This is a genomic window from Microcoleus sp. B3-A4 (assembly GCF_036705385.1).
In the GTDB taxonomy this organism is placed as follows: Bacteria; Cyanobacteriota; Cyanobacteriia; order Cyanobacteriales; family Microcoleaceae; genus Microcoleus.
Window position 1 is genome coordinate 1 of record NZ_JAUBUI010000026.1, and the last position, 57671, is coordinate 57671.

General features: G+C 45.0%; 48 protein-coding genes, 2 tRNA genes and 1 pseudogene (1 of these 51 running past the window's edge). 30 read left to right on the top strand and 21 right to left on the bottom strand.

Annotated features, from left to right (window positions below; all coding sequences use genetic code 11):
• The 8 genes and pseudogenes from QUB33_RS12875 to QUB33_RS12910 form a co-directional block, all read left to right on the top strand.
• A pseudogene (locus tag QUB33_RS12875) lies at window positions 1-132 on the top strand (ISKra4 family transposase); the annotation flags it as partial.
• Between the two features lie 241 nt (window positions 133-373).
• Window positions 374-508 (top strand): hypothetical protein, encoded by a 135-nt coding sequence (locus QUB33_RS12880; RefSeq protein ID WP_333350952.1) that lies wholly within the window; start codon window positions 374-376, stop codon window positions 506-508.
• A 38-nt stretch (window positions 509-546) separates the two neighbouring features.
• Entirely contained in the window at window positions 547-1179 is a 633-nt protein-coding gene (gene yqeK / locus QUB33_RS12885) for a bis(5'-nucleosyl)-tetraphosphatase (symmetrical) YqeK (protein ID WP_333350954.1), read from the top strand.
• Window positions 1180-1313: 134 nt separating this feature from the next.
• The gene (gene rsfS, locus QUB33_RS12890) at window positions 1314-1733 is read left to right on the top strand and encodes a ribosome silencing factor (protein WP_333350956.1); all 420 of its coding nucleotides are present in this window, start codon (window positions 1314-1316) and stop codon (window positions 1731-1733) included.
• Window positions 1734-1735: 2 nt separating this feature from the next.
• Entirely contained in the window at window positions 1736-2245 is a 510-nt protein-coding gene (locus QUB33_RS12895; protein ID WP_006634726.1) for a CGLD27 family protein, read from the top strand.
• Window positions 2246-2425: 180 nt separating this feature from the next.
• A complete protein-coding gene (locus QUB33_RS12900; RefSeq protein ID WP_006634727.1) occupies window positions 2426-3379 on the top strand; it encodes an asparaginase in 954 nt (317 codons plus the stop codon).
• A 118-nt stretch (window positions 3380-3497) separates the two neighbouring features.
• Window positions 3498-3574: transfer RNA gene (locus QUB33_RS12905), tRNA-Met, on the top strand.
• A 74-nt stretch (window positions 3575-3648) separates the two neighbouring features.
• Window positions 3649-3725, top strand: a tRNA-Met gene (locus tag QUB33_RS12910).
• Between the two features lie 450 nt (window positions 3726-4175).
• Here QUB33_RS12910 and QUB33_RS12915 read toward each other — a convergent pair.
• The 4 genes from QUB33_RS12915 to QUB33_RS12930 all read right to left on the bottom strand — a co-directional run bounded on the left by QUB33_RS12915 (window position 4176) and on the right by QUB33_RS12930 (window position 5796).
• Window positions 4176-4364, bottom strand: a complete 189-nt coding sequence (locus QUB33_RS12915; protein ID WP_333329391.1) for a DUF2949 domain-containing protein — start codon at window positions 4362-4364, stop codon at window positions 4176-4178.
• A gap of 86 nt (window positions 4365-4450) precedes the next feature.
• Complete coding sequence (locus QUB33_RS12920) at window positions 4451-4585, bottom strand: hypothetical protein (protein ID WP_333350959.1); 135 nt, start codon at window positions 4583-4585, stop codon at window positions 4451-4453.
• A 9-nt stretch (window positions 4586-4594) separates the two neighbouring features.
• Complete coding sequence (locus tag QUB33_RS12925; protein WP_333350961.1) at window positions 4595-4978, bottom strand: hypothetical protein; 384 nt, start codon at window positions 4976-4978, stop codon at window positions 4595-4597.
• Between the two features lie 623 nt (window positions 4979-5601).
• Window positions 5602-5796: a hypothetical protein gene (locus tag QUB33_RS12930; RefSeq protein ID WP_333350963.1), complete on the bottom strand. Its 195-nt coding sequence runs from the start codon at window positions 5794-5796 to the stop codon at window positions 5602-5604.
• Window positions 5797-5847: 51 nt separating this feature from the next.
• Between QUB33_RS12930 and QUB33_RS12935 the strand changes: the two genes are divergently transcribed.
• A complete protein-coding gene (locus tag QUB33_RS12935; protein ID WP_333350966.1) occupies window positions 5848-8757 on the top strand; it encodes a PAS domain S-box protein in 2910 nt (969 codons plus the stop codon).
• 122 nt (window positions 8758-8879) lie between these two features.
• Here the strand turns inward: QUB33_RS12935 and QUB33_RS12940 are convergent, their stop codons facing one another.
• Entirely contained in the window at window positions 8880-9470 is a 591-nt protein-coding gene (locus QUB33_RS12940) for a rhomboid family intramembrane serine protease (RefSeq protein WP_333350969.1), read from the bottom strand.
• A gap of 471 nt (window positions 9471-9941) precedes the next feature.
• Between QUB33_RS12940 and QUB33_RS12945 the strand changes: the two genes are divergently transcribed.
• Both QUB33_RS12945 and QUB33_RS12950 read left to right on the top strand, forming a co-directional pair.
• Entirely contained in the window at window positions 9942-10319 is a 378-nt protein-coding gene (locus QUB33_RS12945; protein WP_333350971.1) for a Mo-dependent nitrogenase C-terminal domain-containing protein, read from the top strand.
• 718 nt (window positions 10320-11037) lie between these two features.
• Window positions 11038-11874, top strand: coding sequence for an SGNH/GDSL hydrolase family protein (locus tag QUB33_RS12950; protein WP_333350973.1), 837 nt, complete (start codon window positions 11038-11040; stop codon window positions 11872-11874).
• A 437-nt stretch (window positions 11875-12311) separates the two neighbouring features.
• On the opposite strand, the gene QUB33_RS12955 is transcribed toward QUB33_RS12950, so the two are convergent.
• Together QUB33_RS12955 and bchB are read right to left on the bottom strand one after the other, a co-directional pair.
• Window positions 12312-12533, bottom strand: coding sequence for a hypothetical protein (locus tag QUB33_RS12955; protein ID WP_333350975.1), 222 nt, complete (start codon window positions 12531-12533; stop codon window positions 12312-12314).
• An 83-nt stretch (window positions 12534-12616) separates the two neighbouring features.
• Complete coding sequence (gene bchB / locus QUB33_RS12960; RefSeq protein ID WP_190659189.1) at window positions 12617-14143, bottom strand: ferredoxin:protochlorophyllide reductase (ATP-dependent) subunit B; 1527 nt, start codon at window positions 14141-14143, stop codon at window positions 12617-12619.
• A gap of 917 nt (window positions 14144-15060) precedes the next feature.
• On the opposite strand from bchB, the gene QUB33_RS12965 reads away from it, so the two are divergent.
• Complete coding sequence (locus QUB33_RS12965; protein ID WP_333350977.1) at window positions 15061-20574, top strand: AAA family ATPase; 5514 nt, start codon at window positions 15061-15063, stop codon at window positions 20572-20574.
• Between the two features lie 452 nt (window positions 20575-21026).
• Window positions 21027-23213 (top strand): ATP-binding protein, encoded by a 2187-nt coding sequence (locus QUB33_RS12970; protein WP_333350979.1) that lies wholly within the window; start codon window positions 21027-21029, stop codon window positions 23211-23213.
• Between the two features lie 270 nt (window positions 23214-23483).
• On the opposite strand, the gene QUB33_RS12975 is transcribed toward QUB33_RS12970, so the two are convergent.
• Complete coding sequence (locus QUB33_RS12975; RefSeq protein ID WP_333350981.1) at window positions 23484-24695, bottom strand: acetate kinase; 1212 nt, start codon at window positions 24693-24695, stop codon at window positions 23484-23486.
• 230 nt (window positions 24696-24925) lie between these two features.
• Here QUB33_RS12975 and psaK point away from each other — a divergent pair, with 230 nt between their 5' ends.
• On the top strand, window positions 24926-25180 hold the full coding sequence (gene psaK / locus QUB33_RS12980; protein WP_333350984.1) for a photosystem I reaction center subunit PsaK: 255 nt from the start codon (window positions 24926-24928) through the stop codon (window positions 25178-25180).
• Between the two features lie 42 nt (window positions 25181-25222).
• Here the strand turns inward: psaK and QUB33_RS12985 are convergent, their stop codons facing one another.
• From QUB33_RS12985 to QUB33_RS12995, 3 genes are read right to left on the bottom strand one after another with little or no spacing between them, the layout of a single operon-like run.
• Window positions 25223-25864 carry a histidine phosphatase family protein gene (locus QUB33_RS12985; RefSeq protein ID WP_333350986.1) on the bottom strand — a complete coding sequence of 214 codons (642 nt, stop codon included), beginning with the start codon at window positions 25862-25864 and terminating at the stop codon, window positions 25223-25225.
• A gap of 28 nt (window positions 25865-25892) precedes the next feature.
• Window positions 25893-26579: a DUF3226 domain-containing protein gene (locus tag QUB33_RS12990; protein ID WP_333350988.1), complete on the bottom strand. Its 687-nt coding sequence runs from the start codon at window positions 26577-26579 to the stop codon at window positions 25893-25895.
• The gene (locus QUB33_RS12995) at window positions 26572-27579 is read right to left on the bottom strand and encodes an AAA family ATPase (RefSeq protein ID WP_333350991.1); all 1008 of its coding nucleotides are present in this window, start codon (window positions 27577-27579) and stop codon (window positions 26572-26574) included. Before QUB33_RS12995 ends, QUB33_RS12990 begins: the two co-directional genes overlap by 8 nt.
• 103 nt (window positions 27580-27682) lie before the next feature.
• Here QUB33_RS12995 and QUB33_RS13000 point away from each other — a divergent pair, with 103 nt between their 5' ends.
• Entirely contained in the window at window positions 27683-27907 is a 225-nt protein-coding gene (locus QUB33_RS13000; RefSeq protein ID WP_333350993.1) for a DUF433 domain-containing protein, read from the top strand.
• Window positions 27904-28227, top strand: coding sequence for a hypothetical protein (locus QUB33_RS13005; RefSeq protein ID WP_333285470.1), 324 nt, complete (start codon window positions 27904-27906; stop codon window positions 28225-28227). Before QUB33_RS13000 ends, QUB33_RS13005 begins: the two co-directional genes overlap by 4 nt.
• 108 nt (window positions 28228-28335) lie before the next feature.
• Here the strand turns inward: QUB33_RS13005 and QUB33_RS13010 are convergent, their stop codons facing one another.
• Window positions 28336-30810, bottom strand: a complete 2475-nt coding sequence (locus QUB33_RS13010; RefSeq protein ID WP_333350995.1) for a phosphoketolase family protein — start codon at window positions 30808-30810, stop codon at window positions 28336-28338.
• A 765-nt stretch (window positions 30811-31575) separates the two neighbouring features.
• Between QUB33_RS13010 and QUB33_RS13015 the strand changes: the two genes are divergently transcribed.
• Both QUB33_RS13015 and QUB33_RS13020 read left to right on the top strand, forming a co-directional pair.
• On the top strand, window positions 31576-31797 hold the full coding sequence (locus QUB33_RS13015) for a DUF433 domain-containing protein (protein ID WP_333351067.1): 222 nt from the start codon (window positions 31576-31578) through the stop codon (window positions 31795-31797).
• Window positions 31784-32215, top strand: coding sequence for a DUF5615 family PIN-like protein (locus QUB33_RS13020; protein WP_333350997.1), 432 nt, complete (start codon window positions 31784-31786; stop codon window positions 32213-32215). Before QUB33_RS13015 ends, QUB33_RS13020 begins: the two co-directional genes overlap by 14 nt.
• 43 nt (window positions 32216-32258) lie before the next feature.
• Here the strand turns inward: QUB33_RS13020 and QUB33_RS13025 are convergent, their stop codons facing one another.
• Both QUB33_RS13025 and topA read right to left on the bottom strand, forming a co-directional pair.
• Complete coding sequence (locus tag QUB33_RS13025; protein WP_333350999.1) at window positions 32259-32507, bottom strand: hypothetical protein; 249 nt, start codon at window positions 32505-32507, stop codon at window positions 32259-32261.
• Window positions 32508-32916: 409 nt separating this feature from the next.
• Window positions 32917-35676: a type I DNA topoisomerase gene (gene topA / locus QUB33_RS13030; RefSeq protein WP_333351001.1), complete on the bottom strand. Its 2760-nt coding sequence runs from the start codon at window positions 35674-35676 to the stop codon at window positions 32917-32919.
• 444 nt (window positions 35677-36120) lie between these two features.
• Here topA and QUB33_RS13035 point away from each other — a divergent pair, with 444 nt between their 5' ends.
• The 6 genes from QUB33_RS13035 (at window position 36121) to QUB33_RS13060 (ending at window position 43892) form a co-directional block, all read left to right on the top strand.
• Window positions 36121-36894, top strand: a complete 774-nt coding sequence (locus QUB33_RS13035; protein ID WP_333351003.1) for a VOC family protein — start codon at window positions 36121-36123, stop codon at window positions 36892-36894.
• Between the two features lie 382 nt (window positions 36895-37276).
• Entirely contained in the window at window positions 37277-37642 is a 366-nt protein-coding gene (locus tag QUB33_RS13040; RefSeq protein WP_333351005.1) for a GAF domain-containing protein, read from the top strand.
• A gap of 36 nt (window positions 37643-37678) precedes the next feature.
• Complete coding sequence (locus tag QUB33_RS13045) at window positions 37679-37900, top strand: hypothetical protein (RefSeq protein WP_333351007.1); 222 nt, start codon at window positions 37679-37681, stop codon at window positions 37898-37900.
• Window positions 37897-41085, top strand: coding sequence for an ATP-binding protein (locus QUB33_RS13050; protein ID WP_333351009.1), 3189 nt, complete (start codon window positions 37897-37899; stop codon window positions 41083-41085). Before QUB33_RS13045 ends, QUB33_RS13050 begins: the two co-directional genes overlap by 4 nt.
• A complete protein-coding gene (locus tag QUB33_RS13055) occupies window positions 41082-42434 on the top strand; it encodes a response regulator (RefSeq protein WP_333351012.1) in 1353 nt (450 codons plus the stop codon). The genes QUB33_RS13050 and QUB33_RS13055 overlap by 4 nt, the downstream gene beginning before the upstream one ends.
• Window positions 42435-42878: 444 nt before the next feature.
• A complete protein-coding gene (locus tag QUB33_RS13060; protein ID WP_333351014.1) occupies window positions 42879-43892 on the top strand; it encodes a poly(ethylene terephthalate) hydrolase family protein in 1014 nt (337 codons plus the stop codon).
• 119 nt (window positions 43893-44011) lie between these two features.
• Here QUB33_RS13060 and QUB33_RS13065 read toward each other — a convergent pair whose 3' ends face one another.
• Genes QUB33_RS13065 through QUB33_RS13085 form a run of 5 tightly spaced genes read right to left on the bottom strand, consistent with a single transcriptional unit; the run spans window position 44012 to window position 48880 of the window.
• Entirely contained in the window at window positions 44012-44527 is a 516-nt protein-coding gene (locus QUB33_RS13065; RefSeq protein ID WP_333351016.1) for a helix-turn-helix domain-containing protein, read from the bottom strand.
• Window positions 44528-44551: 24 nt separating this feature from the next.
• Window positions 44552-46648, bottom strand: a complete 2097-nt coding sequence (locus QUB33_RS13070) for a SpoIIE family protein phosphatase (RefSeq protein WP_333351019.1) — start codon at window positions 46646-46648, stop codon at window positions 44552-44554.
• On the bottom strand, window positions 46645-47634 hold the full coding sequence (locus tag QUB33_RS13075) for an ABC transporter substrate-binding protein (RefSeq protein WP_333351021.1): 990 nt from the start codon (window positions 47632-47634) through the stop codon (window positions 46645-46647). Before QUB33_RS13075 ends, QUB33_RS13070 begins: the two co-directional genes overlap by 4 nt.
• On the bottom strand, window positions 47631-48629 hold the full coding sequence (locus tag QUB33_RS13080; protein ID WP_333351023.1) for an ABC transporter substrate-binding protein: 999 nt from the start codon (window positions 48627-48629) through the stop codon (window positions 47631-47633). The genes QUB33_RS13075 and QUB33_RS13080 overlap by 4 nt, the downstream gene beginning before the upstream one ends.
• Window positions 48630-48664: 35 nt before the next feature.
• A complete protein-coding gene (locus QUB33_RS13085; RefSeq protein ID WP_333351025.1) occupies window positions 48665-48880 on the bottom strand; it encodes a hypothetical protein in 216 nt (71 codons plus the stop codon).
• Between the two features lie 265 nt (window positions 48881-49145).
• Between QUB33_RS13085 and QUB33_RS13090 the strand changes: the two genes are divergently transcribed.
• The 4 genes from QUB33_RS13090 to QUB33_RS13105 all read left to right on the top strand — a co-directional run bounded on the left by QUB33_RS13090 (window position 49146) and on the right by QUB33_RS13105 (window position 53645).
• Window positions 49146-50717: an NAD(P)H-quinone oxidoreductase subunit N gene (locus QUB33_RS13090; protein WP_333351069.1), complete on the top strand. Its 1572-nt coding sequence runs from the start codon at window positions 49146-49148 to the stop codon at window positions 50715-50717.
• 153 nt (window positions 50718-50870) lie between these two features.
• Complete coding sequence (locus QUB33_RS13095) at window positions 50871-51476, top strand: Uma2 family endonuclease (RefSeq protein ID WP_333351027.1); 606 nt, start codon at window positions 50871-50873, stop codon at window positions 51474-51476.
• A 140-nt stretch (window positions 51477-51616) separates the two neighbouring features.
• Window positions 51617-53227 carry a cyclic peptide export ABC transporter gene (locus tag QUB33_RS13100; RefSeq protein WP_333351029.1) on the top strand — a complete coding sequence of 537 codons (1611 nt, stop codon included), beginning with the start codon at window positions 51617-51619 and terminating at the stop codon, window positions 53225-53227.
• Window position 53228: 1 nt separating this feature from the next.
• Window positions 53229-53645: a GNAT family N-acetyltransferase gene (locus QUB33_RS13105; protein WP_333351031.1), complete on the top strand. Its 417-nt coding sequence runs from the start codon at window positions 53229-53231 to the stop codon at window positions 53643-53645.
• A 2-nt stretch (window positions 53646-53647) separates the two neighbouring features.
• Here the strand turns inward: QUB33_RS13105 and QUB33_RS13110 are convergent, their stop codons facing one another.
• Window positions 53648-54007 (bottom strand): Spx/MgsR family RNA polymerase-binding regulatory protein, encoded by a 360-nt coding sequence (locus QUB33_RS13110; protein ID WP_333351033.1) that lies wholly within the window; start codon window positions 54005-54007, stop codon window positions 53648-53650.
• 64 nt (window positions 54008-54071) lie between these two features.
• On the bottom strand, window positions 54072-54515 hold the full coding sequence (locus QUB33_RS13115; protein ID WP_333351036.1) for a DUF4332 domain-containing protein: 444 nt from the start codon (window positions 54513-54515) through the stop codon (window positions 54072-54074).
• A gap of 395 nt (window positions 54516-54910) precedes the next feature.
• Here QUB33_RS13115 and QUB33_RS13120 point away from each other — a divergent pair, with 395 nt between their 5' ends.
• Together QUB33_RS13120 and QUB33_RS13125 are read left to right on the top strand one after the other, a co-directional pair.
• Window positions 54911-56299, top strand: a complete 1389-nt coding sequence (locus tag QUB33_RS13120) for an aminopeptidase P family protein (protein ID WP_333351038.1) — start codon at window positions 54911-54913, stop codon at window positions 56297-56299.
• Window positions 56300-56480: 181 nt separating this feature from the next.
• Window positions 56481-57671, top strand: the 5' portion of a protein-coding gene (locus QUB33_RS13125; RefSeq protein WP_333351040.1) for an adenylate/guanylate cyclase domain-containing protein. Its footprint extends 372 nt past the window's final position; the window shows 1191 of its 1563 coding nt (coding positions 1-1191); its start codon is at window positions 56481-56483; its stop codon lies off the right edge, out of view.

Sequence of the window (57671 nt, forward strand, 5' to 3'; positions counted from 1 at the left end):
GGAGCTGTAGAGTCGGCAGTAAAACAAATTGATAGAAGGTTGAAAATTTCAGGAGCGCAGTGGTTGATGAAAAATGTCAATCAAATGCTTAAGCTTCGGTGCGCCTACCTTAACGGCTCAATATCCGTTTGATGCTCAAAAGCGCAAAACCGGGATGCTGCCCTTGTGACTTTCCGTTATAGCCATTTTGATTAAAGTTTTTAGAAAAAGTTTTTAGGTTGGAATTAAGAAAATAATCCTAAAAATTCCCAGAGAAGCTAGCAGCGGCTCAACGACAAAATAACCTTTGATAGCACTGATTAAAAATAGAAAAAATGAGAGAATTACCAAAAATAGCAAGTCCATTAGACTAATTGTTCAGCTAGGGAATGTTTTGAATATTCCAGCAGTTACCAGAAAATATAACGTATCTCCCAAACAGCCGATCGCCCCCTTCGGCCGTTCCCATCCGAGATATCACCACATCCCTGTGTGGCCGACACCGCAGCCGATCGAAACAAAACGCTAAAATAAAAATAGTAGATCACACAATTTCGGAGTTAATATTTGATACTTGCACCCGCGCGCGAAATCGTCCTAGCTTGGCTCTCTGAGCGCGTTCCTGCTGCCCGCATCAAACACATCCTCGGAGTCGAACAGGTAGCAGGTGACTTGGCTCGCCATTACGGCCTCGACGAAGCAAAAGCCCGATCGGCCGGTTTGTTGCATGATTTGGCAAAATACTTCAAACCTCAACTGCTGCTGCAAATGGCCCAGAAGGAAGGTTTAGAGTTAGACTCAGTGTTGGAAGCACACCCGCATTTGCTGCACGCAGACGCCAGCGCGATCGTCGCCAGAGACGAATTCGGGGTGGTCGATCGAGAAATTTTGGACGCCATCGCCAATCACACCCTCGGCAGACCAAACATGAGCCAGCTCAGTTGTACCGTATTCATAGCAGATACCATAGAGCCGAGCCGGGGCAACACAACCGAACTAGAAGCACTGCGCGAGGCAAGCTTGCAAAATCTTTATGCAGCCGTGTGGCAAACTAGCGATTATTCTCTTAAATATTTGCTAGAAACTCGCTGCTATATCCACCCCCGCACCGTACTTACGCGGAATTGGGCGCTGCAAATGGCTCGATCGCAGGAAACAGGAAATTCGACGGAGAAGTCGATCGAACAAATCACAAGTTAAAAGTAAAATTTACCAGAAATCCTGTCCTTACTTTTGGCTTCAACCTAACTCCTATTTCCCGTCTCAAACTGCAAACCGATCGCGGAAGCGTACCCATTCCCCCTTACCCTATCAATTAGGAAATTAAACACTTAATGTCAGATCTAACCCAACTCCAATACTCCAGGGCCCAATCTACAGCAACGGACGGCACATCCCAAGACGAAGCCCGTGGCCTGATCATGACCGTTGCCCAAGCAGCCGATGACCGCAAAGCAGTAGATATTGTATTGCTTCGGGTGTCAGAAGTATGCTATTTGGCAGACTACTTTGCGATCGTCACCGGATTTTCTAATGTGCAGGTACGAGCCATATCTCAAGCAATAGCAGACCAAGTGGAAGAAGAATGGCAACGCTTGCCACTGCGTACACAAGGGCTCTCAGACGCTAGTTGGGTCGTCATGGACTACGGCGACGCGATCATTCACATTTTGAAACCTCAAGAGCGGGAGTTCTACAATTTAGAAGCGTTCTGGGGACACGCCGAACGCATTGACTTTTCCCCCGCGCCGTGAGGATGGCTAATGTGAAAGACGTTTCTGCTTCTATTTGTCCCGTTCCGCAAGAACAGCGACCGGTCAATGAATACCAAGAACTTAAAGACTCCTGGTTTTTTAGCTGGGTAACACTCAATTGGCCCGGATACCTGGCCAAACTAGCTTGGGTGTGGGCTTGGAGTTGCTTGGTATCTGGGCCGATAGCTGCTTCTAGCTTTGCTCCTGTCAAGTATCCAGCTCAGTTTGTCCTCAGCAGTGCCGCAGGTGGCGGTTTTATTCTAGGATTAGCTTTGCTGCGACTCTACTTGGGTTGGTTCTACGTGCGATCGCGCCTTTCAAATCCCACGGTCGTCTACGAAGAGTCTGGTTGGTACGATTGTCAATCTTGGCCTAAAACTCCCGAAGTTTTGCTTCAAGACCAGTTGATTGTCAACTACCAACTAGAACCAATTCTCAGGCGTCTGCGGCAGACATTTTATGGTTTGACAGTATTGCTGGTTGCCGGGGGACTAACTTGGAGTTGTTTGTAATCGGGAAGGGAAGGGAGTTTTGAGTTTTGAGATTGCCGCGCACAGCCAACAGGGCACACGGAGTGCATGAGTGAGAAACTATGGCAGAAAGATTAACTTTATAACTCTTAACTGGCAGCTCGCAACTCATAACTTCCTGAACCCCAATCTAAAATCTAAAATCTAAAATCTAAAATTGATATGACAAGGGGAAAACGAACCCAAGCTCCCGAACTGGAAGTCACATTGCTGCGCGAAGGTATTGTGGAATCAAGGCACCGCGCCCAGGCCGCTGTCTGCGACAACCGCGGGCGCGTTCTGTCTGTTGCTGGTAACTCGGAAACGGCTTCATTTGTCCGTTCTTCACTCAAGCCTTTTCAAGCTTTGGCGGTGACGGCGACTGGCACTTTAGAACGCTACGAATTGACCGATCGAGATTTAGCGATTATTTGCAGTTCCCATCAAGGTACGATCGAGCAATCGCGCCAGGTATTTAACGTCCTGTGGCGCTGCGACATTGACCCCTCTAAACTTCAATGCCCCATTCCCGAAGGCAAAAAGAGCGCCCTGCAATACAACTGTTCCGGCAAACACGCCGGTATGCTGGCTGTCTGCCAGCAACTGCACTGGCCTCTGGACACTTATTTACGCCGCAAACATCCTGTCCAGCAGCTTATTTTGGGCAAAGTGGCTGACTTGCTGGCAATGCCTGCCGAAGAGTTTATCAGCGCTCGTGACGATTGCGGCGCTCCTACCTATCTGTTGCAGTTGGGGCAAATGGCGTCTTTGTACGCTCAGTTAGCCTCCGGCAACAATGTGGATATGGAGCGGATTGTCCGCGCTATGACTCACCACCCAATGATGGTTGCCGGTGAGGGGAAATTTGACACGGAACTGATGCGTTTGACTCAAGGGGAATTGGTGAGCAAGTCCGGCGCCGAAGGGGTGCAGTGCATTGGCCGCGTTGGCGAAGGCATGGGCTTGGCAATTAAGGTGACGGATGGGGGAAAGCGCGCTCAATTTGCTGTGGCGATTCACTTGCTCAAGCAGTTGGGGTGGATTACTCCGACGATCGCCGAAACTCTTTCGGAAACTTACCTCACTCTCAGTGACTTCAAGCGCTTGGAGGTAATCGGGGAAGTTTCGATGCTTTAGTACGATCCAGACTCTGAGCCGATTTCAGCAACCCCTCCCACAATCTAAAAAGTTTTTTTGATTGTGGGGTTGCTATTTTCAGAAAGATATGTTTATATTAGGAAGAGAAACAAAGCGACGCGGGATAGAGCAGCCTGGTAGCTCGTCGGGCTCATAACCCGAAGGTCAGTGGTTCAAATCCACTTCCCGCCACCAAATTCAAGCGAACCCTGTAATCTTTAAGGTTTCAGGGTTTTGTTTTTGGAAACTACTAGAAAGAGACAAAGCGACGCGGGATAGAGCAGCCTGGTAGCTCGTCGGGCTCATAACCCGAAGGTCAGTGGTTCAAATCCACTTCCCGCCACCAAATTAAACAAGACAAGCCCCGGCAACCTAAAAGTTGCTGGGGTTTGTTTTATGCCGTCTGTTGGATGCCGTCGGCGCTCGCATCTTCGACAGATTGATAGCGTTTCCGGTTGCACGAGCGAGATGATATAGAGGACACGGCTTGACCTGAGTCCCTACCCGGATTAATTGTAGGGATTTAGGCCAAGCCGTCTCAAAAGCTGTGGGTAATATTAATTCCGATGCTGCCAGATTTGATATGAAAGCAGTTTATTTTAGGCGACAACAAAAATGAGGACACAGCAGTGCTGTGTCCCTACTGTATATTTGTATTTTTCTAATTGGCACAAAATAAGACCCACCTCAACCTAAACACTCAACCCTATACTTTTCGACGACCGTTTGTGCAAGCTTTATTTGTCAAAAAATAGCAACCCGATATCCATATTTTTTAACTCAGGATTTTAAAGTGCTAAATCGGCTGAGCTTCCAACCAATCAAAAATCAGGTTTAACTGTTCAAGTGTCACTAACCCGTACTGCCACAGCACCATCGGCAGTTCGCTGGCATCTTGTTCACCGTGTCGGAGAGCAACGGCGATCGCCGAATTCGATATCGCCAACTCCCCCCGCAAATAATCGATCAGTTGAGCCTTTCTCATCACCTTCACCGCCAGTTTTATGCGCTATTGTAAAGATATGTATCTAATCGGTCTGTATCGGAAGTTTAATTGGTCTAATTTTAGGTTCACAATAGAGAACCTTGTGTGATGGAAACCGCACAAAACTTGTGATAAAACTCAGATAAAAAAGCGATCGCAGTCACAATAACTCCGAGAGTCAAAAAGTGGGTTCCGCGATCGCTTGCTTCCAATGAATTCATTTAAAATTGCTAAAGTCCTAGCTGAAGCTGAACTCCCGCTTCTGTACCGCTGTCGGTTTGTTTTGGAGGTAAAGGATTTCCTTGACGCTGGGCGTCCGAAGGAGTAGTAATAAATTCCAAGGGGCCATCGATTTTGAGGCGAAATGTGTCGCCCAAGCTGCTTTCCCTTCTAGCAGAATTAGCCGCCGTTTCTGGTTGACCAATCAAGTTTTGGTAGTCCGAGTCTAAGGTTCTGTCCTCCACAGCCCTCAACGAATCCCCAGATAAAGTCGTTTCCGAATATTGGGGCGCTGGTTGCAGTCTTTGTTGGGCGAGAACCGCCGGGGTCAAACCGATAAAAATTGAGCTCAGTCCGAGAGCAGTGCCAAGAGTAGCAATAACTGCGTTCATCATCCATGCCTCCGCTAGTTGCATCCTACTATGCGCTTATTGTACCGAGTCGGAATTAAGTTGCACTCTATCAAAAGTAGCTGCTTGTGGAGATATCAATTGCAGTTGCTGTGAAAACTTATAATTTTCGATCGCGCTATCGGAAAAATAGAACTGACCCCGCAAACCGGTTGAAACCCCAGAATACGTCATTTCAGGAATGAGTCAACCAAAAACTCGATTTGTTTGATTAGGACGCGTCAGGAGTGGAAAAATAGTTAGTGGTGGATGCACGGGTGGCTATTCACCAATTGGTTTTTTCACGACAATAGTTAGTTACAGCCCGCCAAAAGGCTAAAAAAACCCGGTTTCAGAACAATACTCCGGACAGTTTTTATATGACCCAATGGCTTATCCTCTAAGACTTTGAGCCACTGTGAATAATTAAATCAATGTCAGCTCCCCCCCTGACTTACATTTAATTCGACTTTTTTATGATCCTTGCCCTGTAAAGCTTGTAGTATCGTTCCAAAAACTGTCCGGAGTATTGTCAGAAACCAGTTTAAAAAAAGAATGCAACAGCAGGCAACTTCTAAACCCTTACAAAATCCGTTTTTCCCAATTATTCAATACTTTAATCTCAAAATCTATAATAGTATGAGTGTGTAGAGTGCATTCAGGATTGATACTGCATTCATCTTGAGCGCCAATGTTCCCAAAGCTCCCGATCGCGCTAAGATGGCGGTGGCAGTCGTTAAAAATTCAGTTGCCCGCGGCAGATTCCGAGTTATTAACAGCACTTTGCCTACTAAAACCATCTCAACTTCAAAACCTGCGCTCATCAAGTTGTACTTGACCGGAATGTTGTGGGTTCATAATAGTTCTGCTTTACCATGCCAATCAAATATCGGACCGACCCGATTTTAAAAATGTCGGGCAAAGTGCCAATTCGCATCCTCCTTGTTGTGCCTTTTGCCCTCCAGACTTTCGCTGCGGTAGGGTTGACGGGGTGGCTGTCGCTGCGGAACGGGCGCATAGCCGTCAACGATGTTGCCGCACAACTGCGGACAGAAGTCACATCGCGTATCCACCAACATATTAATAGTTATATTGAAACGCCACACCAAATCAATCAGCTCAATCTCGATGCCATCAGTCTCGGCATTCTGAACGAGCAGGATAGTGATAGTTTGCAACGCTACTTCTACAAACAAATCAAAATTTTTGATAAAATTAGCTACATTCAATTCGCATCCGAAAAAAAAGATTTTATTGGAGTTGAACGCCTCGACGACGGCAAGTTGCAAGTTCAGATTTCTAATCAATCTACTGGCTATAATTTGCATAGCTACGCGCCGTCGGAGTTCGGGAAACCAACCAAGCTATTAAAAACTACTCTCAACTACGACCCCCGCATCAGACCTTGGTACATAGCTCCGGTGCGGGCAGGCAAACCGACTTGGAGTAAAATTTATACTTATTTTGATGCTCCAAAACTAGCGATTACGGCTGCTCAACCAGTTTATGGCGATGATGGGAAACTGATAGGAATCTTGGGTTCTGACTTGGGACTTTCCAAGATAAATCAATTCTTGGAAAGTCTAAAAATTGGCAAATCAGGACAGACTTTTATTGTAGAAAGGTCTGGGCAATTGGTAGCAAATTCTACTCTGGAACCGCCATTTATTGTTAGCAATGGTGTTGCGAAACGGATTGTGGCAACGAGCAGCAAGAATGTTCTCATTCGATCGACCGCCCGCTATTTGACAGAACGCTTCGGGGATTTGCACAAAATTGACAGATCTCGCCAGTTAGATTTTACGATCGACGGTCAACGGCAATTTCTACAAGTGACGCCGCTTTTAGACAGCAGGGGCCTCGACTGGTTGATTGTGGTGACGGTTCCTGAAGCCGATTTTATGGAAAGGATTAATGCCAACACTCGGTATACTGTGGTGATGTGTCTGGGTGCTTTGGTGCTGGCAACGGCGATTGGCGCTCTGACTTCTAGGTGGATTGTTGTACCGATTCGGCGTCTGAGCAAGGCTGCGGAGGCTTTGTCCCGGGGAGAATGGGACGGGATGGCGGTAGATTCCCGCTTGATGGCGTCTGTAGAGCGGGAGGATGAGGTGGGTGTCCTGGCTCGCTCTTTTAATATGATGGCCGATCAATTGGAAGAGTCGTTTACTACTCTCGAAGATCGGGTGGAATCTGCGATCGCCGACAAAAATCAACTAATTATTTCTCTAAAAAACTCGCAGCAAAAACTGGCTCTCCATCTTCACCAAACTCCTTTGGGAGCGATTGAATGGGATCTAAACTTTGAAGTAGCGGAATGGAATTTGTCAGCGGAAAGAATTTTTGGATACAACCGCTTGGAAGCTATGGGACGCCACGGAGTCGATCTCATAGTTCCTGAAAGTGCTAAGGAGTATGTCAGGCAATTATCTATAACTTTGCTCACTAATCAAGGAGGAGTTACCAGCCTTAACGAGAACATCAGAAAGGACGGCAAAATTATTCTGTGCGAGTGGTACAATACGACTTTGGTTGATGCTGACGGCAACATCATCGGCGTGGCATCGCTGATTCAGGATGTGACTGAATTTCACAGTGCTGTGGAGAAGTTGCGGGCTAGCGAGGAGCGGTTTCGGCAGTTGGCAGAAAATATTCATGAGGTATTTTGGATTAGAGAACCCAATCAAAAGCAGCTAGTTTATGTGAGTCCTGCTTGCGAAAAAATATGGAATTTGAGCTGTCAGAGTTTGCAGTCAGAACCGGAGGCTTTTTGGGATGCTATTCACCCGGAGGATCTCGATCGCGTCAAGACTGCTTTTGAGAAACAGGTGCGGGGCGATTATGATGAGGAGTATCGGGTAGTGCGATCCCCTACGGGGGCTACGCCAACGGACGGTTCAGTTTGCTGGGTGCGCGATCGGGCTTTTCCAGTCCGCAGCCAAACCGGAGAAATTTACCGCATCGTCGGTATTGCCGAAGATATTACCCAGCGCAAATTAGCAGAAGAATTCCAAAAAGTCGCTCAAACCGCTCAAGCTGCAAACCAAGCCAAAAGCGCCTTTTTAGCTAATATGAGCCACGAATTGCGAACACCCCTCAACGCGATTATTGGTTACAGCGATATGCTCAAAGAAGACGCCGAGGATTTAGGCTGCGAAGATTTTATCCCCGACTTGCAAAAAATTCAAACAGCGGGCAAACACTTGCTATCTTTAATTAGCGACATTCTAGATATTTCTAAGATTGAAGCGGGTCGGATGGAACTTTACTTAGAAACTTTCAATCCGGTTAATTTAATTGACGAGGTAGTTTCTACAGTCAAACCCTTGGTAGATAAAAACTTTAATAAGTTTGAAGTTGATTGTGGTAGCGACTTGGGAATGATGTATGCTGACATTACCAAAACTCGTCAAATATTGCTCAACCTGCTGAGCAATGCAGCCAAATTTACGGAAGGTGGCACTATTACCCTCTGTATTGAAAGAGTTAAACATGACCGCTTAACCGCTCAAGAAATAGCAGAACCTTCCGACTCAATAATTTTTCGCGTAGCTGATACGGGCATTGGGATTCCCCCCGAACAATTGCAACATTTATTTCAAGCATTTATGCAGGGCGACGCCTCAACTACGCGCAAGTATGGCGGCACCGGTTTGGGATTGACTATTAGCCGTCACTTTTGCGTGATGATGGGTGGCGATATGCACGTTGAAAGTGAGTTAGGTTGCGGTTCGGTTTTTACTGTGTGCTTGCCGGCCCGCGTTGAATTATTGGTCAGCAGTTAGTCTTGCTATCCGCGACGCAATTGTTACACAAGAAACCAGGTTTATTGACAAAAAACCTACGCTTTTAGATAATTTATGAGCAATAAACCAAGGTGATGATAGGATACAGCCTCAGTCTTATTCTAGTTAATTCGCCGTTTCTGCCGGCCCAAAAGTTGAGCTGTTAATACGCCGCCGACGAAGCCAAAGAAATGCCCTTGCCAGGAAACTTCCGGCTGCGAGGGCAAAACTCCCCAAATTAAACTGCCGTAGAAGAAACCGACAATTAAAGATACAAAAATAGATGTAAAGCTGCGTTCAAAATAGCCCCGCAGCAGCAAGAAGCCGAAGTAACCAAAGATTAATCCGCTGGCACCAATGTGAACGGAATAGGGCGCGCCAGTCAGCCAAACTCCGAATCCGCTGACTAGCACAGTGACGGCACTCACGATAAAAAAGTCGCTAATTTCTCGCAGCATTATCAACCAACCCAATGTCACTAAAGGGAGGGTATTGGCGGCTAAGTGAGCAAAACTGCCATGCAGAAAAGGCATCAACAGGATGCCTTGAAGTCCGTCGATGCTGCGGGGGCGGACTCCGTAGACATCCAGCCTGCCTCCGAACAGGAAGGCATCGACAATTTCGATAATCCAGAGGAGGGAGACGAAGCCGCCGAGAATAGCGGCGTGGCTTTGCAATTCGCGGGTGATAGCTTTGGTTTCTGGGTTACTCATGGGTTGTGAGGGCGGTGATACCGATTATTTCTCATTGTAGAAGTTTCTGAGCGATCGCGAGCAAAGATAGTTGTGGCGGGGTTTCAGGGTTGTTTGCAGCAGAGCTTATTTAGAAATATTATAAGTTTTATTAAAAGTTCCGCATTTTCACGTATAGGATAATTCACGTCGATGCGTCACAATTGTAATTGAACTACAAAAGGAGAGTCAACCGAAGGTTGAAGCTAAAACGTAGAAAACAGAATTTTTACCCTATCAATCAATTGTTGGGCTTGAAATGAGGACACTTTTTAGATCGCACACGAGGTCTTAAAAAAAATCAGGAACTACTTTTCTCGCCCTAAGTCATTAATTTAAGAAGTTCAATCCGGTAAAGCAAAACGAGATGCTGTAGATACTGATTGTAGATAATATCGCACAAGCTCTACAGAGAGTTCTTGGCACCTCGTTCTAAAAGAGGAACAGAGCAAAATGAACGTATTCGAGCATCCAGTCTCCTACCGAACTCTGCCAAATTGGGTAGGATTTGGCAAACAAGAAACCGCCGTTAATGTCGCTACAAATTCTCAACCTTACGGTCAAAAGCCACACTTTGACCCATTGGATCCGCTAAAACAATGGCTTGATAACACTGCAATTAAAAGTCAAAAGTTGGCTCGGTTGCTGTGTAAGTTTATTCCCAGCCAGTGTCCGTTTGAGCGAGAAGTCAAAATTGGCGATCGCACCTTATTATCCATTCCGCCGCTGTGCAAGTTAAATCCGCTTTACGAGCAAGTGGTTGGGCTGCGCTTTCGAGCTTTGTGTTATTTGGCTGACGAATGCGGCGAAGATGTAACTCCTTATTGTTAATTCTGCAAAAACTTAAAATTTTCACTGTCTTTTCACCCTCCCTTCTCCTTGTTGGGGAGGGTTTTTGTTTTGTGTCGGCTTTCAAGGAACAAAAGTGCGGTCAATTTCTCGATCGCCCAGTAAATCAGTTTTCAATCAATTCTTTTTTTTCGTGATTGATAGTTATCTCAAGGGTAGTTGTTTGGGAGGCTTTTGTAGGGAGGAGCCCGGTTAGGTAAAACAACTATCAATAGAGGAGAATAGTTAAGCCTCAACAGAAGCGTAAACTGCATTGGTAGGACGAGTGGCTATCACCCCTGAACCAAAGGAGCGTTTTAAAGCTTGTGCTAGCTTAAAACCGGGATGCTGCTGGTTCGCCTCTTGTCTAACTTTATTGGGTAATCTCCCAAAAGATGTACGGTTTTATCCCCTCTAGAGCGCTATGAGCTAGATACCATGAGAAAAGTGTCAAGGACATCACCAATCTATGTAGGTTGAGCCGTGGAGTGAGGCAACCCACAATTAAAGTTCAGTTTTACTCCTCACATTTTTCCCAAAATTGATAGATTAGTAATTGGGGCTAATATTCAAGCTATTTCAAGAATATAACTCACACTAAATGTCAAAATCACGAAATCGGTAATTATCGATAACAAATTATCAAATATTTTACGAATCTAACTAATACCAAGTGTTAAAAAGAACATTTTTTGCAGTAATTATTGCGCTTTTATCTTTTATGGTTGCACTCATCCTATCAGCTCAAAGTTCTGAGGCTGTCAATGAACTATATGTATTTGGGGACAGTCTTTCGGATATGGGAACGGTGTTTCGAGCAAGCGGAGGTCAATATCCGCCTCGTTCGACTTACTTTCAAGGGCGTTACTCGAATGGTAAGGTTTGGGTAGAATATCTTGCCGATCGCCTAAAGTTGCCGCCTGACCGAGTTACTAATTTGGCCTATGGAGGTGCAACAACGGGGAGCGATCGCAATAGCCTTGTCCCTGGTTTGGTAACTCAAGTTCAGTCATGGACTAACTCCCAAAAACAGGCAAATCCTCATGCGCTGTATGTACTATGGGCGGGTGCAAATGATTATTTGCAGGGGGCAAATAATGCGAATCTTCCCGTTGAAAATGTGGCGAGGGCGATCGCGTCTCTTGCTGATGTGGGTGCCAAAAATATCCTGCTGGCAAATTTACCAGATTTGGGGCAGTTACCGGCGACGCGAACAGGCGTTAATTCTGCAAGGCTCACTGCATTAACACAAGCACACAATCAGGGTTTGAGGCGAGCGGTTAAGGTATTAAATCAACAGCATCCTGACTTAAAAATTGCGACTCTGGATGCTAATGCGCTTTATCGGGAAGCCATTGCTTCTCCGGCTAAATATGGCTTGACTAATGTGACGAGTGCGTGTTTATCGGGTGGAGGTGTTTGTGGTAGTCCCGATCGATTTTTGTTTTGGGACGGCATTCATCCGACGACGGCCGCACACAAAATTTTGGGGGAAGCAGCCTCCGCGATTGTGCAGGAGAGCGGGATGATTAAATCGGAATTGGGGATGCTTCGGTAAATTATTTTTAGGCTTTCCGGGCGCCACAATATCGGGATGCTGCCTTTTCGTAGAGGTTGACATAATTTGTTGCATGAGAGCAATATTGGCTCATCTGATATTGTAGAAATTTTCCTCGTGGCCGATCGCACTTTGCTTTAAAAGCGCGATCGTCAGTTAATATACTTCATCATGCGTCCCAATATCAATCAAGACGATCAATTCCTCTTGGGTTTAATTATCTTGCTCAAAAGTATAGATTATTCGACAATCGGACTCAACCCAACAAGCCCAAAGCCCTTCTAATTGCCCCCGCAGTTTATGTGCCTTCTATGGAGGACAAAATGGATCGTTCACTAACACCTCCAAAACCGAAAAGATTTTCTCACCTAATTGCGGATTTCTCTTAATAACCCGTTTAAAAGCCCGTTTAAAACTGTTGTTCCAAACTAGATTTTTCATTCTTCATCCAGTAAATCAGCTTTTAACTGTGCAAAGTTGCCTCGCTTTGCTGTGCCGGCTTTTAAAGCAGTCAAAACCTCTCTTGCATTGCTAGCAATTTCCACTCGCCGATTTTCAATTCGCCGTTTCTGAATTAATTCAATTAACAAATCTTGCTCTTCAATTCCCAGAGATTCTACATATTCGATCGCGGTCTGGAAAGCAATAAAATTAGCCATAAAGAACTTTTCGATGTTTGAAAAGTGACTGTGCATTTCTATTTTACTAAGTAAGGTGGGCAAAGGCCCACCCCACCAATAACCTACGCGCCGACAGATTCCTTCGCTGCGTAAAGAACCTCAACGGTAATCTTATCAATTCCCCGATCGCGCGCGAACTTCTCAGTATTGCGCTTCACCTTACCCCGCACAAAACCAGGGATTTTATTCAACTCAGCCTGTCCATCCTTCGTCCAACCCATATCAGAATCAGCCGAAATACCCTTGGTAATCACTTCCTTGGTATCGTGGCCGCCGAAGATTTCCAGCAAGTGGTCTTCCATTCCCAAAGTGAAGGAATTGTAGACCAAATCTACGCACTGATTTGTACCTTCATAACCCAAAAATGGCTTGTAGCCGATCGGGAAATTTTGGACGTGAATCGGTGCAGCAATTACGCCGCAGGGAATATCCAATCGCTTACCAACGTGGCGTTCCATTTGCGTACCGAAAATTGCCGAAGGTTCCGCTTTGGCGATCGCATCCCCGATCGCCCCGTGATCGTCGGTGACGAGAACTTCATCGCAATACTCGCTTACCTGTTCCCGGAACCAGTCAGCGTCGTGTTTGCAATAGGTTCCAGCCCACACCACGTGGATTCCCATCTCGCGAGCCAAAATCTTCGTCATCGCCGCAGCGTGGGTATTATCGCCAAATACGACGGCTTTTTTGCCGGTTAAGTTTTGGCAGTCGATCGATCGCGAAAACCAAGCAGCCTGCGACACAAATCGAGTTTGTTGGTCAATAAAATTTTCGTAATCAACATCCGCACCTTGAGCGTTCAACACTTGCTGAATCTTACGGATACAGCGCGCCGTTTCCACCACACCCATCGGCGTAATATCCACCATCGGCGTACCGAATTCTTTTTGCAAATACTCCCCGGCCATCATCCCCAATTCCCGATAAGGAACCAAGTTAAACCAAGCGCGGGGCAGTCTTTTTAAGTTGTGAACCGAAGCACCTTCGGGAATAACTTCGTTGACTTCAATGCCCAAATCAGCCATCAAACGCTTCAACTCGGTGCAGTCGTGCTGGTTGTGGAAACCCAGGGTAGACATACCGATAATGTTGACAGATGGTTTTTCGCTTTTGGCTTCTACTAAATCGCCTTTTTTGCGGGCTTTGTTAATGTAAAATTGGACGATTTGATCCAAAGTGCGATCGGCTGCTTGCAGTTCGTTGACGCGGTAATGGTTAACATCCGCCAGCAATACATCGCCTTTGGCATCCAATTGAGCTCGCTCCACGAAGTTTTCCAAGTCTTCTTGCAGAATGCTGGAGGTGCAAGTCGGGGTAAGCACGATTAAATCTGGGTGTTCTTCTCTGTCTTTGCGGGTGATGTTGTCCACCACCCGTTCCTGCGAACCGCGCGCCAGTACGTGTCTGTCAACGACGCTGGTAGTCACCGGGGTGAAATCCCGTTCCCTCTCCAGCATAGAACGCATGACGTTAAAATAGTCGTCTCCAATTGGTGCGTGCATGATCGCATGGACGTTTTTGAAGGAAGTGGCCACGCGCAAAGTGCCGATGTGGGCTGGGCCTGCGTACATCCAATAAGCCAATTTCATAGGTATTTTTCCTGGTGCTGGTTGAGAATTGCCCGATCGGGCGATTACTGCTAAATTTTAAGGTTGTTTCTGATTTTCTCACCGGATGAATCCTTTAGAAATAGTAACTTTCTGAGGATTTACACATTTGGGAAATGCTCAAACGCTTTGTCTGCTTGGCATTTGACTCGCAATTCAAACAAGTTTACCCGGGTTTTATGGCAATAATTCTTAATCTTTCCTAAAATTTTCTTAAGAGTTAGGTAAATTTGATTAATGTAGGGTTCGCTGCCGCGCACCAGACAAGGTGCAATAATTCTGCATTTTTTGTCAAATTTACTTTGGTCAAACGGTCAGTTAGTATTGTTAATCAATCGGTCAAAATAGATAGAACTGAAGGAAATTTCAGCTTCCGAAGCAACACTTACTTCCCTCAGCGCCTCGGTCGCGAATTATAGTTAAGATTTGCACCGGCCGGTTTTTTTGAAGCACCGCAAATTCGTACCCGATCACCGGAAAAATAAATCTTTCAGCACTTGCGTATTTTCACGAGATGTGGTGACGCTCCACTAAAATCAAGCGATTGCTTGGAATCTGAGATGATTTAGTTGTCAGCGAGGCGATCGAGTATTAGAGTAAATCCTTGCACAACTCCTGTATTTGCGCTCTTGTTAACCTAACTGCTGAGGTAACGAAAGCCCCAGCGTGCTTTTGTCAGCAGTAGCTCTTTGCTGTCAAGGCCTGCTTTCCCACACATCCCAAAAGATAGCTCTTGAGCGATAATGAAGAATAACATAGGATTTACGAAAAGAAACCCGAGTTACACGAAAAAATCTTGGGTTTGTCAACGACTAGCAACGAAGAAACCCGGTTTCTAGCCCGCCGCGCGTCAGTCCTGTAACATTGACCAAGCACACCTAATTTGAGAGAACCCAACTATGATGGCAATTCCCGGCGTTGCAGTTCTCGCTCTCATTTATGAAAGCAGCACTTCCCTGGTTTACCGCGGCCACAACGAGCAGAACAACCAACCTGTTATTATCAAACTTATCAAAGAAGACTATCCGACTCCTGAAGAACTGAATAGATACAAGCGCGAATATGAGATCACTGCCAACTTAAGCCAGTTGGACGGAGTTGTTAAAGTGTATAAGTTGCAACAGGTTAGAAATAGTCTGGCAATGATCTTAGAAGATTTTGGCGGGGAATCTTTAAAGATATTTATGGGTTCCCAAAAATTTACTATTTTAGGATTTCTGACTACGGCTATCAAAGTTGCGGAAACTTTGGGCGAAATTCACGGAAAAAATGTAATTCATAAAGATATAAACCCCTCTAATATAGTTTTTAACCCTGCTACAGGACAAGTTAAACTAATAGACTTTAGCATTTCAACTGCATCCAACCTGGAAAATATTCCCAATAAAAATCCCAATTTTCTAGAAGGCACTTTAGCCTATATGTCGCCCGAACAAACCGGCAGAATGAACCGGGTAGTCGATTACCGCACCGACTTTTATTCGCTCGGCGTGACCTTCTATGAAATCCTGGCAGGACAACTTCCTTTTTCCACTACAGATCCCATGGAGTTAGTTCACTGTCACATTGCAAAACAGCCAGTACCTCTCGCTGAAATTGCACCAGAAATTCCTCAAACTGTTTCAGATATTGTGATGAAATTGTTAGCAAAAACTCCTGAGGAGCGCTATCAAAGTGCTTGGGGACTAAAAGCAGATTTGGAATCCTGCCTGTTTCAGTGGCAAACATCTGGGGTTGTTTCTGAGTTTCCTCTCGGCCGCCAAGATATTTCCGACAAATTTCAAATACCTCAAAAACTTTACGGCAGACAGCGAGAAGTTGAAACTCTTTTAGCGGCATTTGAACGGGTAGCAGCAACAAATAATCGAGGCTACCGCAGTGACGATTCTCAAATTTCTGTCATCAAAAAAGAGAGCAAATCGAAAAAAGAAATCCCCTTGTCAGTCATGGCGAGAGGACAACATAAATCCCGCAGCGAGATGATGCTGATTGCCGGTTATTCCGGCATTGGCAAATCTGCAATGGTGAAGATTTTAGATAAACCTATTACCCGCAGACGTGGATATTTTATATGGGGAAAGTTTGACCAGTACAAGCGGACTATTCCTTACTCGGCCGTTGTCAGCGCTTTTTCGGAGTTGGTGCGGCAACTGTTAACTGAAAGTGAGGCTCAATTAGCAGTTTGGCGCGAAAAACTCCGCAGTTCCTTCGGTCAAAACGGGCAAATTATTATTGATGTCATTCCCGAAGTTGAACTAATTGTCGGAGCTCAGTCTCCTGTAGCTGAATTGGGGCCAACGGAATCTCTTAACCGCTTTAATTTAGTCTTTCAAAATTTCATTCGCGTATTTTGCCAGCCAGAACATCCGCTGGTCATTTTTCTCGACGATTTGCAGTGGGCTGATTCGGCTACTCTCAAGCTGATCGAATTGATGATGACAGATGAAGCTACGCAATATCTGTTTTTAATTGGCGCTTATCGCGATAATGAAGTTAGTCCCACTCATCCTTTAATGATGACTGTGGAGACACTGCGAAATCAGGAAGCTATCATTAATCAGATTGCTTTGTCGCCGCTGGGGGTGGAAAACATAACTCATTTGATTGCGGAGACTTTGCACAGCGATCGAGAATCTGTCAAACCGTTAGCTGAATTGGTAATAAGCAAAACCGACGGCAATCCTTTTTTTGTCAATCAATTTTTGCAAACATTGTATCAGGAAAACCTGTTGGTTTTTCACCCGCCACAGTCGGGGAGCAAGGGCGGCTGGCATTGGGATATGACTCAAATTGAGCAGTGCGCTATCACTGACAATGTAGTAGATTTGATGGTACAAAAATTGAGGAAACTGCCAAGTTCGACGCAGCAAGTTTTGCGTTTAGTGGCTTGTTTGGGCAACGAGTTTGACTTGAATACTCTTTCTTTAATTCATGAAAAAGAAGCCTCGGAAACTTTTTCTCACCTGTTGCCCGCCATTAAGTCGGGACTGATTCTGCCAACTTCGGAATTGGAAAGCAAGTCATTAGATTACGTGCTGTTTCCGCTCTTAATTCTGAATTATAAATTTTTGCACGATCGCGTACAGCAAGCAGCTTACGCTCTGATCGACGACTCGCAAAAAAAGGCAGTTCACCTGAAAATAGGCAGGCAAATCCTAGAAAACACCCCGGCTGAATATCGCGCGGACAGAATCTTTGAATTAGTCGATCACTTGAATGTGGCTCGATCGCTAATTAAAGACGATCGAGAATTAATTGAACTGGCAACGCTGAATTTAGACGCCGCCCGCAGAGCCAAAGATGCCACTGCTTATGTTGCTGCCTTGCAGTATTTGACCGCAGGCATGGACGGTTTGAGCGCCGATATTTGGGATGCCCACTACGATTTAGCCTTTGCCTTGCACATGGAGCGGGCAAATGTTGAGTATTTAAACGGTTTTTTTGAGAACTCCGAAGAATTTATTAATATAACCTTGGAAAAAGCGCGATCGCCCTTAGAAAAGGTAGAAATTTACAACCTGCTGATCGTGCAGTACACCCTGCGGGCGAAGTACGAAGAAGCCGTTAAAGCCGGAATCCAAGCTTTGGACTTGCTAGGCATTGACTTGCCGCTAGACGGGCTACAAAAAGTCATATCCGAAGAATTTGCAGCAGCTACAAATATTTTAGCCGGTAGAGAAATAGCTTCCCTAATTGACGCCCCCGAAATGACTGTACCCGACAAAAAAGTTGCAGTCAAATTAATTACAAACTTGCTGACATCCGCGTACCTCAAAAATCCCGACTTGTGGAAAGTCAGCGTTTTAAAAGGAGTCAATCTTTCTCTACAATACGGTTTAGTACCCGAAGCCTCTCTTTGCTATGCTGGCTACGGTATGTTTTTAAACGCAGTTTCGGGAGATTACAAAGCTGCGTATCAATTCGGCTTGCTATCGCTGAATCTCAGCGAAAAATCTGGCAATATCGGCTTGAAGTGCAGAGCTTGTTCATCCCTGGTCAGTATTTTTTATTACTGGTTCAATCACATCAAAGATTCCCACGCAATCAGCAATGAAGGATATCAAGCAGCTTTAGAATCAGGAGATTTAGAGTATGCGGGTTATATCCTGTCCAACCGCATAGCTAACTCCTTTTTTCAAGGTAAAGAAATCTCGCAAATTCTGGCAGACACGAGCAGATATTTGCAGTTCAGCCAAAAAACCAAAAATCAGCTCGTAACCGATATATTATTAGGGGTAGAGTTAATCCTGCGTAACTTGAGCAAACTAACTCCTGAAAAGTTTGTATTTGAAAGCGAAGATATCAGCGAAGCTGAATACGTACACAACTGTCAAGCTCATCAAAATTTGTACTCGCTCTGCCTTTATCAGATTCGCAAATGCCAGGTAATGTACTGGTACGGCAACTTCAACGAAGCGCTACAACTAGCTTTTGAAGTAGAAAAGCAGCTATCTTTTATTACCGGAGCGATACCGGCTACCGAATGGAATTTTTTCTTTTCTCTAACTTTAGCTGCCGTTTTCCCAAATGTTTCAGAAGACAAGCAAAAGGAATACTTGGAAAAGTTAGAGGAAAACCAAAAACAGATGAAAATTTGGGCAGACAACTGTGCCGAAAATTTTCTGCACAAGTATCTTTTAGTACAAGCAGAAATAGCCAGAATTTCCAAGAAAGATTCAGAAGCTGTAGAACTGTACGATTTCTCTATAAATTTAGCCCAAGATAATGAGTTTGTCCAAAATGAAGCGCTAGCTAATGAACTAGCAGCTAAGTTTTGGTTGAGTAAAGGCAAGTATCAATATGCCAAAATTCACTTGCGCGAAGCTCACTCGTGCTACTTGCGCTGGGGTGCTGTTCGCAAAGTAGAAGATTTAGAACAGAAGTATCCGCAGTTGCGGGAAATGACGCCGCTCAACGGAAGTTTTAACAACAATCAAACTACCACAACTATTCATACTTCTACTGGCAGCGATGCGAGAGTGCTGGATTTGGCAACGGTAATGAAAGCATCTCTGGCGATTTCTAGCGAAATTGTCCTCGATAAGTTGCTGGCTTCTTTGATGAGAATCTCCTTAGAAAATGCAGGTGCTCAATTAGGTTTTCTGATTTTAGTTAGAGATGGTCAACTGTTGATTTCAGCTAAAGCGTCAGTATTTGCTGAAGATGTAGCTGTGCTGGAATTTACGCCTGTTGGAGAATATCATGATTTACCTGTGACGGTGATTAATTATGTGGAAAGGACTCGCTCGGATTTGGTGTTGAGCAATGCGGCGGCTGAGGGACTATTCACAGCCGATCCTTACATCGCTAAACACAAACTGCAATCTATTTTGTGTACTCCAATCATTAATCAAGGCAAACTAATCGGCATTCTTTATTTAGAAAATAATTTGACTGTCGGAGCATTTACTCCCCACAGATTAGAAGTTTTAAGGTTGCTTTCTTCCCAAGTTGCTATTTCTTTGGAAAATGCTTTGCTTTACAATTCTGTGGAACAAAAAGTGCAAGAGCGGACGCAGGAGTTAAATGAAAAGAATGAGCGTTTAGAGCATACTTTGCGCGAGTTGAAACTAACTCAAGCTCAATTAATCCAAACGGAAAAAATGTCGAGTTTGGGGCAAATGGTGGCTGGTGTAGCTCACGAAATTAATAATCCTGTAAGTTTCATCTACGGCAATCTTAATCCGGCTAGCGAATACGTTAAAGACTTGCTAAAATTGATTGAGCTTTACCAGCAGCACTATCCAGAGCCTGCTGATGAAATTCTAGAAGAAATAGAAACAATTGAGCTGGAATTTTTGAGCGAGGATTTGCAAAAGCTGCTGGATTCCATGAAAGTAGGAGCAGAAAGAATCCGGGATATTGTACTAAGCTTGCGGAATTTCTCTCGCCTCGACGAAGCGCAAATGAAGTCGGTAGATATCCATCAAGGCATCGACAGTACGGTGATGTTGCTGCAACCGCGCCTGAGAAAAGAGGGCGGGCGTTTGGGAATTGAGGTGATTAAAAATTACAGCACGCTACCACTAATTACTTGTTATGCGTCTCAGTTGAATCAGGTATTTATGAATATTTTGACAAATGCGATCGATGCTCTCCTCGTCGCAAGAGATTCCCCGGAAAACTCTCATCAACAGCCTACGATTACAATTTCTACAGAGGTGACTGACAGGAATTCTGTCATAATTAAAATTGCCGACAGCGGGCCGGGGATGAGCACTGAGGTGCTGCACAAGATATTCGACCCATTTTTTACAACTAAGCCCGTGGGTTCGGGAACAGGTTTGGGATTGTCTATTTCTCATTCGATTGTTGTGAGTTCTCACGGCGGAAAATTGACTTGCGTTTCTGCACCAGGAGAGGGGAGCGAGTTTATTATTGAAATTCCGATCGCCCCCCGGCAAGTTTTGTAATCGGCGCCACCATCAACCAAAATCCCAAAATCAATTCCAGTTAGCAACCCTTAACAATCCGGCCACGCATTGCGTTTACCTGATATCTTTCACCATTTTCATGAACAGGCTTTCCGGCCTGTTCCACAAAAAATGAATTTCTTGTGGAACAGGCCGCCCGAACCCGCCCATAAAAACCTTATTGAGAATGGTGTAACATCTCAGTTTACTAAACTTTGAATTCGCAATTTTAACTAGGCGAAAACTCTGTAGCAAAGTCGAGCGATCGGGTTTTCATAATAGGGCAATCGCCCTTTTGCAGCCACCATGAGGACTGTCGATCACGACGAGGGAGCAAGGTTCCGGTAAAGCATAAAAAGTGTCGGATTTTTAATGAAAAAAGTAAATAGTGTGTATCTTCACGATCGAACTGTAAATAGTAGATCATACTAAAATAAAAGTAATTTCAGATCATGAATATACGTTACTTCGGCAAAACTAAGGCGATCCCATTGCAGCTCATACTGATCGTGCCATTTGTTTTGCAAATCTTTGGAGCGGTCGGTCTGGTGGGATATTTGTCGTTCAAAAATGGACAGAAAGCGGTAAACGACCTGGCGGATCGGTTGATGGATCGAACCAGCATTTCGGTGAATCAACATCTGGAGGCTTATTTATCTATTCCGCATCAAGTGATTAAGATTAACGCCGATGCGATTCGGATGGGATTGCTAGATGTGCGCGATCGCCAAACCGTCGGTAAGTATTTCTGGCACCAAATGCAGGCCTATAACCTAAGCTTCATCGGCATAGCACTGACCACGGGTGAGGGAGTAGGAGCCGGACGCTACGGCGGCCAAACCGTCACGATTGATGATTGGAGTCCTAAACCGCCGAATAATGTCACCAACTATGCCACCGATAACAAAGGCGATCGCACTCACGTCCTGACTACTTATGATTGGAACAGCTTCCAAGAACCCTGGTACACCGAACCAGTGAAAGCAGGTAAACCCATCTGGTCGCGGATCGTCACCATGAATTATCCCAATTATCCCTACATCATTGCCTCGGCGGGTCGCCCCATCTATGACACAAATAATCGCTTGCTAGGAATGGTTGGAGTCGATATCCATCTGTTGAAACTGAGCGCTTTCTTACGGAATATAGATGTCAGTAGCTCAGGGCAGGTTTTCATCATCGAGCGCAATGGAATGTTGATTGCTAATTCTGCGAAAGAACAACCCTTTACCACCGTCAAAGACGAGATTCGGCGTTTGAAGGCGATCGACAGTCCCAATCCCATAGTGCAGGGAATTGCCAAACAAATCCAGCAACGCTTCAAAGGGTTTCAATCCATTTCTAAAGACACCAATCTCCGACTTGATTTTCAGGGAGAACTCTACTATGTGCAACTCACTCCCTGGCGCGACCAATATGGATTGGATTGGTTAGTGGTGGTGAGTGTGCCAGAAAGCGAGTTCATGGCACAGATTGATGCCAACACCCGCACCACAATCTTGCTCTGCTTAGCAGCATTGGGGGTAGCTTGTGGGATGGGCGTTCTCACCTCCGGCTGGATTGCGCGTCCGATTCTGCGACTGAACCGGGCGAGTGAGGCAATAACATCTGGCAACTTCGACCAAGCTGTAGAAGACAGCCGTATTCAAGAACTTAACGCCCTTGCCAACTCCTTTAACCAGATGGCAAGACAACTGCGCGAATCGTTTACCGCCTTAGAAAAAAGTAATGCAGAATTAGAAGACCGGGTGGAATACCGCACCGTTGAACTCAAGAACGCCCTAATTGAATTGCAACGCACCCAATCACAGATAATTCATAGCGAAAAAATGTCGAGTTTGGGGCAAATGGTTGGTGGAGTCGCCCACGAAATTAACAACCCAGTCAACTTCATTCACGGCAACCTCGTCCATACACAGCAATACGCCCAAGATTTGTTAAAGTTGGTGCAGCTTTATCAACAGCAGTATCCTAACCCTGCTGACGAAATTCAAATCGTAGCCGAAGAAATCGACCTGGAGTTCTTGCAAGAAGACCTGCCCAAAATGCTGTCTTCGATGAAAATGGGTACCGATCGCATCCGCCAAATTGTCCTGTCGTTGCGGAACTTTTCACGGATGGACGAAGCAGATTTTAAAGCAGTGGATATCCATGAGGGTATTAACAGCACCCTACTGATTTTGCAACACCGCCTCAAAAATAGACCGGAACGACCGTCTATTGAGGTGATTCAAGACTACGGTTCTCTACCCTTGGTGGAATGCTACGCCGGACAACTCAATCAGGTGTTTATGAATATTCTCACCAATGCGATCGATGCTCTCCTCGTAGCAAGAGATTGCCCGGAAAAATCTCATCAACAGCCTACTATTACAATTTCTACAGAGGTGAGTGACAGGAATTCTGTCATCATTAGAATTGCCGACAGCGGGCCGGGGATGAGCACTGAGGTGCTGCACAAGATATTCGACCCATTTTTTACAACTAAGCCCGTGGGTTCGGGAACTGGTTTGGGATTGTCTATTTCTCACTCAATTGTTGTGAGTTCTCATGGCGGAAAATTGACTTGCGTTTCTGCACCCGGAGAGGGGAGCGAGTTTATTATTGAAATTCCGATCGCCCCCAGGCAAGTTTTGTAATTTGCGCCACCCTCAACCCACAGCATTGCTGAAAGAGTAATGATGTTTCAGGAAAAATGGAAGAATAAACGTCTCTCTTTATCTGCGTAAATCCGCGTCCATCCATTGTCATGTGCGGTGAATACATTCTCTTTTTTTTACCGCCCATGAGGGCAGATAAACACAGATTAACGCAGATGAATTAGATATATTCCGGTTGCGCCGTTCGTGATTGTTGACCCTTCTGCGAGGCTGAGCGGGCATCGCTGTTGAAGGAATTCATAAAATAAGTTAGTGATAAAGTTTCCAGCATTCTCGCGCAATTTCCCAATCCTCCTGTGTGTGAATTAGCAAAATTCTCACCGCCGAATCCACTGCCGCAATATCTTGATCGATCGGTGACTGTTGATTTTTATCCCCATCCAATTTTAACCCGATAAATCCAAAAGCTTCGCAAGCGGCAGCCCGTACAACAGCAGAATTTTCCCCAACTCCCGCCGTAAAAATTAAAGCATCCAACCCTCCTAAACTCGCCAGCATGGCACCAATTCCGGCACGCAAACGGTGGATGTAAATATCCAAAGCAAGTTGAGCTCTCTGATTACCTTGGGCGATCGCATCTCCAATCTGCCGCATATCGCTAGATACCCCAGAAATCCCTTTTAAACCAGAATTACGATTGAGAATATTATCTAATTTTTCAGAAGTTAAATCTTCTCGCCTTAACAAATGAATTATAATCCCCGGATCGATCGCACCCGATCGACTTCCCATCATCAAACCATCCAAAGGCGTAAAACCCATTGTCGTGTCAACACTCACGCCCCCGCGAATCGCCGCCAGAGAACAGCCGTTGCCCAAATGACAGCTAATCAGCCGCAAATCGGTTAAATCGCGGTTGAGAATTTGAGCCGCCCTGCGCGCGCAATATTGATGGCTAATGCCGTGAAAACCGTAGCGGCGAATCCCGTTTTCCAGCCATTCGTAGGGGCCGGGATAAACAAAGGCGGCCGGCGGCAATTGCGCGTGAAAAGCTGTATCAAACACTGCTACTTGCGGCACGTTTGGGAGGATTTTTTCCAGGGCTTCGATGCCTTCGAGGTTGACGGGATTGTGTACGGGGGCGAAAACCGATAAACGGGCGATCGCCTCTTTAACATCCGGCGAAATCAACGTACTTTGCTGATAGTCTTGTCCACCATGTACCACGCGGTGGCCGACAATATCAATCTCCTTTAAACTATTAATAACTTGAGTTTTACCCTGCCAGAGAGTCTCCAGCATTCGAGAAATGGCGGCTTCGCGAGAGTCTGAGGCGAATTCTTCCTCAAGTGCAGTTCCCGAGGCAGTTTCGACCTTCAACTGGGCCACACCTTCGCGGTGATTCCAGTCAATTTGCGCTTCCCAGACGGGTTGTGGCGGGCGATCGGGCAGGACATCGTTTAACTCGTAAAGACAGCTCTTTTGACTGCTAGAACCCGCATTTAACACCAGTATTTTCATGCTTTATTATGTCCTGTTGATTCGTTCTTTCGATCGCTAGGCTATTGAAATCGCGTCTTGTCAAACTTTCGTCCCAGCAGAGGGGGACTAAAAAATCTTGGGATCCGGGGAAAACTATTAAGAAATATGTCGAAAAATTAACTGTTAATGCAATGTGTAGCTAACAGTTGCATTTTTTTGATATATCTTCTATGCAGATTTTCATTTACTAAAGTTTAAGGAGCCGATCGATGTTTACACCAATTTTACTTGCCACTGTCGCCAGAACCGTAGAGTGGAGCCCCACGACTGGTTTGATTATGATTCTTTGCAATATTTTAGCTATTGCGATCGGCAAATCAACCATCCAAAATCGTCACACAGGGCCAGCCGCGCCCTCTATGTTGGGCGGTTTGAGCTTGGGTGCAGTTGTGGGAAGTCTGGCGTTTGGTCATATTTTGGGAACAGGTACGATTTTAGGATTGTCTTACATCGGTGCGATTTAGTTGCAGACTGTAGGGTGCGCCCAGCGCACCTTAACCACAATTTCAAGTACCGGGTAAATTGCGGAGGTTTTCATCCATGTACGATCGATCGCCCAAAACCTCCAGCAGCGGCCCGCGCACGTCAAACTTAACAATACTGACAGAAGCTGCTAAAGCGCCAATGCGATAGCGATAACGTCCCAAATCAATCCCCAACAAACTGCACAGAATAATTCTAATAGTCGCTTTGTGCGAGACAACCAAAACATTACCGCTTTTGTACTTTTCCTCAATTTCTGCGATAACTAAGGACGATCTGCTAGCAATTCCCACAGAAGTTTCGCCGCCATTCGTCGGTGCATTCCAAGCAGGTTCAGTCAGCCAGTTAATATAATCTTCTTCGTATTCTTTTTTGACCTCTTCTACTGTTTTGCCTTCCCACTCACCGTACTTAATTTCCCTCAGTCCGTCGCGAAGCTGCATTTCTATTCCCACAGCATCGCACAAAGGTTTTGCAGTAGCAATTGTGCGTTTCATGGGACTGACATAAACAGCATTCCAAGGCAATTTTGCGTAAGTGGCGGCAAACTGTTCTGCCATTTGAGAACCTTCGGGCGTTAATTCTGGGTCGATCGCGCCGCAGAAGCCGCCAGTCTTGCTGTAAGTCGTTTCACCGTGTCGCAGAAAGTAAATTTTTAAGCTCATGAGTTAATTCTGTGTGAATTTTACTATGTTAGCAAAAGAGTTTAAAAAACTCCTTCAAATCATCGAGTGCAGGATTATCCCAATCCCAAATATCTTTTTTCTGTTCCATAACATAATCAAACCCAGACATACTGCATTTCCTTCCAGCTTGTTTCTCTTCCTTATCTGAGCAAGTATCATACCTGAGATAGATGCTCACCCAGAATTTATCAAAACCTTTCTGGTTAATTTGCTGTCCCTGGCTTTCTATGCAAGTTTTCCAGCTATTCAAACAATCAGCATGAGGTGATTCTCTAGCCTTTATTGCTTTTAAAAGCGTTTCCAGTTCGCCTTTACCTCCAACATTTGTAAAGTAACAAGCCAATTTTGCATTTGTTCCATGATCTGTACAAATATCGATAAATTGTTTAGTGCTTGACAAGCTTTCAGCTTTAAACACTGGTTCTATACATCTATCTACAAATTTCAGCCGTTCTTGCTCTGAAAAATTATCAATATCGATAATAATTCCAATCTTTTCGATATCTTTTCGGTCAATTTTTCTTATTAAATTTTTTAAAGCTTTGATTAACTCTGTTTCGCTCAAGCCTTCCAAAGGTGCATAATCATCTATATAAATAGGTTTTTCTACCTGGATATCGCAGTTGAGTTTCTCAACCATTGCCTGCATGAAAAATTTATCATTTTTACTTTCTACTATGACAATATTACTCACCTCTCACTCCTTCTTGATGCTCTAGTGCGTAATTCAAAGTTTCCAAATCGAGCCGACTTCCGATGATTTGATTTGTTTTGAGTTTCCTTGCAAGTTCAAAATATGCGCTGCTGCATTCCTGATTTTGTTCTAAACCCACATCAGCAAATGCTTGAAGCATCTCTAAACTGTGCGTTGTAGCAAAAATCTGCGTATCCAGTTCAACCGCCAACCGAAATAACACTCTCCAAAACTCCCGCTGACTTGTATGGTGTATGCCATTTTCTATCTCATCGACTAGCAATATTTTATGTTTATTAATGACTAATTTAAGCATAATATGTGCAACCCTATTCATTGCATCTCCAAACAATGATAAAGGCAAACGCTTCTCACCTTTTCTTCTCACGTAGAGCGTGGGTTCCCCAATCGAAAAACTTTCTACAGATTCGATGGCAGGATCGAGGATTTGAAAAGCTTTCAAAACTTCGCTATCTTTGTCATCCAAACGGGCGTTATCGTATGCTTCTGTGAGTTCTCTTCCCGAAATCTTGATAAAGGAGGGAATTATTGGTACTTCGTCAATAGCGGAACTTCTATCACGCATTAAACTTCGGGGAGGGACTATTTCTAATAACCCATTAAATGCGTCTTCGTTTCTCATGAATGCAATAATTATACTAGAGTCAGGTGAATTAATTTCTACTTTAATTTCTACTTTATTGATGTTCTTGTTGTCATCTGTTCCAATAATTACTATAAATCTCTCTTTTTTTAGTAAATAGAATAAGTTATCCCAAGCTCGATCGGGCATAGCTTCTATGGCTTTTGATGGCTCTCTTCTCAGATATCTTAGTATTGCTAGACTGGTATTGCCGGGAACAACATTGAGAAAAATTGCTTCTAGCAAGGCTGTCTTGCCAGCATTATTTTTACCGCCGATTAAATTGACTCTTTCAAACCCAGAAATTTTGATTTGCTCAAAGCACCTAAAATTTTGGATTTCTATTTCTTTAAGCATTACCGCCTCTTTTGAATGTACAAATCCTAAACCACCGTTGATTTATGCTAAAATTAATTCTATCTTAGTTGTTTTACTTCATCCGCAACAAGCGAGGAATGTCATGCAGACTATAGACCTTTTTGAAGTCATTGAACGCCATCCAAGCAAGGTAAGCGGTGCATGGGTATTTCGGGGCACGCGCGTACCTGTTGCTGCCTTTTTCGAGAACCTTAAAGATGGGGCCTCTATTGACCAGTTTCTAGAATGGTTTCCGGGAGTAACTCGCGCCCAAGTTGAGGTATTACTCGATCGCGCGCTAGTCTCGTTAACGCAGATGGTGGCATGAAGATATTGTTCGATCAAGGTACGCCAGTACCGTTGCGCCGATCGCTGCTGAGTCATACAGTAGATACTGCTTATGAACGTGGATGGTCAACATTAGCAAATGGCGATCTGCTCGACACTGCCGAACGCGATGGGTATAATCTGCTGGTGACGACCGATCGCAACTTGCGTTATCAACAAAACCTGACAAACCGACAAATTGCTATTGTGGTTTTGCTGTCTACTTCTTGGCCTCGCATTCAAAAACATCAAGACGAGATTCGGAACGCGATCGACACGATTGTTCCGGGCGCATACCTCGAAATTGACATTGCTTGCTGAAGCTTTATTCTAATACAAATTGAATCCCGTAAGGGCACGGCAATGCCGTGTCCTAATCCACGATCCTGTGCCGGACACGGCAATGCCGTGTCCTTACCCAGAATATCGCTAGCCCGGTGCACCCGATCGCACGGCTTGTTGTGCAGTCGCCGCCGGATCTTTCGTTTCCTGCGGCGGTTCCGGCGAAACCGGGCCCGCGTGCGGCCACTTCCAGTCGCGGATTTCCGGCATATCATCGCCGTGCTTGGTGATATACTGCGTGTGCTCGATCAGCTTGTCACGGATAGCTTGTTTGCCGTAAGCTGCTACAGAACTCAGTTTCGGAACGCGATCGAGTACATCTCCAACTAAATGGAATCGATCGAGGTCATTAACCACCACCATATCAAACGGCGTCGTAGTCGTTCCCTCTTCCTTGTAACCCCGAACGTGAATATTCGAGTGATTCGTGCGGCGGTAAGCCAATCGGTGAATCAGCCAAGGATAGCCGTGAAAAGCAAAAATTACCGGCTTATCTTTCGTGAATAAACTATCAAAATCCTTGTCAGACAAACCGTGGGGATGTTCTGTCGAAGGCTGAAGAGTCATCAAATCCACCACATTAACCACCCGCACTTTTAAATCAGGATAATCTCGGCGGAGAATGTCAACAGCAGCCAAAGTTTCCAGCGTCGGAACATCACCCGCGCAAGCCATCACCACATCCGGTTCGCCACCTTTATCATTGCTAGCCCACTCCCAAATGCCGATGCCCGCCGTACAGTGTTTAATCGCAGCATCCATATCCAAATACTGCAATGCCGGCTGCTTCCCTGCAATAATCACGTTGACATAGTGGCGGCTGCGGAGACAGTGATCCGTTACTGACAGCAAAGTGTTCGCATCCGGCGGCAAATAAACCCGCACAACCTCCGCTTTCTTGTTAATTACGTGGTCGATAAAACCGGGATCTTGGTGAGAAAAACCGTTGTGGTCTTGCCGCCAAACGTGAGAAGTTAGCAGGTAGTTGAGAGAGGCGATCGGTCGGCGCCAAGGAATGTCGTTAGTAGTTTTCAACCACTTGGCGTGTTGGTTGAACATCGAATCGATGATGTGAATAAACGCCTCGTAGCAAGAGAAAAAGCCGTGGCGTCCCGTCAGCAAATAGCCTTCCAGCCATCCCTGACATAGATGTTCGCTGAGGACTTCCATCACCCGGCCGTCGGGGGAGATGTGGTCGTCTTCGGGCAAAATTTCCCCCGCCCACACCCGGTTCGTCACTTCAAACACCGGATCGAGGCGGTTTGAGGCCGTCTCGTCAGGCCCGACAATGCGGAAATTCGCGTTTTCCTGATTCAGTTTCATCACCTCTCGCAGGAAGCGGCCGCAAACGCGGGTTGCTTCTCCCATTACAGTGCCCGGTTTTTGCACGTCAACGGCAAAGTCTTCAAATTCCGGCATTTTCAAGTCTCGCAGCAGCAGGCCGCCGTTAGCGTGGGGATTTGCCCCCATCCGCCGAGATCCCTTGGGTGCGAGTTCTGCCAATTCGGGAATTAACTTGCCCTTTTCGTCGAACAGTTCTTCCGGCTTGTAGCTTTTCATCCAATCTTCCAGGAGTTGGACGTGTCCCGGCTTAGAAGCCATTTCCGAAAGTGGGACTTGGTGCGATCGCCAATAATCCTCAGTTTTCTTACCGTCAACATCCTTCGGCCCCGTCCAGCCTTTGGGAGTTTTCATCACAATCATCGGCCACTGGGGACGACCGGAATAGCCCTCCGTCCGGGCTTTTTCCTGAATCGCCTTAATTTCGCCGATCGCAGTATCGAGAGTTGCAGCCATCAACTGGTGCATGGTTTCCGGGTCTGAACCTTCCACCCAATAAGGTTTGTAGCCGTAACCCACCATCAAACTTTCCAATTCCTCGCGCGGAATGCGGGCCAACAGCGTAGGATTGGCAATTTTGTAGCCGTTCAAGTGCAAAATCGGCAACACAGCCCCGTCTCGAACCGGGTTGAGAAACTTGTTAGAGTGCCAGCTAGCAGCCAGCGGGCCGGTTTCCGCTTCCCCGTCGCCGACAACGGCCGCCACAATCAAATCGGGATTGTCGAAGGCCGCCCCGTAAGCGTGCACCAGGGCGTAGCCGAGTTCGCCGCCTTCGTGAATCGAACCGGGGGTTTCCGGGGCGACGTGGCTGGGGATACCGCCGGGAAAGGAGAACTGTTTGAACAGCCGTTTGATACCGTCTTCATCTTGGGAAATGTTCGAGTAATATTCGGTATAAGTCCCTTCGAGATAGGTGTTGGCGACCAAGCCCGGCCCGCCGTGTCCGGGGCCTGCGATGTAGATGGTGTTGAGGTCTTGGGCTTTGATGATGCGGTTGAGGTGAACGTAGATGAAGTTTAAACCTGGAGTGGTGCCCCAATGTCCGAGGAGTCTCGGTTTGACGTGTTCGATTTTGAGGGGTTCTTTGAGTAGGGGGTTGTCGAGGAGATAGATTTGTCCGACGGATAGGTAGTTTGCCGCCCGCCAGTAGGCGTTCATTTTATGTAGTTCTGAGTCGGAAAGCGGCTTTAATTGCGGGATCTCGGTTGTTCCTAGCATCATCAGCGATTGACTCCTGAGTTTTGGTTGTTTTGTAAAGTGCGATCGAGAAGTGCGATCGATATTAATTTTTTATCTGTGACATTTTGTCTTTAAACTCGATGTCTTCCACGCAAACTCTTGAATTCTAGCTCGTTTATACCTAAATAAAAGTTTAAATCAATGTTAATTTCTGGCTAAATATTGCACGAGTTTGATGCAATGAAGGCGGCTACTTGCGGGGATCAAGCAATTCAGCAATACATAATATGATTTATACAATAGTTTTTGTAGGCTGTGCACTCCGCACTGAGCCGTAGTATATGTTGCGAGTCGTAGGATGTGTTGTGCCAGTCCCCAAAAAGATACTTCTCAAGGTAGAAGCCATAAGGATTTATAGGTGAAGTTAATTTCACTTTGTGCCTGCTGATGGCTGATACCAGTTATCAAAAAAAATTTAACTGTAGGCAATATCCAAAGCTTTATGTCCTCAGTCATTCCCCATTCTTTAATCTAAAATTAAAAATAGTCTGACTCCTTTTGGGTTAATTTTTTTTAGGTTCGTTTAAGCTCAGGGTAAAAGGGCAATCACTTTTTATAATGAGAGAGATTTAGCCTGAATTTAAACAGATATAGCAATGCTATTTCATTTGTGAAAAAGCTTTTTTTTATGAACCGCAGAGGCGCAGAGGGCGCAGAGGAAGAGAGCAGAGAGAAAGGAATTGCGTATAATAGCAAATACATATTATCTAATTATTAACGCAAAATTTAGCTAACACCTGCCAAGGAATTAGCCAAACTCTCGGTGTCTGTGGGGGTGACGCTTGTATGAGAAATACTGGCATTCCTATTTGGGAAGTGGTGAGCTTTCATCGTTTGGGTATGAACGAGTTTCGACTCTTAGATAACTATCCCACACTAAATGCTACTGATTTAGCAAATGCGTCGGCTTATGCGGCAGCTTTTCCCGATGAAAGTGAAATAGCTATCCGCCACAATGACGAGGATTGAAATGATGGCGCGTCTTTATGGTGACGAACAATTTCCCAGAGAAATTGTAGAATTGCTGCGCGGGATGGGGGAAAATATTCTGACAGTGCAAGCAGCCGGAAAGGATAACCTAAAAAATCCGGACGCAGAAGTCTTAGCTTTTACAGTCAGTGAAAATCGAGCTGTTTTAACTCAAAATTGCCGTTATTTTATCAGACTGCACAGCTTACAGTCTGACCCTGGTGGAATTATTGTCTGTAGGGGAGAGGATGATGTAACAAGAAGGGCTGGTAACATTAATCAAGCTATTTCCTCACTTGAAACATTAACAGGTCAAGTGATTCGAGTCGATCGCACTCTCGGCGCAATCTATATCTTAAGCGATCGCCACAAAGTAAACTCAAGCAATCTCAATCCGAAAATCACTGCATCGGTTTGATTGCTGGCTAGATGCCATCGCCGATATTTCCCGCTGAAAAAACTTAGGAGGCGACTAAAACAGGACTCTCTGAAATCCGGCAAACATTGGACACAGTTGGCTGCTGCGAAACGACTCGCACTTCGTGAGAATAGCGGGGACGCGGGTCATTTTCTAACCAGATGGGCGGTACCATCATCACTTCATAGTAAGCGATCGTATGCAAAACCCCAGGCTGGGACTTCAACTCCACTGTTAAGCCAGCTCGGTACTCAAATGCTTCTTCCCAGTCTAGGTTTTCATTGATACCCATAGCACTCGCGCCTCTTAATCTTGTTTCTTTTGTCCATTGTAGGGCGCTACATAAAAGATTGGGTACTTTCTGTTGCTTGTGATACAATTTGTAACCTTATATATACGTTTCCTGACAATTCAACAGAGAAGAGCAATTGTCAATAAGTAAATAGGATGATTTGACCGACGGGTGACAATCAAGCCCAAAAGCTAGGCTTGACAAGCGTTTGAGTTGAGATGTCTCACAAAAAATAGGGGCGCGCGAACCGTACAGAGGCTGATGACAAATACCTAAGAGAAGAAAATTGTCAGGACTAAACTCCTTACTACAAACCTATTTTTGTCATGTTGTCTAGTATTTGATAAATAAAAAAACCCGGTTTTTTGAATAAACCGAGTTTTTGGGATGAGGGAAAACTCAACTAATTTTACTTAGTTGTTTTCTTGGCTGTTGTCGCAGTCGCCGTCTTTTTAGCAGTGGTTTTCTTCGCCGCAGTCTCCGTTGTTTTAGCAGTGGTTTTCTTCGCGGCCGTCTCGGTCTTTTTAGCAGTGGTTTTTTTCGCAGCCGTCTTCTTCGTTGCAGTGTCCGATTTCTCCGCAGTTGCCTTAGTTGACTTCTTCGACTTGCTGCTAGTTTTTGGGCCCGCTGCTTCCTTGGTTGCTAACAATTCCAGTGCTCTTTGTAATGTGAAATTCTCCACAGATTCATCCTTCGACAAAGAAGCATTGATATCGCCGTGTTTCACATAGGGGCCGTAGCGGCCGTCGTAAACATTGATCGGTTCTCCCGACTCTGGATGTGCGCCCAATTCCTTTAAAGGTGTGGCTGATTTGCTGCGGCCGCGGGCGGCTTTCGGCTGCGATAATAACTCTAATGCCCGATCGAGCGTTATCGTCAAAACATCATCAGGCGGTTTGATCGATCGATAATCTTTACCCACCTTACCCTGGTCGTGAACCACATAAGGCCCGTACATCCCCAAATTAGCTTGCACCTTCGCCCCCGTATCCGGGTGAGTGCCCAACAACCGAGGTAAAGTCAACAAACTCACCGCCATATCCAGCGTCACGGTATCCTTATCCGTCCCCTTCGGTAAAGAAGCCCGCTTCGGTTTCTTGTTCGTTTCCGAAACATCCCCTAACTGAACGTATGGCCCATAACTGCCAATCAGCACATAAATCGGTTCCCCGGTTTGCGGGTGAAGACCCAATTTTTCCGGGCCTTCCATTTTTTGCTTTAACAGAAACTCCACCTGTTCCGGGTCTAAATCGGCCGGCGTCAAATCTTGGGGAATCGATGCTTTTACCAGGCCTTCTTCGCTTTCAGATTCCAGGTATGCGCCGAATTTGCCGATGCAGACTTTAGCAGAAATATTCTCCAGTACCACAGTTCGGGCAACTTTCGCGTCAATCTGACTTTCCTGTTCTTTAACTTGGGTTGCGAGTCCGGTTTCCCCTGTATAAAACTTTTGCAAATACGGCAGCCATTTCGCCTCGCCGGTGGCAATTTCATCGAGGGTTTGTTCCATTCTGGAAGTAAAACCGGTGTCTACTAAATCGGGAAAATGTGTTTCCAATAAAGTCGTGACGGCGAAAGCGGTGAATGTCGGAATTAGGGCGTTAGCTATTAATTTGGCATATCCTCGATCGACAATTGTACCGATAATACTCGCATAGGTACTCGGACGGCCCACACCTTCGCTTTCTAGCATTTTGACCAGAGAAGCTTCCGTGTAGCGGGCGGGAGGTTGAGTTTCGTGGCCAACTGCCCCTAAATCCTTACAATTAGGTTTATCCCCCACCTTCAGCGCCGGCAAAATCACCTCTTGGTCTTCCAACGCCGCATTCGGATCGTCGGAACCTTCCACGTAGGCCCGCAAAAAGCCGGGAAAATCAATGCGTTTGCCGCTGGAACGGAAACCGGCATCTTCTACTTGAGTTTGTACCGTAACGTGAGTTTGGCGGGAATCGGCCATTTGAGAAGCGACAGTCCGCTTCCAAATCAAATCATAGAGGCGGAAATCAATGCCATCTAATCCCGTTTGCTGGGGAGTCCGAAAAGTGCTGCCGGCGGGACGGATAGCTTCGTGGGCTTCCTGGGCGCCTTTGCTTTTGGTGGTGTATTTGCGCGGTTGGGGGCTGAGGTATTCGCTGCCGTAAAGTTCTTGCACGCAACTGCGCGCCGCTTCGATCGCCTGTTCGGACAAATGTACCGAATCCGTCCGCATATAGGTGATAAAACCGCGTTCGTAGAGACTTTGGGCAATCCGCATAGTTTCCCGCGCACCCAGCCGCAGCTTACGGTTAGCTTCCTGCTGCAAAGTCGAGGTCGTAAACGGCGGCGAGGGTTTGCGGGTGACTGGCCGTTCTTCAATATTGCCGACAGTCCAGGGTTTGTTTTGAATGCGTGAAAGTAAAGCCCGCGCCTGTTGTTCGTTCAGCAAAAGTACGCGGCGGCCGGAGATAATTTGCCCGGTATTTTCATCAAAATCGCTGCCGTTTGCAACTTTCACATTGCCGACAGTCACGAGTTTGGCATCAAAGGAAATCTTGCCCTTTTCCAAAAGGGCTTTCAAATCCCAGTAGCTACCTTGGCGGAAAGCGCGGCGTTCGCGTTCCCGGCGCACCAACAGGCGTACAGCGACTGACTGTACTCTACCGGCGGACAAACCCCAAGCGATTTTTTTCCACAGTAGCGGAGAGAGTGTGTAACCGACGAGTCTGTCGAGAATTCGGCGAGTTTCTTGGGCTTGTACAACTCGATTGTCGATATCGCGGCAGTGAGTCAAAGCATCGCGGATAGCTTCGCGGGTGATTTCGTGAAACACCATCCGCTTGATGGGAACTTTGGGTTTGAGGATTTGCAGCAAATGCCAGGAAATGCTTTCGCCTTCCCGGTCTTCGTCAGTGGCTAGAATCAGTTCTGTGGCGTCTTTGAGGGCGTCTTTGAGTTCTTTAACAATTTTCTTTTTATCTTTCGGGATGACGTAGAGGGGTTCAAAGTCTGCTTCCACGTTTACGCCCAGTTGCGCCCATTTTTCTCCTTTAACGGCTTCTGGTATTTCTTCGGCGGAGGATGGTAGGTCGCGGACATGGCCCATCGATGCCTCTACACGGTAGGTGGAGGGCAGGAAGTTGCGGATGGTGCGGGCTTTGGTCGGAGATTCGACGATGACTAAGGTTGACATGGCATCTTTTAAATATGGATGGCAGCGCAGCTAGAGGGTCTAAGTTAGAGAGTTTAGGTCAGATGTCAAGGCTTCTTTCAACTTTGGGCGATTATTTTCAAACTACCTTAATTTTTAAGTTACTGCCGATCGGGTGGCAGGTGACAATGTGATGGGATTTTACTGCTGTGGGGGCAGAGGCTGCGAATCGCGTCTCTACAAGATGCACTCCTTGGATGACCTGACTTTAGCAGAATTGTCGGTAACTGGATGTTGAGACTGCAGGATGCGGGCGGATGGTTCCTCAATCTAGTTGTAACTTGAAGCTTGGGGAAAGTTGGGGCGATCGATTTTAGATTTTAGATTTTAGATTTTAGATTGGGAAAGATTTACTGACTAGAGGTTTGGGACTATCGATTTTAGATTTTAGATTGGGAAAGATTTACTGACTAGAGGTTTGGGACTTTGGTACAGTACGCTGTGCAGCATAAGCGTGGCGATCGCAAAAAAAGCAATCACAGAGGATTAAAATTACTGGAGCGATCGATCAAGTCTCTGAACAATGCTATGACATTTGAATTCGACCATCTTTTCATCCTTACTGATATTGGTGCTTCGGAAGCTAATCGTTTATCATCCTTCGGTTTAGTTGAGGGTGGATCTCGCATTCATCGCGGACAAGGTACAGCCAATCGCTGTTTCTTTTTCCATAACGCAATGTTGGAATTGTTATGGGTTCACGATCCAGAAGAGGCGAAGTCTGAGCCAATTCATCAGACTCGTCTTTGGGAGCGATCGACAAATCGGAATAATGGTGCGTGTCCATTTGGCATCTGTTTGCGTCCAGCCAAAGGTTCTGAAGACACAGTTGCATTTTCTAGTTGGGCATATCGTCCACCTTATTTATCTGAAACGATGAGTATCGCAGTAGGAACAAATAGTGATGTTTTGACTGAGCCGATGCTATTCCAAATTTCCTTTGGTAAACGTCCAGATCAATACTCGGCCCAGAAGTCACAGCCTTTGGAGCATGGTGTTGGTTTACGTGAAATTACTCGCGTAGAATTAGTCAGTCCTGCTGCCAATAATCCGTCACCAGAACTTCAAGCAGTGCTTGAGACAAATCAGCTAAAGTTACGGATAGGAACCGAGTATTTGGTGGAGCTGGGTTTTGATGGAGAAGTGCAGGGACAACAGGTAGATTTCCGACCAGGATTGCCGCTTATTATCAGTTGGTAATCTAAAACCGTAAAACAATTAATAATATGACTTCAGTATCGAACGAGCTGCGAGCGTTCGTACAGAACGCGGACTGACAAGTTCAAACAGATTAAAGGCAATTGAGAACTTTCCAGGTTTACTGAGTAAACTAGAGATATACTAACCCCCAATTTATTGAGGACTGGAAAATGGAGACAATTACTGACCTGCCTGGGTATCGCATAACAGAACAACTAGCAACAATTTGGGAGATAAGTAGGTACGCGCTGTAAAACGCAATTCTGTAAACGATTGTAAAGTATCCTTAGCCCTAAGCGTGGCTAAGTCAGCCCTGTTTACATACTGTTACATAGATCAGTTTAATTCCGCCTACCTACTTACGCTAGATTTAACTACTGTGATGAAAGCTTCGCAAGCGATTTCGGGTGAAATATTTTTGAGTAGGCTGCAGGAAAGATTGATGAAAATTGCTATCAAAAATGCGGGGACCCAAAAAGGTTTTTTGATTTTAGAAAAAGCGGGAAACAGGGCGCTAGAAGCGGAAGGTTCGGTGAAGGAGGATGCAGTTAGCGTGCTTGCAAGTGCGATCGCCAACTACGTCATCCGCACCCAGGGAAATGTGATGTTAAATAACGCCACCCAAGAGGGACAATTTACCTGCGCTCCTTATATTGCAGCCACTCAACCGAAATCGATTCTCTGCACTCCTCTGCTGCACCAAGGCAAGCTAGCAGGCATTCTTTACCTGGAAAATAACCTGACTTAACGGGCTTTGACTACAGATAGCCTATAGCGGTTAAAAGTGTTATCTACCCAAATTGCCATCTCCATTGAAAATGCCCAACGATATGACCAATTAGGGGGCTACTCGCGAACGCTGGAACGTAAGGTTATAGAAAGAACTCAAGAATTGCAACAGGAAATTGCTCTCAGAATGCAGACAGAAAGAGCTTTGGGCCAGTCGGAGGAAAAGTTTTCTAAAGCCTTTGGTTCCAGTCTTAACCCGATCGCGATCGTCCGGTGAAAGCCGGCATCGTTTATATGCTCAAACTCGTCCTGTTGGTAGAGGACAAAATCCACGCCCGCAACACTAGAAGAAGTCTGGAATCTAACAGCGATCTCATTTTACATTTAATTAACATGAAATCACAGTATCGATCGTCAACCAGTCTAATCCTGCTCATCCTCCTAATCCTGAGTTATGCAGGTAACTACTTTAGCATTGCGATAATTTTCCATCTAGACTGGCTATTTGGCAGTGTATTTACCATGCTGGTCGTGAGACTGTACGGATGGGGCTGGGGGACGCTCGCAGGGGCGATCGCGGGTTCCCACACAATCCTATTATGGAAACATCCCTACGGCTTTATCCTGTTTACCCTAGAAGCATTTTTTGTCGGCTGGGGATTGCGACGGCGCAGCAATAACTTACTTCTGCTCGACGTGATTTATTGGGGATTAATTGGGTTTCCCTTGTTGTGGTTACTATATGCTGGCGTTGGCAAGATTGAACCCAGTTTGGTGCTATTTATGTCACTAAAAAACCCAGTCAATCTAATTTGTAACGCCTTAGTAGCAAGTTTAATTCTAAATCATACGCCCATTGCTCAGTGGACCGGTCGTTCCCCAGCAACGAAAATCATGAGTTTTGAGCAAACTCTCTTGAATTTGTTCGTTACTTTTGTGTTTATCCCAACTGTCATCCTGACGATTTGGAACTGCGATGGGGCTACCGCTCAGCAAGAACGTTATATCTTAGCAAATTTAAACTCTACAACCCAGAGTATAAGCAGAGAACTGCGGAACTGGCAGCAGCGTAGCCAAAACATGATGGCCGAACTGGCAGTCATTGCCAAGAATAGCAATTTGTCTCAATCAAATGCCCTCCAAACATCCACTGAGTTAGTCGAGCAAGCCTTTCCAGAATTCCGCAATATTTACATCACTGATACTCAAGGAAAAATCATTGTATCAGCTATTCCCACAACTTCGAGCGAACTGGAACGATTAAAATACAATTCGTTTCTGATGGAGAAGCAGCCCAAACTTTCTGACAGTATATTGCTCGATCGCACTAACTTCTCTAGCATGATTCAAAGCGTGCCGATCTTGGAGGGCGATCGTCTGGTGGGTCAGGTATTGGCAGAAATTGATGTTAATGCACTCGATCGCTGGTTAACCCAGAATTATCCAGCCTCCACAGATCTGATTACCGTGCTGAATTCGCAGCAGCAAGTGATTCTCAGCACTCGTCAGGATCTCAAGTTATTACAACCATTCGATCACAATGACAATGGCAAAATACAGCAAGTAGATGACACCACCCACCGTTGGATTCCCATTGTTCAAAATATGCCGAAGGCGGTACGCTGGCGAAAATCGTTCTATGTTCAGAAAGCAACCATCGGTGATAATTTTCCGTGGCAATTAGTCGTCGAAATGGCTAGTGCTCCCCATCTAGTTCTCTTAAATAGACTTTATACAAATAGTTTTGCAGTCTTGACTGCGATCGCGATGTTGACACCCCTGCTGACTAAACTTATCAGCCACCGTCTAATTCAACCTTTGCAGCAACTGACTAACTTTACCACCAATTTACCAAATAAGCTGATTGAACGTAAAGAATTACAATTACCCATCAGCCGCGTAACCGAAATCAATGTCCTGACAAACAACTTCCAAATCATGGCAGGTGCTCTCCAGGAGAAGTTCCAAGAAATTCACTATGCCAGCCAAGAAATTCAGCAAGCCAAAGAAGTTGCAGATGCGGCTAACAAGGCTAAAAGCGAATTTTTATCAAAAATGAGTCACGAACTGCGAACTCCCCTCAATGCAATTCTCGGCTTTACCCAAGTGTTAGCCCGCGACTCATCCCTTTCTCACATACAGCAGGGACAGCTCGGCATCATTAGTCGTTCTGGCGAGCATTTGCTGACGCTGATTAATGACGTGCTGGAAATGTCTAAAATCGAAACAGGTCGCCTTACCTTAAATCCTACTAGCTTTGACCTGTATCACCTGCTCCATTCTCTCCAAGAAATGCTCAAACTCAAAGCTGATTCTAAAGGTTTACAGCTCAGTTGGCACATCAATTCTAACATTCCTCAGTATGTAAAAACTGACGAAAGTAAATTGCGTCAAGTCTTAATTAATCTGCTAGGAAATGCGATAAAGTTTACTACGAAGGGAAGTGTAACGCTTCGGGTTGCAGCAATTAGTGCGAAACAAAAGTCCCCAACAGACAACGAACCACGGACTATTACGTTTGAAGTGGAAGACACTGGTTATGGCATTGCTCCTACTGAGATAGATTCTTTATTTGAGGCTTTTGTACAAACTGACGCGGGTCGGAAATCTCAAGAAGGAACTGGCTTGGGTTTACCCATCAGCCGACAATTCGTACAACTGATGGGAGGAGACATTACCGTCAGCAGTACCTTGAATCGAGGAACAATTTTTAGTTTTGATATCCAAATTAGCTCCCCTGAGATGGCTGAAGTTCAACCTCGACAATCAAGAAGGCGGGTAATTGGTTTAGAACCCAACCAACCCTCATATCGCATCTTGGTGGTTGATGATAAATGGGAGAGCCGTTTGCTATTGATTCATCTTCTCGAACCGCTTGGCTTGGAGGTGCGCGAAGCAGTAAATGGTCAAGAAGCTATTAGAATCTGGGAAACTTGGAAACCTCACCTAATTTGGATGGATATGCAAATGCCTGTGATAGACGGGTATGAGGCCACCAGACAAATTAAAGCCAAGATTCAAGATGAGGCTACCCCGATTGTTGCGTTGACCGCTAGCGCTTTTGAGGAGGAGCGAGCCATTGTTTTAGCATCAGGCTGTGACGATTTTGTGAGCAAGCCTTTCCAAGAAGAAGTTATTTTTGCGAAAATGGCTGAACATTTAGGGGTACAGTATATTTATGAAGATTTACCGAACTTTACATTATCTCAACTTGAGGGTCAAGAATTGAGTGTAAAAGAAGGGGAAAAAACTGAACATTTAAGGACAACTTTGGCGACAATGCCTGCGGAGTGGGTGATACAGTTACATCATGGAGCTATCGATGCTGATGCAGAGCTAATTTTAAGTTTGGTCGCCGCAACCCCCGCATCTAATACTTCTTTCGCGGAGACCATCGCTGATTGGGCTAACAACTTTCGTTTTGATAAAATTACTAACTTAACTGAAGAAATTATTCCATGAACAGTCATCAATTAGAATCTCATTTGGCAAATCTTTTAGTGGTTGACGATACCCCAGACAACCTGCGTCTTTTATCCACTATGCTGAGCGACAAAGGGTATAAAGTTCGGGGCGTAATAAACGGGGAAATGGCATTAAAAGCAGCGCGTTCTACCCCACCCGATTTGATTTTGCTCGACATCACGATGCCCCAGATGAACGGCTACGAAGTTTGCCAACATTTAAAAGCGGATGGCAGAACTTCGGGTATCCCAGTTATTTTCTTGAGCGCCCTAGATCAAGTATTGGATAAAGTCAAAGCATTTGCTGTGGGAGGAGTAGACTACATCACCAAGCCATTTCATTTAGAAGAAGTTTTAGCTCGTGTCGAAAATCAACTAACTATTCAGCGTTTGCAACAAAAATTGCACGATCAAAATGCGCGATTGCGGGAGTCTGAAGCTAAAGAGCGGGAGAAAGCTCACCAGCTAGAGCTGGCTCTACAACAGTTACAACATACGCAAGCTCAACTCATCCAAAGCGAGAAAATGTCAAGTTTAGGGAATCTCGTAGCAGGGGTAGCTCACGAAATTAACAATCCGATTAGCTTCATTAAAGGGAACCTCTCGCCCGTAAGGGAGTACACTGAAGATTTGCTGAGGCTGGTGCAACTCTACACAGAAGATTTCCCCAATCCCACAGCAGCTATCCAGAAACAACTGGAGGCAATCGATTTCACTTTTCTCAGGAATGACTTGCCGAAGCTAATTGCTTCTATGAGCATAGGAGCTGACCGAATCGGAGAAATAGTGCAATCGCTGCGGAATTTTTCCCGCCTCGATCAAGCTGAGTTGAAAGCGGTGGATATCCATGAAGGAATTGAGAGTACGCTGATGGTTTTGCAGCATCGGCTGAAAGATGAAGCAGACCAAACGATAATTAAAGTGGTAAAAGAGTATGAGGCTCTGCCAAAGATAGAATGCTACGCGGGGCAAATGAATCAGGTTTTTATGAACGTCCTGACTAATGCGATTGATGCGTTGCAATCACAAAAAAGTTGGGCAAATGATGCAGATGATAGCAGCCCAATCCCTACTATTACTATTTGCACGAAGTTACTCTCCAACTTTCAAGTGGGTATTTATATTACTGATAATGGACCTGGCATAACCGAAGAGGTTAAACCACGCATATTTGACCCCTTTTTTACAACGAAGGAAGTGGGCAAAGGAAAGGGTTTGGGGTTATCGATTAGCTATGCTATCGTAGTGGGCGATCACGGCGGGCAACTCCGCTGTCTTTCGGTACCGGCTCAAGGGGCGACATTAGCCATCGAAATTCCGATTCACGTAAAGATTCAGCTCAGGTGAAAAGCAGTAAAACCTATACCGTGTAACCATTTGATCGAATAACGATTCTTATTAAGAAACCATGAAAGCTTTTATTTTCGTACCTCTTGAGAATTAAGCTGTTGATTTAGCGAATGCTTGAATTCTATAAGTCCTTCTTTGACTACGTTTTAGATACCTGAATCCTTACGATTCACCACTCTAGGAAATGTTTTACTAAAGAAGATTTGGTCGGGTTATAAGCCACACTAAAATCCAAGTAGTCAAAAAGGGTGTAAAATCAGGAAGCGTGTTTATTTATGAGTCAGTTGATTGGCAATTTTTACACAAATTTCTATTAATCACAAGCTGATACTTTTAATCACAGAGTCCGAAACCTTTTCCGGCAACGCTCCTTAAATTACCAACGGTCGCCGACTTGCTTTTTTTTCACTAGCTTATGCACGCACTCTCAAACCCAAAATAATGATGAATTTCCACCCTCATTTTTTTTCGGCAAAAACCCTAGCAATTGTTTGTGCAATTGCTGCGTTTGTTGTCCTTGCTAGCAAAGTCTTTGCCACAACCATCGATTATGCACCGCCATTTAAAGAAACCAGATTTTACAGTACGACGATATCTGCTAATAAGGATTTAGCTGAAATTTATTATCCTAAACCCTCCGATCTTAATTCGGGTAATTACTCTTTCCCCATTGTACTTTTATTGCAAGGTGCGCTTGTAGATAAATCATTTTATTCAGATTACGCTAGCCACGTGGCCCGGTACGGCTTTGTGGTAGTCGTTCCGAACCATTTGCGCCCTTCGCCCTTCAATCCCACTTCACCGCCTAGCTTGGTGGCAGAAACTTCGCAAATAGCGGCGGTTTTGTCGCAAATGGCGATCGAAAGCACAAACCCCACATCTCCGATCGCGTCTGTTATCGATACGCAGCGCCTTGGTTTATTGGGTCATTCTTTTGGTGGTGCAGTGGGGTTATCAGTGATTGCTAACAAATGTCTCCCAGAATTGTATTTGTGTCAAGAGCCATTTACGCGCCCGAAAGAACTATTAGCGGGTGCATTTTTTGGAGCTAACTTGCGGAATCCCATTGCTAATGAATTTGTACCCATCGCTAATGATGGCATTGCAGTGGCGTTGATTCAAGGCGATATCGATGGTGTCGCCCTGCCCGATCGCTCTCAAAGCACCTTTGATAACATTCAAACACCACCCAAAGCTTTGATTACTGTTATGGGTACAAATCACTTCGGCATTACCGATCTTAATAACCCTCCTGGTGCGAACCCCGATCGCAATACTGCTACCTTAGAGCGAGCCGTGGGTATTGAAACGATCGCCCGTTGGAGCGCCCTGTTTTTGCGTGCAAATATGCTTAATGATCGAGGTGCATTTGATTATATTTACTCTCAAGGTGACGCCCTCGATTCGAATGTCCGTGTTACCACCGTTGCCGTTCCCAAACCATCTTCTAAATAGCTCCACCTCAAAAAACGTAAGATAGATTAAAGCTCATATAGCAATCTAAATAATAAGCTTTGAAATTACCTTTTACTTTACCTATAAAATTGAGTTCAAAAGCTGTAATATTGTTCTTTTTAATCGTTTTTGAGCAATTTTTTTGATTTTTTTTCAAACTCGATGGCTGCCTCCTGAGCTTTTTCGTTACTCACAGGCTTTGCTTCCTTTAAGTTGGCTTTCATGCGATAGTGTACTTGCTTGTGTAATGTTTGATATTTGACTGAAATTTGATAGTTCTCTTCTACCCATTGACCAATTTCTTTATAAGTCTTAAAATCACAGGACTCTTCACTTAATTTTTCTGATATTCCGGCTATTACTGCTGAAGGAATTACTCGGGGTCTACCAGTTGCTTGCCGTATTTCTAACAGTTCTGACAGACCCCCAGCAATATATTGTTTTAACCATCTATGTACAGTAATTCTATGTACACCTAAACGTTCAGCTACATCTGTAAGGCTTTGACTAGCTCCAGTTTTTAACCAATAAAGTGCCTGAATTTTTTGTTTATTAGGTAGAGTTCGCTGCTGGGACAGAATTATTTTTAACTCGTCTGCTGTTAAATCAATTCTTTCTTGGTAGTTTACTTTCATAAAGTATTACTCAAACTTTGTTCTTCATTGTAGCATTTCTCCTGGGGAAAGGATATTATTAACTAAATTTCCCTTTTCAGTAACGTCCGCCTGCCGCTTAAAGACTAGCAAGGTGATGTCATCAAACACTTTCTGCTTACCGATATGTTGCCGCACATCTAGAATCACCGCATCCTTAACTCCTGCTGCAGACTTGTGCCAATTTTGACTAATTACTTGACACAATTGCTTCAGTCCATACTGCTTTTTGCCGATGTTATAGGCTTCTGGAATGCCATCAGTATAAAGCACCACGCCATCTCCAGGTTCTAGCTCAATCAGGATGTGACTGATGAAGTCTGCGATATCATCATCTAACGCGATCGGGAAGCCTAACTCCATCGTGTCGATGCGCTCAACATCTCCATTTTTTCGCACAACTAGCGTTTCTTCATGCTGACCGCTGATGCTAATGACTCCTTGGGAGTAGCTCAAAATCGCCAGCGTCAGACTTTTCTCAGAGTTCATGCGCTGTACGTTTTTGTAGAGGGTACGGTTGAGTACATCCAGGAATCGAACGGGGTCTAGTTCACGAATCTCTTGCAGGGTGCGAACTGAGGTTTGCGCCATCAGCATCAGAATGCCACTTTCGAGGCCGTGTCCGGTGACATCACCGATCGCCAGTGTGACAACACCATCGATCTGTAGCACGTCGTAGTAGTCACCTCCTACTTCATCAGCGGGTTCCATGTATCCGGCGATATCTAGTCCGTCAATTTCCAGTTCCTCAGGGTTAGGCAAAATCATTTGCTGGATGTGACGCGCGACATTCAATTCTGCACCTAAGCGGAGGTTGTCTACTTTGAGTTTTTCGTTGAGGGTAATGATTTCCTGATTAGCATTAGCGAGTTCTGCTGTTCGTTCCTTAACTTTGTCTTCGAGGGTTTCAAAGGATTCTTGGATTTGCCTCGCCATGCTGTTGAAGGATCGTGCCAGCAGACCGATTTCGTCTCGCGATCGCATCTTCACACGCATATCTAAGTTACCCGCCGTAAACTGGGCAACCGCTTGGGTGAGGTAAATCACAGGCTTTGTTAATAGTTGTGCGATCGCCAAAGCGAGGATAGTTACAATTGTGGCGATGATTGCTAATAAAATAAGTGCATCCTGTATTTGTTTTTCTACAGGTGCTAAGGCAACGGCAATGGGCTGTGCGAAAAGAACTGACCAAGGTTTATATTTCAGGGGGGCGATCGCTAAGAGGCTCAACTTATTATTACCCGTAGCTGCCAATCGTGTGGTTAGATAAGGCTGCTTAGTGTCTAATGCTTGCTTGAGGTCGGGCAAATTGATTGCAAGTTCTTTCGTTAGAGTCTTAGGCAAACGCCCTTCGCGTTGCAGTTTCGCTACAACATTGGGTGACAAAGGCACAATCGATTTAAAAAGGAGTTCAGGTGTAGTGCTATGTGCCAGATGGATATAGTGTTCATCTAAAAGAACTGCTAAGGATTTCGCACCCGCGTGTTCAGTTTCCCGAGTCACCAACTGCTGGACAGATGTGGCATTGTATGTAACCCGCAATACACCCAATATATTTCCCTTCGCATCGCGAACAGGACTGCTAAAGAAGAGCGTCACGAGGTTGGGAATTGTCGGCGATTGCCTAATACTAGAAACAAAAGATAGTTGAGTTTTGAGCGGTTCTTGGAAGTAATCTTGACCGGATTCATCTCGTCCAACATCCGGTGTATTCGTATCGAGTACATTCCGTCCCTTTAAGTTGAGCAAGGCATAGGAGATAATATTAAGCATATCTTTGCGACTGAGCCGGGTTAAGGTTTCAGTCGCTAACATCTCTTGGGGACTACCATTTCGCCGTTCTGGAGGTAGGTCCAGATAGGCAGCCAAACCTGGTAAAATCGCTTCTACGCGCACGGCATTGAGATTTGCATCGATAAACCCGTCTATTCTGTTAGCGGTTTCGTTAGCCGCCGCAGATAGGGATTGTCGTGCGTTGTCGGTCAATGCCTTTTGAGTTGTCTGCTTGTTGATAAATGCTAACAACAGCAACGGAATTAGAGCAACGAGCAGAAACGACACGATTAACTTTGTACGAATGCTGTTGAAAAAGGAGCGCTTCATGGTTTCAGACTAGGAGGGGGGGTTAAAAAAGAAGAATTGAACAAGGTTTCTAGATTGGGAAGGCGCGTCACATTGCCAGCGCGAATAAAAAAGTCCGCATATTTCTTGGCGGTTTTGTAGATATAATTAGGACTGTCTGATAGAAAGAACTTTTGATTTTCTGCAAAATCAGTGAGGTCTATTCCCTCGAAAGAGATTGTATTGCTGGGAATATTCAACGCTTTGCTCACGATCGCGTTTCCTTCGGGAATATTTGCTTCCCAATATGACAAGCCTTGAAGCCAGCCTCGCACAAAGGCGCGAATATCTTCGGGGCGATCGCGTATCGCCTCACCCCGAAAGGCGACCAAATCCAAAATTAAGCCTGGGGTTTGCTTGCTGGTAAAGAGGATATGCGCCCCTAATTGTAATGATTCAGAAAGATGCGGTTCCCAAGTGTGCCCTGCTTGGATAGCATTGTTTTGTAAGCGCTGGGGAACTTCTAAACCATCAACTTTAACCAGCCTAACATCATCGCTCGTCAGCTTAGAGATTTTCAACATCTCACTAACGAAGACTTCGCTAAAGCCGCCTAGATTTGCACCAAGCTTTTTTCCTTTCAAGTTAGGGATTGTTTTAATGTCCGATTGCGCGACTACCACATCTGCACCTGTGGATTCATCTACAACCATCACAGCTTGCATATCAGGATTTGTGGCACTCAAGATCATAAAATCTCCCAAGGTCAATCCGATCCCATCATACTTCCCTGCACTGAAATCTGCTTGTTGCAATTGTAAGTAGTCTACATAGCTGAGTTCCACATCTATCCCTTGCGCTTTGAAGAATCCTTTCTCTTGAGCAATGATGCCAGGCCTATGGCCAACAAAAGAGATCAAACTGACTTTCAGGGGAGGACTTTTTACTTTTAGAGATTCCGGAGAATGACAAGCAAACAGCAGCCAGCAAATAATAATAAAGATGCTGTTAAAAAACGAGCGCTTCATGGTTTTAGACTAGGAGGGGGGGCTAAGAAAGAAGAATTGAACAAGGTTTCTAGATTGGGAAGGCGCGTCACATTGCCCGTGCGAATAAAAAAGTCCGCATATTTCTTGGCGGTTTGGGAGATATAATTAGGACTGTCTGATTGAAAGAACTTTTGATTTTTTGTAAGATCAGTAAAATCTATTCCCTCGAAAGAGATTGTCTTGATGGGAATCTTGAAGGTTTTGCTCACGATTTCCTTTCCTTCGGGAATATGTGCTTCCAAATATGACAAGCCTTGAAGCCAGCCTCGCACAAAGGCGCGAATATCTTCGGGGCGATCGCGTATCACCTCACCCCGAAACGCGAACAAATCCAAAATTAAGCCTGGGGTTTGTTTGCTTGTAAACAGGATATGCGCCCCTAATTGTAATGCTTCAGAAAGATGCGGTTCCCAAGTGTGCCCTGCTTGGATAGCATTGTTTTGTAAGCGATTGGGAACTTCTAAAGCCTCGACTTTAACCAGGCTAACATCATCGCTCGTCAGTTGAGAGGTTTTCAACATCTCAGTAACGAAAACTTCGCTAAAGCTGCCTAGATTTGCACCAAGCTTTTTTCCTTTCAAGTTAGGAATTGTTTTAATGTCCGATTGTGCGACTACCACATCTGCACCTGTCGATTCATCCAAAACCATCACAGCTTGCATATCAGGATTTGTGGCACTCAAGATCACCAAATCGCCCAAGGTCAATCCGATCCCATCATACTTGCCTGCACTGAAATCCGCGTCTTGCAATTGGGAGTAATTTACATTTACATAGCTCAGTTCCACGTCTATCCCTTGCGCTTTGAAGAATCCTTTCTCTTGAGCAATGATGAGAGGTGTATAGCCAACAAAAGGGATACAAGATACTTTCAGGGGAGGGCGTTTTACTTTTAGGGATTCCGGGGAATGACAAGCAAACAGCAGGCAGCCGGTAATAATAAAGATACAGATGTAATTGAGTAGTTTAGACATACTATCTAGAGCATTCCTGGTGTAGAAAAGGCGACTCATATTTTCTTGAGTCCGATCGACCTAAGTGCATCCTCCGCAATCGCCGCTAAACCTGTTGTGGTGGCTATATCTAGAACAAGCCTGCCCGATCGCACTTTAGCCAATTCTACTAACCGAGTTGCAGCCTGTTTGTGAAATTCATTCTCGTAGTCGGGGCGGTTGTTGAAGTCATTGAGAATCTGCCGTTTGTAGGCACTTAGCGAGTCAGTCATGCCGAATTACTGGTTTAACTTTCTACATTGTGGCAGTTATGGTCGATCGCGACTCTCGTCGGAGGTGACATCAGCAGGCAATCTCTACAATGCCCGCAAATGTATGCAAAACCGCTACCGAGTATCAACTCCCCGGCAACAAACACCCGCCCAACTGGGATCGCGAAGCTGTAATCCGCTACAATCTGTGTTTGGTAAAGAATTTTTACAAGTTCACAGCCCTTTACAGCCTTTGCGGCTTGTACTACCCAACCTGCCTGAAAATATGGATTTTGCTACTCTTGCTGCCCAGCTAAATGCTGGAACTATCTTGCCAGAGGGAATTGTCATCATCACCCTCTTGGTGGTTCTCGTCGGCGATTTAATCGTAGGCCGCAGTTCCTCGGCTTGGACTCCCTACGTTGCCGTTGCGGGTTTGTTGGCCGCCGTCGCTGCCTTGTGTTTGCAGTGGGATAACACGGATACCATCTCGTTTTTGGGCGGTTTTAACAGCGATGCCTTGAGTTTAGTGTTTCGCGGAATTATCGCTTTGAGTACGGCTGTCACTATTTTGATATCCGTCCGCTATGTACTGCAAACGGGTACTGCTTTAGCGGAATTTATCGGCATTTTGCTGACCGCTACTTTGGGGGGAATGTTCCTCAGCGGCGCTGATGAATTGGTGATGATTTTTATTTCGTTGGAAACTCTGAGTATCTCGTCTTATTTACTGACGGGTTACACAAAACGCGACCCGCGTTCCAATGAAGCTGCTTTGAAATATTTGTTAATTGGGTCGTCTTCTTCGGCGGTGTTTCTCTACGGGCTGTCGCTGCTGTACGGCTTGTCTGGCGGCGAAACTAAGCTGAGTACGATCGCGGCTAACCTTTCTACTGTGAATGAAGGTCAATCTCTCGGTTTGGTAATTGCTTTGGTTTTTGCGATCGCCGGAATCGCCTTCAAAATCTCTGCGGTTCCCTTCCACCAATGGACTCCTGACGTTTACGAAGGTTCTCCTACACCCGTTGTTGCCTTCCTTTCTGTCGGTTCCAAAGCAGCCGGTTTTGCCCTAGCAATCCGCTTGTTAACAAGTGCTTTCCCCGCACTTATCGAACAGTCGCACTTCGTATTCACGGCCTTAGCCATTCTCAGCATGGTGTTGGGAAATGTGGTTGCCCTCGCCCAGACTAGCATGAAGCGGCTTTTGGCTTATTCGTCGATCGCCCAAGCCGGTTTTGTAATGCTGGGTTTGATTGCAGGAACAGAAGCGGGTTACTCCAGCATGATATTTTATCTGTTGGTTTACCTGTTTATGAACTTGGGTGCTTTCGCCTGCATCATCCTGTTCTCGCTGCGGACTGGAACCGACCAAATTAGCGAATACTCGGGTTTGTACCAAAAAGACCCGCTGTTAACTTTAGCCTTAAGTATTTGCCTGCTTTCTCTCGGTGGAATTCCGCCCCTGGCTGGATTTTTCGGCAAAATCTATCTGTTCTGGGCCGGCTGGCAAGCAGGACTTTACGGCTTAGTTATCCTGGGATTAATTACCAGCGTAGTTTCGATTTACTACTACATCCGCGTTGTCAAGATGATGGTAGTAAAAGAACCTCAAGAAATGTCAGACGCGGTGAAAAATTATCCCGAAATTCGCTGGAACCTTCAGGGAATGCGGCCTTTGCAAATCAGTGTTGTCCTCACTTTGGTTGCGACAACATTGGCGGGAATTTTGTCGAACCCTTTGTTTAATTTGGCTAATGATGCTATTACCAAAACTCCCATGTTGCAGTCGGCATTGAGTCACGTGCAACCTGTTGCGGGTGCGAAAATAGAATCAAATTTGGTGTCTCGTCGGGATTAATTTCTCCTGGTTTTGAAATAGTGGAAAACGCCTGACTCTTTGAAGTTGGGCGTTTCTTTTTTGTTGTGATATACTCTTAATTATGATTTTTAACCGCAGATGTAGGCAGATAAACGTAGATAAACGCAGATAAAAGTTAGTACAGAGGCAACAATGTTAGTACAAAGTAAAAAAAAGTTTTATACTCCAGATGAGTACCGGGACTTAGAGGAAACTGCTGAGTTTAGAAATGAATACCGCGATGGAGAAATTGTAAAAATGAGTGGTGGTAGTATTAATCACAGCCGGATTATCCGAAATTTGAGTAGAGTCGTGGGAAATTTGCTTGAGGGGCAGCCCTATGAGCTTTTTCACAACGATTTGCGGTTGTGGATTCCTCGCTACCGACGGGGAACTTACCCGGATGTGATGGTGATTGAAGGGGAGCCAGTTTTTACCGAGGGACGCAGTGATGAGATCCTCAATCCGATGCTCATCGTGGAAGTGCTTTCTAAGTCTACCAAAGATTTTGATCGAGAGGATAAATTTCGGTTTTATCGCTCTATCCCGGAATTCCGTGAATATGTGTTAGTCAATCAATCAGAGTTTTTAGTCGCACAATATATTAAAACAGAATCAAATGAATGGTTGTTTCGGGAATATGAGGGAGATACAGCAACAGTTTCTTTTGCTTCCTTGGGAGTGCAAATGTCGATGAGCGAGATTTATGCAAAAGTAGTATTTGAAACTCAGGAAACGGAAGTACAAGAAGAAAATTAATTCTATTGGGGGATGCGAATATAAAGAGACCTGACTGCTGAATCAAATTTATTCCGTAGTAATCGAGATTGTTACCAAAAAGCCGGGGATTGGGTTGGTTTGCACCAGACTTTTAAAAGTTAAATTAAGAGTAAAATTAGATGAATGTAATTTGGTTACTATTAAAAGCTTCTTGGTTAAATGTTTCTATTGCCATACTCACAGGCTTAATCAGCGGCGGTTGCAGCGCTATGTTAATTTCCCTAATTAACCGTGCAATCAGCGACAATTCCAATGGTAATTTAGTCTGGTATTTTGCGGGATTAGCAATTTTGGCTCTTTTGAGTGGCTTTGTATCCCAATTTTTGTTAATCTACCTTTCTCAAGAAGCTGTTTACAATCTGCGGCTGAGTTTGAGCCGTGGCATTTTGTCTACTCCTTTGCGGAATTTGGAAGAGTTGGGCGCTAACCGCTTGCTGGCAACTCTGACTGATGATGTGGGAACGCTTTCTAATACTATATTTTTGATTCCTTTTCTTTGTGTTGATATCGCCGTTGTTGTCGGCTGCTTAACTTATTTAAGCACGATTTCGGGTACAGTTTTTGTTGTTGTATTTGGTTTTCTGGTGCTGATGATTGGCACGGTGCAGTTGTTGCTCAGTAAAATGAGGAAATTCTTCGATTTAGCCAGAGAAGAACAAGATATATTATTTAAGCATTTTCGCAGTATTACTGATGGAATTAAAGAACTTAAACTGCATTCCTTGCGCCGCCAAGAGTTTTTTACGGAACAATTGCAGGTGAGTGCTGATGCTTCCCGCGATTATAACGTGACTGCTTTGAACACTGGTGCAGTTGCGATTGGAGTGGGTCAGTTGCTATTTTTTATGCTGATGGGTTTGCTGCTGTTTGCTTTGCCAAAATTTGTGCCAGTTTCTACACCTGTTTTGTCAGCTTACATTCTGACCAGTACCTATTTAATGTCTCCATTTCAGAATATTTTGCAAAGGTTGCCGGCGATTTTTCGGGCTAATACTTCTGTGGAAAAAATAGAGAGAATGGGATTGGCTTTAGCGAGTCAAGCTGAGATAAATTCAACGGTTAAACCGATTCAAACTGCTGAGTGGGATATGCTGGAGTTAAATCGAGTAATACACAGCTATCCGGGAGAAAAAGAAGACAGCAATTTTATTTTGGGCGAGCTGAATTTGAAGTTTCATCCGGGTCAATTGGTGTTTATAATTGGCGGGAATGGCAGCGGTAAGTCTACTTTAGCTAAGTTAATCACTGGTTTGTACATTCCTGAATCTGGAAAAATTCTCCTTGATGGTCAGCCAATTACTGAGGAAAATCGAGAGTGGTACAGGCAGCATTTTTCGGCGATTTTTTCAGATTTCTATCTGTTTGAAAGGCTTTTGGGCCTGACTAATCACGATTTGGACAAGCAGGCGGCTGAATATTTGCGAGAGTTTCATTTGGAAAATAAAGTTCAGGTGAAAGATGGAGTTTTGTCAACTACGGCTTTGTCTCAGGGACAGCGAAAGCGGCTGGCTTTGCTGACGGCGTATTTGGAAGATAGACCTATTTATTTGTTTGATGAATGGGCTTCGGATCAAGACCCGTTTTTCCGGGATATTTTTTACAAGCAGTTGCTACCGGAGTTGAAGCGGCGGGGGAAAACGGTTTTTGTGATTAGTCACGACGATCGCTATTTTGATTTAGCCGATCGCGCAATTAAACTAGATTACGGTAAAGTAGAGTACGATCGATAAAATGGATAACTACCGAATTATCGAAATTTTGAATGACAGCCAGGTTTCCGACTTGATGGATTTATACAAAAACGAGTTTTGGAGCGACAAGCGGACGCGCGAGGACGTTGTGAAAATGCTGGCGGCAACTGATGTTATCATTGGTTTGGTCGATGAGAGCGATCGACTAATTGCTTTTACCCGCGTTATCACCGATTTCGTATACAGAGCGATGATTTTTGATGTAATTGTCAAGCCGACGCACAGAAAGACGGGACTGGGTGCGAAGTTGATGGATGCAGTTTTAAATCACCCCAAATTGCACACTGTCGAGAGCTTTGCTCTTAACTGTTTGCCGAACATGATGCCGTTTTACGAGCGTTGGGGTTTCACAGATGATGTGGGCGAGATGAAGTTTATGCGGCGAACCACAGGCTGAACTTAACCCTTTGAAAGCCCCAATTTTTCTCTAATTGCGTCTTCTTTGAAGCCTACTAAAACAGCCGTTCCATCTTTAACGAAAAGAGGACGTTTCAGCAGCATCGCATCCTTTGCAAAAGCCTCCACCCACTGTTCGCTAGTCCAATTTTTCTTGTCATCGCCCAAAGCGCGGTAAGATTGACCGGAAGTATTTCGCATGGGTTGAAAACCCAAAGCAGCTACCCAGCTTTGAATTTTTTCGCGAGTCGGTGGCTGTTCTTTGGTGTTAATGAACTCGTAATTAACATCGCTATCTTTGAGCCACTGGAAAGCTTTTTTGCAGGTGCCGCAGTTCGGGATTCCGTAAACTTGAATTGACATAATAATGACTGTTGACTGTTGACTGTTGACTGCTGGCTAATAACAACTAACAACTGACTACTGACTACTGACTACTGACTAATCTAGCTTGTTGAACCCATTTTTGCACGCGATCGACTGAAGGAGTCAAGTCATTGCGCTGCATTGTCGCTACGTGCAGCCGTAAGACTTGTTGGTGCAATCTCTCCACGGGCATTTGAGCTAATTGAGCCGGCGAAGCAACGCCCGCGTGAAGTAACAGCCCGCAATACTGACACCCTACACTCGGAATTCGAGCCAAATTTGCCATCGCTACCCATTTATTAACATATTGAATGTTAATCTGTAATTGATTGGCTAGCAACACTTTCGCCGCCTGCGTTTTCGTCATGCGAATTAGTTGTCCGGTTGTGGTGATGCTGCACTCTTCTAGTTGAGATTGGTTTTCCTTGCTCAATCCCGGTAAGTTTGCGATCGGCCAGTCGCGTACTTGCACAGAAGTTTGAGGAGCTTTATGAGAAATTTTCATGTTTTTTCAGTTAATTTTACTTATACTTTAAAGTCTAAAAGATCAAACCGTCAATATAGGCGATCGCTCACGTCACCCAATCAACAAAAACCCGAGCGAGGAATTTGATGAATTGCAGGTGTTGTGACATTTCTGCTAATTGCCTGCCGAGTAGCACCTTGAGCCTGTTTTCCTGCCTGCGGCTCAGGCTTACAGCTTAACCAAATCATCCCGGCGATGACGACGAAGACTATAAAAAAGACAGCCTATAAATGCTAGCAAAAAAGAAGTCCTAGATGAGAATTTTCTCAAAAATGGCTGCCAACTTGGCAGTCAGAATTTTAGTGCTTTAATGCTGAGAATGAAAAAAATTATGGCTGACTGCAAACCAAACTCAAACTTATCGGTTTATACCCATGAAAATTACAGAAGGTTATGATTTGTTAACTAATACTTTACAGCAACGGCGGCAAAAACTGGTTAGTTTAATTAATTTTCCGGTAATTCTCTGGTCTGGCCGCAGCATTCCTCGCAATTATCCGGCACTTACTTATCCCTTTCGTGCCTGCAGTCACTTTCTATATTTTGCGGGTTTGCCCTTAGAAAATGCTGCCATTCGCTTAGAATCTGGCAAATTAGAATTGTTCTTAGATGACGCACCTGCTAGCAGCACTCTTTGGCACGGAGAAATGCCGAAAAGAGCAGAAATTGCCGAACTAATTGGGGCTGATGCTGCTTTCCCAATGACCGAATTGAAAGCGCGCTCAACAAATGCAGCAACGATCGCAGTTCAGGATTCTTGGACTCAGTTGCAACAGTCTCAAATTCTCGCTCGCCCTCTGGCACCGCCCAACTCGCCAACCGGAATCGACCTAGAATTAACTCAGGCGATCGTATCTCTGCGCTTGAGCCATGATGCAGGCAGTTTGGCCGAATTGCGTCAAGCTGCGGCTGTTACTGTAGAAGCTCACAAAGCGGGGATGGCGGCAACTCGAAATGCTCAAATTGAAGCAGGGGTGCGCGCTGCCATGGAAAGTGTCATCATCTCCAAAAATATGACCTATGCCTATCCCAGTATCGTGACGGTGCATGGAGAAGTGCTGCACAGCGAACATTATCACAATCCCCTACAAACCGGAGATTTGCTGTTAGCAGATGTCGGTGCGGAAACATCAATGGGATGGGCGGCTGATGTAACTCGCACTTGGCCTGTCTCGGGCAAGTTTTCTCCGACTCAAAGAGCGATTTATGATGTAGTTTTGGCAGCACACGATGCTTGTATTGATAAAGTTAGTCCGGGGGTGGAATATCAAGACATTCATCTGTTAGCTGCTCGAATTATGGCGGAAGGGTTGGTTGATTTAGGTATCTTGCGGGGCAACGTTGAAGATTTGGTAGAAATGGATGCTCACGCGCTATTTTTTGTACACGGTATCGGACATTTAATCGGTTTGGATGTTCACGATATGGAAGATTTAGGAGATTTGGCTGGCTATGAAGCCGGAAGAACCAGAAGCAGTCGGTTTGGGTTAGGATTTTTGCGGTTGAATCGAGTTTTGCGTCCGGGAATGCTGGTATCGATTGAACCGGGATTTTATCAAGTTCCGGCAATCTTAAATAACCCAGAAAACCGCGCCCAATATGAAGATTGCGTAAACTGGGAAGAGTTGGAAAAATTTGCCGATGTGCGGGGGATACGCATAGAAGATGATATACTTGTCATCGCTCAAGGTAAAGAACTATTGACAGGGAAATTGCCCACAAAAGCTCTGGAGATTGAGGAGTTAGTTGCGGTAAATACGTAAGTAGAGCCGAGTTCGATCGCACATACGCAGTTCTATACAGGTGTGAAAAAAGATAAAAATGAATAAAGGTTGGCCAAGAAATCTTTCGATATTAGTTAAAAAAGTGGTCTCGCAAGTCAGAAAATTCGCCGCACTAATACTTCCACGCATTGTTCGTAAACCTATATCCTCGCGGCCGCCGATGCAAGCTGCACCTTTGCCCAGCAACGAAGAAGAGAGGCTAGAAGCACTTTACCGCTACAATATTCTCGATACAGAGGCAGAATCAGCTTTTGATGATCTAACAGCTTTAGCATCCTATATTTGCGGCACTCCTATTGCTTTAGTAAGCTTAATAGATTCTAACAGACAGTGGTTTAAATCAAAAGCCGGTCTGGAAGTTCCCGAAACTCCGAGAGAGTCATCTTTTTGCGCCCACGCTATTTTAAATCCTAACGAATTGCTAGTTGTACCCAATGCTCTAGACGACGATCGCTTTGTCAGCAATCCGCTAGTAACTTCCGATCCCAATATTCGGTTTTATGCTGGAGCGCCGCTAGTAACTCCTGACGGTTATCCGATCGGCACTTTGTGCGCCATAGATACAGTTCCTCGTAATCTCACCCCACAACAGCTAGAAGCGCTGCGGACTTTAGGGCGGCAAATTATCAACCACATGGAGTTGCGAATCAATCTGACTAAATTAAAGCGCGCACAGATCAAGAACAAACAAGTAGAAGAAAAACTCCGTTCTACAGACGAGCAAATTGTCAATTTTTTAGAAGGAATGAGCGATGCTTTTTTTGCTTTCGACACCCAGTGGCGATTTACTTACATCAATTACAAAGGAGCGCAATTTTTGAAGCGCTCGCAGGAAGAACTTTATGGTAAAAATTTTTGGGAAGAGTTTCCCGAGTTCGTGAATTCTGATTTTTATAAAGAGTATCATGAAGCTGTAGCCAAACAAATTGGAGTGGCTTTTGAAAAATATTATTCTCCCTTAAGAGTGTGGCTGGAAGTTAGGGTTTTTCCTTCTCACGACGGCATTTCTGTGTTTTTTCATGATATAACTAAACGCAGGCAGATGGAATCTGCACTCAGGAAAGAACAGAAAAAAACTGAACGTTTACTGTTAAATATTTTGCCCGAACCGATCGCCGACAGGTTGAAGTACAAACCGGGGGTGATTGCAGACAAGTTTGAAAAAGCAACAATTCTTTTTGCTGACTTGGTGCATTTTACCCAAATTTCAACCACCATGTCCGCCACTAAATTAGTGTACTTGCTGAATGAAATTTTCTCAGCTTTTGACCAACTCAGTGACAAGCACGGCTTAGAAAAAATCAAGACGATCGGGGATGCTTACATGGTAGCAGCCGGTATTCCCATTGAA

Coding starts and splice junctions, on each gene's coding strand:
- QUB33_RS12930 (WP_333350963.1), bottom strand. CDS start 5,796: ATGAGCGCAGGTTTTGAAGTTGAGATGGTTTTAGTAGGCAAAGTGCTG.
- QUB33_RS12970 (WP_333350979.1), top strand. CDS start 21,027: ATGAATATACGTTACTTCGGCAAAACTAAGGCGATCCCATTGCAGCTC.
- QUB33_RS12955 (WP_333350975.1), bottom strand. CDS start 12,533: ATGGCTAATTTTATTGCTTTCCAGACCGCGATCGAATATGTAGAATCT.
- QUB33_RS13100 (WP_333351029.1), top strand. CDS start 51,617: ATGAATGTAATTTGGTTACTATTAAAAGCTTCTTGGTTAAATGTTTCT.
- QUB33_RS13010 (WP_333350995.1), bottom strand. CDS start 30,810: ATGATGCTAGGAACAACCGAGATCCCGCAATTAAAGCCGCTTTCCGAC.
- QUB33_RS13110 (WP_333351033.1), bottom strand. CDS start 54,007: ATGTCAATTCAAGTTTACGGAATCCCGAACTGCGGCACCTGCAAAAAA.
- QUB33_RS13075 (WP_333351021.1), bottom strand. CDS start 47,634: ATGAAGCGCTCGTTTTTTAACAGCATCTTTATTATTATTTGCTGGCTG.
- QUB33_RS12995 (WP_333350991.1), bottom strand. CDS start 27,579: ATGCTTAAAGAAATAGAAATCCAAAATTTTAGGTGCTTTGAGCAAATC.
- QUB33_RS13040 (WP_333351005.1), top strand. CDS start 37,277: ATGAAAGCTTCGCAAGCGATTTCGGGTGAAATATTTTTGAGTAGGCTG.
- QUB33_RS12950 (WP_333350973.1), top strand. CDS start 11,038: ATGGTTGCACTCATCCTATCAGCTCAAAGTTCTGAGGCTGTCAATGAA.
- QUB33_RS12975 (WP_333350981.1), bottom strand. CDS start 24,695: ATGAAAATACTGGTGTTAAATGCGGGTTCTAGCAGTCAAAAGAGCTGT.
- QUB33_RS12945 (WP_333350971.1), top strand. CDS start 9,942: ATGAACGTATTCGAGCATCCAGTCTCCTACCGAACTCTGCCAAATTGG.
- QUB33_RS12925 (WP_333350961.1), bottom strand. CDS start 4,978: ATGATGAACGCAGTTATTGCTACTCTTGGCACTGCTCTCGGACTGAGC.
- topA (WP_333351001.1), bottom strand. CDS start 35,676: ATGTCAACCTTAGTCATCGTCGAATCTCCGACCAAAGCCCGCACCATC.
- QUB33_RS13020 (WP_333350997.1), top strand. CDS start 31,784: ATGACGAGGATTGAAATGATGGCGCGTCTTTATGGTGACGAACAATTT.
- QUB33_RS13095 (WP_333351027.1), top strand. CDS start 50,871: ATGTTAGTACAAAGTAAAAAAAAGTTTTATACTCCAGATGAGTACCGG.
- QUB33_RS13120 (WP_333351038.1), top strand. CDS start 54,911: ATGAAAATTACAGAAGGTTATGATTTGTTAACTAATACTTTACAGCAA.
- QUB33_RS12985 (WP_333350986.1), bottom strand. CDS start 25,864: ATGAGCTTAAAAATTTACTTTCTGCGACACGGTGAAACGACTTACAGC.
- QUB33_RS12940 (WP_333350969.1), bottom strand. CDS start 9,470: ATGAGTAACCCAGAAACCAAAGCTATCACCCGCGAATTGCAAAGCCAC.
- QUB33_RS13060 (WP_333351014.1), top strand. CDS start 42,879: ATGATGAATTTCCACCCTCATTTTTTTTCGGCAAAAACCCTAGCAATT.
- QUB33_RS12900 (WP_006634727.1), top strand. CDS start 2,426: ATGACAAGGGGAAAACGAACCCAAGCTCCCGAACTGGAAGTCACATTG.
- QUB33_RS13090 (WP_333351069.1), top strand. CDS start 49,146: ATGGATTTTGCTACTCTTGCTGCCCAGCTAAATGCTGGAACTATCTTG.
- psaK (WP_333350984.1), top strand. CDS start 24,926: ATGTTTACACCAATTTTACTTGCCACTGTCGCCAGAACCGTAGAGTGG.
- QUB33_RS13000 (WP_333350993.1), top strand. CDS start 27,683: ATGCAGACTATAGACCTTTTTGAAGTCATTGAACGCCATCCAAGCAAG.
- QUB33_RS13005 (WP_333285470.1), top strand. CDS start 27,904: ATGAAGATATTGTTCGATCAAGGTACGCCAGTACCGTTGCGCCGATCG.
- QUB33_RS12965 (WP_333350977.1), top strand. CDS start 15,061: ATGATGGCAATTCCCGGCGTTGCAGTTCTCGCTCTCATTTATGAAAGC.
- QUB33_RS12895 (WP_006634726.1), top strand. CDS start 1,736: ATGGCTAATGTGAAAGACGTTTCTGCTTCTATTTGTCCCGTTCCGCAA.
- QUB33_RS13115 (WP_333351036.1), bottom strand. CDS start 54,515: ATGAAAATTTCTCATAAAGCTCCTCAAACTTCTGTGCAAGTACGCGAC.
- QUB33_RS13070 (WP_333351019.1), bottom strand. CDS start 46,648: ATGAAGCGCTCCTTTTTCAACAGCATTCGTACAAAGTTAATCGTGTCG.
- QUB33_RS13085 (WP_333351025.1), bottom strand. CDS start 48,880: ATGACTGACTCGCTAAGTGCCTACAAACGGCAGATTCTCAATGACTTC.
- QUB33_RS12935 (WP_333350966.1), top strand. CDS start 5,848: ATGCCAATCAAATATCGGACCGACCCGATTTTAAAAATGTCGGGCAAA.
- QUB33_RS12915 (WP_333329391.1), bottom strand. CDS start 4,364: ATGAGAAAGGCTCAACTGATCGATTATTTGCGGGGGGAGTTGGCGATA.
- QUB33_RS13055 (WP_333351012.1), top strand. CDS start 41,082: ATGAACAGTCATCAATTAGAATCTCATTTGGCAAATCTTTTAGTGGTT.
- QUB33_RS13065 (WP_333351016.1), bottom strand. CDS start 44,527: ATGAAAGTAAACTACCAAGAAAGAATTGATTTAACAGCAGACGAGTTA.
- QUB33_RS13105 (WP_333351031.1), top strand. CDS start 53,229: ATGGATAACTACCGAATTATCGAAATTTTGAATGACAGCCAGGTTTCC.
- bchB (WP_190659189.1), bottom strand. CDS start 14,143: ATGAAATTGGCTTATTGGATGTACGCAGGCCCAGCCCACATCGGCACT.
- QUB33_RS13025 (WP_333350999.1), bottom strand. CDS start 32,507: ATGGGTATCAATGAAAACCTAGACTGGGAAGAAGCATTTGAGTACCGA.
- QUB33_RS12920 (WP_333350959.1), bottom strand. CDS start 4,585: ATGAATTCATTGGAAGCAAGCGATCGCGGAACCCACTTTTTGACTCTC.
- QUB33_RS13080 (WP_333351023.1), bottom strand. CDS start 48,629: ATGTCTAAACTACTCAATTACATCTGTATCTTTATTATTACCGGCTGC.
- rsfS (WP_333350956.1), top strand. CDS start 1,314: ATGTCAGATCTAACCCAACTCCAATACTCCAGGGCCCAATCTACAGCA.